This window comes from Ruegeria sp. BC7, from assembly GCF_056539165.1.
Window position 1 is genome coordinate 1 of the sequence record NZ_JBQFUL010000013.1, and the last position, 54,146, is coordinate 54,146.

Annotated in this window: 52 protein-coding genes; 19 read left to right on the forward strand and 33 right to left on the reverse strand. The window is 55.3% G+C overall.

The window, feature by feature from the left end:
- Nucleotides 1–361 precede the first annotated feature (361 nt).
- Nucleotides 362–1,396 (reverse strand): AraC family transcriptional regulator, encoded by a 1,035-nt coding sequence (locus tag ACR0KS_RS19510; protein ID WP_480693312.1) that lies wholly within the window; start codon nt 1,394–1,396, stop codon nt 362–364.
- 108 nt (nt 1,397–1,504) lie between these two features.
- On the opposite strand from ACR0KS_RS19510, the gene ACR0KS_RS19515 reads away from it, so the two are divergent.
- The 5 genes from ACR0KS_RS19515 to ACR0KS_RS19535 all read left to right on the forward strand — a co-directional run bounded on the left by ACR0KS_RS19515 (nt 1,505) and on the right by ACR0KS_RS19535 (nt 7,506).
- Nucleotides 1,505–2,878: a metal-dependent hydrolase family protein gene (locus tag ACR0KS_RS19515; RefSeq protein ID WP_170568146.1), complete on the forward strand. Its 1,374-nt coding sequence runs from the start codon at nt 1,505–1,507 to the stop codon at nt 2,876–2,878.
- A 66-nt stretch (nt 2,879–2,944) separates the two neighbouring features.
- The gene (locus ACR0KS_RS19520; RefSeq protein WP_170568147.1) at nt 2,945–4,456 is read left to right on the forward strand and encodes a metal-dependent hydrolase family protein; all 1,512 of its coding nucleotides are present in this window, start codon (nt 2,945–2,947) and stop codon (nt 4,454–4,456) included.
- Nucleotides 4,457–4,575: 119 nt separating this feature from the next.
- Nucleotides 4,576–4,977: a hypothetical protein gene (locus ACR0KS_RS19525; protein WP_170568148.1), complete on the forward strand. Its 402-nt coding sequence runs from the start codon at nt 4,576–4,578 to the stop codon at nt 4,975–4,977.
- Nucleotides 4,978–5,003: 26 nt separating this feature from the next.
- Nucleotides 5,004–6,176 carry a dipeptidase gene (locus ACR0KS_RS19530; protein WP_170568149.1) on the forward strand — a complete coding sequence of 391 codons (1,173 nt, stop codon included), beginning with the start codon at nt 5,004–5,006 and terminating at the stop codon, nt 6,174–6,176.
- Between the two features lie 76 nt (nt 6,177–6,252).
- Nucleotides 6,253–7,506 carry a carbohydrate porin gene (locus ACR0KS_RS19535; RefSeq protein WP_170568150.1) on the forward strand — a complete coding sequence of 418 codons (1,254 nt, stop codon included), beginning with the start codon at nt 6,253–6,255 and terminating at the stop codon, nt 7,504–7,506.
- A 458-nt stretch (nt 7,507–7,964) separates the two neighbouring features.
- Here the strand turns inward: ACR0KS_RS19535 and ACR0KS_RS19540 are convergent, their stop codons facing one another.
- The gene (locus ACR0KS_RS19540; RefSeq protein ID WP_480693319.1) at nt 7,965–9,035 is read right to left on the reverse strand and encodes a type IV secretory system conjugative DNA transfer family protein; all 1,071 of its coding nucleotides are present in this window, start codon (nt 9,033–9,035) and stop codon (nt 7,965–7,967) included.
- Nucleotides 9,036–9,044: 9 nt separating this feature from the next.
- Complete coding sequence (locus ACR0KS_RS19545; protein ID WP_170568152.1) at nt 9,045–9,293, reverse strand: type IV secretion system protein; 249 nt, start codon at nt 9,291–9,293, stop codon at nt 9,045–9,047.
- Here ACR0KS_RS19545 and ACR0KS_RS19550 point away from each other — a divergent pair.
- Entirely contained in the window at nt 9,292–9,510 is a 219-nt protein-coding gene (locus ACR0KS_RS19550) for a hypothetical protein (protein WP_170568153.1), read from the forward strand. The genes ACR0KS_RS19545 and ACR0KS_RS19550 overlap by 2 nt on opposite strands.
- A 17-nt stretch (nt 9,511–9,527) precedes the next feature.
- Here ACR0KS_RS19550 and ACR0KS_RS19555 read toward each other — a convergent pair whose 3' ends face one another.
- The 4 genes from ACR0KS_RS19555 to ACR0KS_RS19570 form a co-directional block, all read right to left on the reverse strand.
- A complete protein-coding gene (locus tag ACR0KS_RS19555; protein WP_170485289.1) occupies nt 9,528–10,631 on the reverse strand; it encodes a glycine cleavage T C-terminal barrel domain-containing protein in 1,104 nt (367 codons plus the stop codon).
- Between the two features lie 103 nt (nt 10,632–10,734).
- Nucleotides 10,735–12,312 carry an ABC transporter substrate-binding protein gene (locus tag ACR0KS_RS19560; protein WP_170568154.1) on the reverse strand — a complete coding sequence of 526 codons (1,578 nt, stop codon included), beginning with the start codon at nt 12,310–12,312 and terminating at the stop codon, nt 10,735–10,737.
- Nucleotides 12,313–12,432: 120 nt separating this feature from the next.
- The gene (locus ACR0KS_RS19565; protein WP_170568155.1) at nt 12,433–13,617 is read right to left on the reverse strand and encodes an acetyl-CoA C-acyltransferase; all 1,185 of its coding nucleotides are present in this window, start codon (nt 13,615–13,617) and stop codon (nt 12,433–12,435) included.
- Nucleotides 13,618–13,633: 16 nt separating this feature from the next.
- Nucleotides 13,634–15,232: a fatty acid--CoA ligase gene (locus ACR0KS_RS19570; RefSeq protein ID WP_480693313.1), complete on the reverse strand. Its 1,599-nt coding sequence runs from the start codon at nt 15,230–15,232 to the stop codon at nt 13,634–13,636.
- A 68-nt stretch (nt 15,233–15,300) separates the two neighbouring features.
- Here ACR0KS_RS19570 and ACR0KS_RS19575 point away from each other — a divergent pair, with 68 nt between their 5' ends.
- The 3 genes from ACR0KS_RS19575 to ACR0KS_RS19585 are packed head-to-tail and all read left to right on the forward strand — an operon-like array spanning nt 15,301 to nt 19,030.
- The gene (locus ACR0KS_RS19575; RefSeq protein ID WP_480693314.1) at nt 15,301–16,374 is read left to right on the forward strand and encodes an ABC transporter permease; all 1,074 of its coding nucleotides are present in this window, start codon (nt 15,301–15,303) and stop codon (nt 16,372–16,374) included.
- Nucleotides 16,371–17,246: an ABC transporter permease gene (locus tag ACR0KS_RS19580; RefSeq protein ID WP_142638852.1), complete on the forward strand. Its 876-nt coding sequence runs from the start codon at nt 16,371–16,373 to the stop codon at nt 17,244–17,246. The genes ACR0KS_RS19575 and ACR0KS_RS19580 overlap by 4 nt, the downstream gene beginning before the upstream one ends.
- The gene (locus ACR0KS_RS19585) at nt 17,243–19,030 is read left to right on the forward strand and encodes an ABC transporter ATP-binding protein (protein ID WP_170568157.1); all 1,788 of its coding nucleotides are present in this window, start codon (nt 17,243–17,245) and stop codon (nt 19,028–19,030) included. Before ACR0KS_RS19580 ends, ACR0KS_RS19585 begins: the two co-directional genes overlap by 4 nt.
- Nucleotides 19,031–19,037: 7 nt before the next feature.
- Here ACR0KS_RS19585 and ACR0KS_RS19590 read toward each other — a convergent pair whose 3' ends face one another.
- Nucleotides 19,038–20,237 carry a serine hydrolase domain-containing protein gene (locus ACR0KS_RS19590; RefSeq protein WP_480693315.1) on the reverse strand — a complete coding sequence of 400 codons (1,200 nt, stop codon included), beginning with the start codon at nt 20,235–20,237 and terminating at the stop codon, nt 19,038–19,040.
- A 93-nt stretch (nt 20,238–20,330) separates the two neighbouring features.
- Here ACR0KS_RS19590 and gcvA point away from each other — a divergent pair, with 93 nt between their 5' ends.
- Nucleotides 20,331–21,275, forward strand: a complete 945-nt coding sequence (gcvA, locus tag ACR0KS_RS19595; protein WP_480693316.1) for a transcriptional regulator GcvA — start codon at nt 20,331–20,333, stop codon at nt 21,273–21,275.
- On the opposite strand, the gene ACR0KS_RS19600 is transcribed toward gcvA, so the two are convergent.
- The 9 genes from ACR0KS_RS19600 to ACR0KS_RS19640 form a co-directional block, all read right to left on the reverse strand.
- Nucleotides 21,263–22,027, reverse strand: a complete 765-nt coding sequence (locus ACR0KS_RS19600; protein WP_170568159.1) for an SDR family NAD(P)-dependent oxidoreductase — start codon at nt 22,025–22,027, stop codon at nt 21,263–21,265. The genes gcvA and ACR0KS_RS19600 overlap by 13 nt on opposite strands.
- A 407-nt stretch (nt 22,028–22,434) precedes the next feature.
- Nucleotides 22,435–23,577 (reverse strand): serine hydrolase domain-containing protein, encoded by a 1,143-nt coding sequence (locus ACR0KS_RS19605; protein ID WP_170568160.1) that lies wholly within the window; start codon nt 23,575–23,577, stop codon nt 22,435–22,437.
- Entirely contained in the window at nt 23,574–25,664 is a 2,091-nt protein-coding gene (locus tag ACR0KS_RS19610) for an acetate--CoA ligase family protein (RefSeq protein ID WP_170568161.1), read from the reverse strand. Before ACR0KS_RS19610 ends, ACR0KS_RS19605 begins: the two co-directional genes overlap by 4 nt.
- A complete protein-coding gene (locus tag ACR0KS_RS19615) occupies nt 25,661–26,821 on the reverse strand; it encodes an acyl-CoA dehydrogenase family protein (protein WP_170568162.1) in 1,161 nt (386 codons plus the stop codon). Before ACR0KS_RS19615 ends, ACR0KS_RS19610 begins: the two co-directional genes overlap by 4 nt.
- Before the next feature lie 11 nt (nt 26,822–26,832).
- A complete protein-coding gene (locus ACR0KS_RS19620; RefSeq protein ID WP_170568163.1) occupies nt 26,833–27,630 on the reverse strand; it encodes an ABC transporter permease in 798 nt (265 codons plus the stop codon).
- Nucleotides 27,627–28,475: an ABC transporter permease gene (locus ACR0KS_RS19625; RefSeq protein WP_170568164.1), complete on the reverse strand. Its 849-nt coding sequence runs from the start codon at nt 28,473–28,475 to the stop codon at nt 27,627–27,629. Before ACR0KS_RS19625 ends, ACR0KS_RS19620 begins: the two co-directional genes overlap by 4 nt.
- A 65-nt stretch (nt 28,476–28,540) precedes the next feature.
- Nucleotides 28,541–29,647 (reverse strand): extracellular solute-binding protein, encoded by a 1,107-nt coding sequence (locus ACR0KS_RS19630; RefSeq protein ID WP_170568165.1) that lies wholly within the window; start codon nt 29,645–29,647, stop codon nt 28,541–28,543.
- 76 nt (nt 29,648–29,723) lie between these two features.
- Entirely contained in the window at nt 29,724–30,725 is a 1,002-nt protein-coding gene (locus ACR0KS_RS19635; protein WP_170568166.1) for an ABC transporter ATP-binding protein, read from the reverse strand.
- On the reverse strand, nt 30,718–31,608 hold the full coding sequence (locus tag ACR0KS_RS19640) for a beta-keto acid cleavage family enzyme (protein ID WP_120981302.1): 891 nt from the start codon (nt 31,606–31,608) through the stop codon (nt 30,718–30,720). Before ACR0KS_RS19640 ends, ACR0KS_RS19635 begins: the two co-directional genes overlap by 8 nt.
- Nucleotides 31,609–31,727: 119 nt before the next feature.
- Here ACR0KS_RS19640 and ACR0KS_RS19645 point away from each other — a divergent pair, with 119 nt between their 5' ends.
- Nucleotides 31,728–32,798: a GlxA family transcriptional regulator gene (locus ACR0KS_RS19645; RefSeq protein ID WP_170418318.1), complete on the forward strand. Its 1,071-nt coding sequence runs from the start codon at nt 31,728–31,730 to the stop codon at nt 32,796–32,798.
- Here ACR0KS_RS19645 and ACR0KS_RS19650 read toward each other — a convergent pair.
- Genes ACR0KS_RS19650 through ACR0KS_RS19665 form a run of 4 tightly spaced genes read right to left on the reverse strand, consistent with a single transcriptional unit; the run spans nt 32,780 to nt 37,068 of the window.
- Nucleotides 32,780–33,727 (reverse strand): 3-hydroxyacyl-CoA dehydrogenase NAD-binding domain-containing protein, encoded by a 948-nt coding sequence (locus ACR0KS_RS19650; RefSeq protein WP_170568167.1) that lies wholly within the window; start codon nt 33,725–33,727, stop codon nt 32,780–32,782. The two genes, ACR0KS_RS19645 and ACR0KS_RS19650, sit on opposite strands and share 19 nt — an antisense overlap.
- Nucleotides 33,727–34,530, reverse strand: coding sequence for a carnitinyl-CoA dehydratase (locus ACR0KS_RS19655; protein ID WP_170568168.1), 804 nt, complete (start codon nt 34,528–34,530; stop codon nt 33,727–33,729). The genes ACR0KS_RS19650 and ACR0KS_RS19655 overlap by 1 nt, the downstream gene beginning before the upstream one ends.
- A gap of 4 nt (nt 34,531–34,534) precedes the next feature.
- Nucleotides 34,535–35,575, reverse strand: coding sequence for an LLM class flavin-dependent oxidoreductase (locus ACR0KS_RS19660; RefSeq protein WP_170486588.1), 1,041 nt, complete (start codon nt 35,573–35,575; stop codon nt 34,535–34,537).
- An 11-nt stretch (nt 35,576–35,586) separates the two neighbouring features.
- Nucleotides 35,587–37,068 (reverse strand): aldehyde dehydrogenase, encoded by a 1,482-nt coding sequence (locus ACR0KS_RS19665; RefSeq protein WP_170568169.1) that lies wholly within the window; start codon nt 37,066–37,068, stop codon nt 35,587–35,589.
- Nucleotides 37,069–37,211: 143 nt separating this feature from the next.
- On the opposite strand from ACR0KS_RS19665, the gene ACR0KS_RS19670 reads away from it, so the two are divergent.
- The 6 genes from ACR0KS_RS19670 to ACR0KS_RS19695 all read left to right on the forward strand — a co-directional run bounded on the left by ACR0KS_RS19670 (nt 37,212) and on the right by ACR0KS_RS19695 (nt 43,286).
- Nucleotides 37,212–37,613: a RidA family protein gene (locus tag ACR0KS_RS19670; protein WP_170418304.1), complete on the forward strand. Its 402-nt coding sequence runs from the start codon at nt 37,212–37,214 to the stop codon at nt 37,611–37,613.
- A gap of 32 nt (nt 37,614–37,645) precedes the next feature.
- Nucleotides 37,646–38,413, forward strand: a complete 768-nt coding sequence (locus tag ACR0KS_RS19675; protein ID WP_254447392.1) for an alpha/beta fold hydrolase — start codon at nt 37,646–37,648, stop codon at nt 38,411–38,413.
- The gene (locus tag ACR0KS_RS19680; RefSeq protein ID WP_170486591.1) at nt 38,410–40,518 is read left to right on the forward strand and encodes a CoA transferase; all 2,109 of its coding nucleotides are present in this window, start codon (nt 38,410–38,412) and stop codon (nt 40,516–40,518) included. Before ACR0KS_RS19675 ends, ACR0KS_RS19680 begins: the two co-directional genes overlap by 4 nt.
- A gap of 13 nt (nt 40,519–40,531) precedes the next feature.
- A complete protein-coding gene (locus ACR0KS_RS19685; RefSeq protein ID WP_010443804.1) occupies nt 40,532–41,134 on the forward strand; it encodes an amino acid synthesis family protein in 603 nt (200 codons plus the stop codon).
- Nucleotides 41,135–41,631: 497 nt separating this feature from the next.
- Nucleotides 41,632–42,780, forward strand: a complete 1,149-nt coding sequence (locus tag ACR0KS_RS19690; protein WP_170568170.1) for an AAA family ATPase — start codon at nt 41,632–41,634, stop codon at nt 42,778–42,780.
- Nucleotides 42,781–42,872: 92 nt separating this feature from the next.
- Nucleotides 42,873–43,286, forward strand: coding sequence for a hypothetical protein (locus ACR0KS_RS19695; RefSeq protein ID WP_170568171.1), 414 nt, complete (start codon nt 42,873–42,875; stop codon nt 43,284–43,286).
- Between the two features lie 52 nt (nt 43,287–43,338).
- On the opposite strand, the gene ACR0KS_RS19700 is transcribed toward ACR0KS_RS19695, so the two are convergent.
- The 10 genes from ACR0KS_RS19700 to ACR0KS_RS19745 form a co-directional block, all read right to left on the reverse strand.
- Complete coding sequence (locus ACR0KS_RS19700) at nt 43,339–43,515, reverse strand: hypothetical protein (protein WP_157769979.1); 177 nt, start codon at nt 43,513–43,515, stop codon at nt 43,339–43,341.
- Between the two features lie 572 nt (nt 43,516–44,087).
- Nucleotides 44,088–44,534 carry a hypothetical protein gene (locus ACR0KS_RS19705; protein WP_010443799.1) on the reverse strand — a complete coding sequence of 149 codons (447 nt, stop codon included), beginning with the start codon at nt 44,532–44,534 and terminating at the stop codon, nt 44,088–44,090.
- The gene (locus ACR0KS_RS19710) at nt 44,534–44,761 is read right to left on the reverse strand and encodes a DUF3955 domain-containing protein (protein WP_170568172.1); all 228 of its coding nucleotides are present in this window, start codon (nt 44,759–44,761) and stop codon (nt 44,534–44,536) included. Before ACR0KS_RS19710 ends, ACR0KS_RS19705 begins: the two co-directional genes overlap by 1 nt.
- Nucleotides 44,745–45,518: a hypothetical protein gene (locus tag ACR0KS_RS19715; protein WP_170568173.1), complete on the reverse strand. Its 774-nt coding sequence runs from the start codon at nt 45,516–45,518 to the stop codon at nt 44,745–44,747. The genes ACR0KS_RS19710 and ACR0KS_RS19715 overlap by 17 nt, the downstream gene beginning before the upstream one ends.
- A gap of 159 nt (nt 45,519–45,677) precedes the next feature.
- Entirely contained in the window at nt 45,678–45,968 is a 291-nt protein-coding gene (locus ACR0KS_RS19720) for a hypothetical protein (protein ID WP_170418286.1), read from the reverse strand.
- Between the two features lie 145 nt (nt 45,969–46,113).
- Complete coding sequence (locus ACR0KS_RS19725) at nt 46,114–46,629, reverse strand: DUF805 domain-containing protein (protein ID WP_029622284.1); 516 nt, start codon at nt 46,627–46,629, stop codon at nt 46,114–46,116.
- Nucleotides 46,630–46,950: 321 nt separating this feature from the next.
- On the reverse strand, nt 46,951–47,685 hold the full coding sequence (locus ACR0KS_RS19730; RefSeq protein ID WP_010443788.1) for a hypothetical protein: 735 nt from the start codon (nt 47,683–47,685) through the stop codon (nt 46,951–46,953).
- A gap of 114 nt (nt 47,686–47,799) precedes the next feature.
- The gene (locus tag ACR0KS_RS19735) at nt 47,800–48,126 is read right to left on the reverse strand and encodes a hypothetical protein (RefSeq protein ID WP_170418283.1); all 327 of its coding nucleotides are present in this window, start codon (nt 48,124–48,126) and stop codon (nt 47,800–47,802) included.
- A 5-nt stretch (nt 48,127–48,131) separates the two neighbouring features.
- A complete protein-coding gene (locus ACR0KS_RS19740; protein WP_010443783.1) occupies nt 48,132–48,653 on the reverse strand; it encodes a hypothetical protein in 522 nt (173 codons plus the stop codon).
- A gap of 53 nt (nt 48,654–48,706) precedes the next feature.
- Entirely contained in the window at nt 48,707–49,264 is a 558-nt protein-coding gene (locus tag ACR0KS_RS19745) for a hypothetical protein (protein ID WP_010443781.1), read from the reverse strand.
- A 211-nt stretch (nt 49,265–49,475) separates the two neighbouring features.
- On the opposite strand from ACR0KS_RS19745, the gene ACR0KS_RS19750 reads away from it, so the two are divergent.
- Nucleotides 49,476–51,854: an autotransporter family protein gene (locus ACR0KS_RS19750; protein WP_480693317.1), complete on the forward strand. Its 2,379-nt coding sequence runs from the start codon at nt 49,476–49,478 to the stop codon at nt 51,852–51,854.
- Between the two features lie 88 nt (nt 51,855–51,942).
- Here the strand turns inward: ACR0KS_RS19750 and ACR0KS_RS19755 are convergent, their stop codons facing one another.
- A complete protein-coding gene (locus ACR0KS_RS19755; protein ID WP_170568218.1) occupies nt 51,943–52,734 on the reverse strand; it encodes an SdiA-regulated domain-containing protein in 792 nt (263 codons plus the stop codon).
- A 315-nt stretch (nt 52,735–53,049) separates the two neighbouring features.
- Here ACR0KS_RS19755 and ACR0KS_RS19760 point away from each other — a divergent pair, with 315 nt between their 5' ends.
- Nucleotides 53,050–53,808: a hypothetical protein gene (locus ACR0KS_RS19760; RefSeq protein WP_170389721.1), complete on the forward strand. Its 759-nt coding sequence runs from the start codon at nt 53,050–53,052 to the stop codon at nt 53,806–53,808.
- Here the strand turns inward: ACR0KS_RS19760 and ACR0KS_RS19765 are convergent.
- Nucleotides 53,809–54,146 (reverse strand): hypothetical protein (locus ACR0KS_RS19765; protein WP_480693318.1); only part of this gene is annotated, 338 nt, incomplete at its 5' end.

Sequence of the window (54,146 nt, forward strand, 5' to 3'; positions counted from 1 at the left end):
GATCATGAACAGACTTTCGACTTCAAAATTTCGATAGCCATTCACTCGAAGCACTTATCAGCGTCAACAGTCAAAAGTTTGCAACAGATCCTTTGATCAATGACCGCTTTCCAGAAGTGCGCTTCGTTCGCGGGCTTAGCGTATTTGTTGGATCGTTTGAAAGCTGCGGGGGCCGTATCAGCCCATATCCGAAACGCCCGTGAGAAGCCTGTTGAGTCGGTATGGCCGAGTCCTTACGCTTTTCGCGGCGTTGAAGTCCCACGGAAAAACGCCGGATATCCGAAGCGAGCCAACGCCTGCAGTAAGTTGGGACTTGCGTCGTCGCTTATGAATCTTGGAGCGGTAATCTTTAGCTTAACGATCAGTCAGAGTTGCATATCTGATTGCGTTTCTTGAATTCATTCGGAGTCATCCCGGTCCATCGCTTGAAACTCCTGTGAAAACTGGGTTGGTCCAGAAGCCCAACACTTTCACCAATTTCTTTTATCGAAAGTTGGCTGTTTACAAGCAATGTCTTCGCTCGCTTCGCCCGACATTTTTCCAGTTCTGCTTTGAAGCTTGTACCATTGGCTCTGAAGGTGCGTTTCAAACGGTCGGGGCTTTGCGAATACAACTCGGCAAACCAGTTTAGGGTGGCAGGTTGCTTGTCGAGATGCAGTTCAAGCAAATCGCGGGTTTGCTGAAGAAAGTCGTCGGCGCCTGTGACGTTCTCCGGGAGATTCTGGCTTTGCCCACCCCCGGACCGAAGCAGCAACCAGTTCGCTGGAAACTCGATGCGAGCGCCCAAGCGATTGGTCTGGCGTACCGAAATCTCCTTTTTCTGCCAATCAGGTATGCAATCAGGTTTGCAAACCCAGAAATGTAGCTTTTTGGAATCCCAGTCGGGACCGCAGACGGATCGAACTAGTCGAACCATAAATCCCAGATAATAGCCGTCGACTTGGCCAGGTGGAGAAGATGGCTTGAATGTGCGTTTTGCATCTAACCTGGCGACATGACCGTCGGTCTCGAGATTGTAGGTCGCCATGGACGAAATCCTGCCCACGTCCACAACTAGCGATATCAAAAGGTCACCGAGCGACGCGCTTTGAGTTTCAAGGATCGACAGGTTGGGCAATGTCTTGAGAGCCGCATTCGCACCGACGTCAAACCCCAAATGCGGGTTACTCAATGCCTTCGCGAAATTGTCGATCAGATCGTACCAATGCTGCCCTGCCATGAACGCTTCGCCGCGCTGCACGTCCTTCAGACTGAGGCCGGATGGCTCAAGAAATTTGTCAACTTCAAGGCCATGGCTGAGGGCAAGGGACACAAAAGGTTGCGCCATCGAGCATTCAACAGTTGGGAGTTTCATTTGTCGACCCGAACACTCAGAGTTTAATTTTTTCATTCGCATTTTCGAGCATTTTTTATGCATTTCAACCACAATGCTAATGACAGTCTGAGCGCCACACGCAAAGATACAATCGTGCAGAGCAGTGCATTGCCACGAAGGAACTCCAAAATGTTCAAAAGTTTAACGGTCGCCACTTTTCTTTCAGCGGTCGCAACATATTCATTTGCTCAAGAGGAAAGCTTTCCGATCCTCTTCACCAACGTGCATGTCTTTGACGGCGTGAACGAAGAGCGGATCGAAAATGCCAATGTTCTGGTGGTTGACAACCTGATTGCCGAAGTTTCGACCGAGCCTCTGGCTGTAGCGAATGTCCAGATCATCGACGGCGGTGGGCGCACGTTGATGCCGGGTATGCATGACCAGCACGTGCATCTTACAGTATTCAATCCGCTCAGCGACGGGTTACGCCAGAATATCACGCCCTTTCATCTTGGCGGCGTCGCCACGATCCGGTCCCAGCGCATTCTCATGAACGGGTTCACAACCGTGCGCGACCTTGGAGGACCGGCCAAATCCATCGCCCGCATAATTGACACCGGAATGTTTCCGGGCCCACGTATCTATTCCTCGGAAGCGTTTATCACCCAGACATCCGGCCATGCTGATTTCCGCAAACTAAACGACCGGCATCCCACATTGTCGGGTCAGGGGCCGTCGCATTGGGTCGAAACGGACATGAGCTTTATCGCCGACGGACCTGAGCAAATCCGAATGGCTGTGCGTGAAAACCTGCGTCGCGGGGCAACCCAGATCAAGATCATGGTCAGCGGCGGGGTTACGTCAGAGTTCGATCCGCTGCACTCACTTCAGTATCAGGCTGACGAGATTCAGATGGCGGTCAAAACGGCCGCGCAGTGGGGCACCTATGTCACCTGCCATGTGTTCACCGAACAGGCGATCCGCAACTGCATCGACAATGGTGCCAAGACGATTGAACACATCCCGTTCCTAACCAAGGAGGCTGCCGAGATCATGGTCGAAAAGCAGATCATGTTCGCGACGGCGGTGGCCCCGGTCTACTCGGTGACCACCGAACAAGCGGAAGCCTTTTACACGCCAGCGTCCTTCGTGAAATGGAAAAGTGTGCGGGATGCTGCGGCCAATATGATCGAAGTGATCCAGACGACGCCGGGCATGATTGATCTCTACACACTGGGCACAGACCTTGTGAACAACTGGGATCAGACGCTTGAGCAGGACAAGAAGATGAACGACGAAATCGGATATCTGCACGAAGCGGGTTTCAGCGCATATGACATTCTGCGCATCGCAACGTCGAACGGCGCCCGCATGAACCAACTGACCGGCTTGAACAACCCGTATCAAGACGGCCCCCTCGGCGTGGTCGAGGAAGGTGCCTATGCCGATCTTCTGCTGGTCGATGGCAACCCGCTGGAGGACATCCTGCTGCTGGCCGAGCCGGACGCCAATCTGAAAATCATCATGAAAAACGGCGTGATTTACAAGAATACACTCGATTGAGTGTCGCGCGGGGTGAATTAACCTCGGCACCCCGCGCACCCCGATAGCGGAAGGGAAAGGAAGCCTATGAAATACCTCGGCAAATCTACAATGATGGCGAGCGCACTGGCTCTCACAACAAGCGCGGCTTTTGCACAAGAGGCCACAGGTGACATCCCCCCTGTTACACTCTTCAAGAATGTGATGGTTTTTGATGGAGTGAATGACGGACTCAAGGACGTCGACGTGCTCGTGGTAGGCAACAAGATTCACAAGATTGACGCTGACATTCCTGAGGGCGGGAAGTGGGAAGTCGATGTGCGCACCGGGGGATCCAAGCGGTTGCCTGATCCAGTCGGCGGCATCGACGGCTACTCCTTCACCGTTCAAACGGAACGCGGCATCGAGACCAAAGAAGTGGATGTGACCGTCATTGACGGAGACGGTCGTACGCTCATGCCTGGACTTATCGACAGCCATGTGCATGTGAACATGTACAAGAACGGGACTATCCCGGGGCTTCAGGACACCACATGGGAAGAGATTGGCGCACGTGCTGCCGCATTCGCGCAGGAAATGTTGGCGATGGGCTTTACAACGGTTCGCGATATGTGCGGCGCTCATGGTGGGCTGAGAGCGGTTATTGATGAAGGATCACTTCCCGGCCCAAGAATTTATTCCTCCGGCGCATGCCTTAGCCAAACGGGCGGACACGGCGACTGGGGTATCGCTGGTCAGCGCAAGAACGAGAGCAATCTTGAGCGACTGGAGATCACCAGATTGGTGGACGGGCCCGCCGAGGTGCTTCAGGGTGCGAGGAGGAATTTTGCTTTAGGGGCAAACTATCTCAAGATCATGGTCAGCGGTGGCGTGACATCGATCAAGGACCCGATATATCAGTCTGCTTTCACAAACGAAGAGATTTCTGCTGCAGTAGAGGTTGCAGGCGATATGGACTCATACGTCGCTATGCACGTATTTATGGACAGCGACCTGTCCCGTGCGCTCGATCTTGGTGTCAAAGTGGTAGACCACGGCCTGACCATTACCGAACCGACGATGCAGAAGCTGGTCGAAAAAGAGGCGTTCTTTTCGCCCAACCTGACTGCGCTTGCGCCCGAAGCTCTGGAACACCCGATGCATCAGGACCCGACTTTCCCGCCGACGGCGAAGTTTCTGTGGTTGCGGGAAAACAGCAAGCAGCTGATGGATCTTGTAAAAAAATACAAGCCGAAGATGGTGTTCGATTCCGATTACGTGCTTCTCACGGGTGTCCCTTATCGCCAGTCAATGGATTTTACGAAGGCGTTTGTCGCGCGTGAGTTTGGCAACCTCTGGGCATTGCAGATGATGACCTCAAATGGTGGCGAACTGGCGGCGCTGACCGGGCGAGGAAACCCTTACCCTGAAGGCAAGCTTGGTGTGATCGAAGAAGGCGCCTACGCCGACATTCTGATCGTAGACGGGAACCCACTTGAAGACATCTCGGCCATCGGCGCGGTGGACACATGGTTTGATGCGCCGCCACGCGGGCAGGATGTCCCAAGCATTCGAATGATCATGAAAGACGGCGTGATCTACAAGAACACGCTGGAGTGATAAGCAGAGGTTTTTTGTACTCTGCCTATGCCTGCGCCGGATCGCGCCTTTTTTGGCGCGAGCATCCAAACAGTAGCCTGTTTCGTCTCGCCGCAGGCTCAGCATTGAAAGGACGCACAATGAAACATCTTATGCTGGGCGCTCTTCTGGCGGGATACGCCACATTGGTCAATGCAGAAGACAGCCAAAACATGCGCACATTTCTCTTCATCGGTACGTCCAACAGTGCCGCGTGGGAAATGCAGATCGCAAATCCAGGTGATCGCGCAGCTAGCGTCAAAGGTGGAATTGAGGCGCTTGGCGGGGAGCTTCTCAGTTACTACTGGGGCCTCGGAAACGGGAAAAACTACATCACCGTTTCGCTACCTGACGATCCCACGTTCATTCAGGCGTTTTACGTCAGCCGTCTTGGGGATGGGCTGCTCGATGACTACCAGATGATCGAACTGATGAGCAGCGCGGACATGGCCGAAGCGTTGTCCCGCGTACCTGAGATCAAAGCGCAGGATGATCTGAAGTAACGGGTCGTGAAAAAGGAGATGAAAGCATGAAAAAGGTTACCAAACTTGCTCTTGCAGCGGTGGTTTTGAGCGGTCCGGTTTTTGCACAAGCACCGCCAAGCGAAGAGGAAATCGCCGCGCGTATCGAGAAACTTGTGGAAATGGCTGATCCCCGCGGGGATGAGGCGAGGCAGGGCGATTTGGCATATCGGGAGCGGTATGTCGACGCCCTAATGATCGATGCGCTTGCGGTCGGCTCGCCCGGGTTCGAGAGTATCGACTTCCTGCTCAAGGATTGGGAGAGCCTTGCCAATCATTACGAGGAGTATGGATACGCTGCGTTCAGCACAACGATATCCAACGGCTCCGAAGGTGCTCTCGCCGTTCTCGAACGGATTGATGTCATGAAGGCGTGGATTGACGAAAACTCTGACCGTTTCACGCTGGCGACGACAGTTCAGGATTTGATTGATGCCAAGGAGGCAGGCGTTGTTGCTGTGATGCTGAACTCGCAAAGCATGGATATGCTCGACGAGGATATCGCGAACGTTCAGCGCTATTGGGATCTCGGAATCCGCCAGATGAATTTTTCGTACAATCAAACCGGCCCCTATTCTGCTGGTATGGTCGACAATGACCCCTTGGCGAGTGACATGGGCGTTACCGAGCTGGGCGCAGCTGTGGTCGCCGAGATGAACCGTGTTGGCATGATCGTCGATTGCTCACACTCTTCATGGGAAACTTGCATAGAAGCAGCAGAGCTTACCACCAAGCCGATGATGATTTCGCATAGCAACTCGTACGCGTTGTACGAGAACCTTCGAAATGTATCGGATGAAGCAATCCGAGCCGTCGCTGCTACTGGTGGCGTTGTATGCGTGAATTTCCTTGGTGGCTTTCTGAATGGGCAAGTTCAGGCTACGCCGGAGGCCATTGCCAAGCATATCAACTACATCGGTCAACTTGTCGGAAAACAGGCAACCTGCTTCGGCGTCGATTATGTCGAGAACTATGCAGTCGCACTTGGTCCAATTATTGGGAATCCCGAAAAGTACCCGCCGGAACAGGGATATGGTCTGCCAACTCAGATGGCCCCGCCCGCCGACGCATGGGCGGTTTCCCGAGTTCTGGAGGAACAGCACGGTTGGAGCGAGAGCGAAATCCGCGGATTGATGGGTGGCAATCTGATGCGCCTTTATGAAGCGAATTGGGGAGAGTAGGTCGCTTTGAAAATATGCCGCGCACGGGCCGGTTGATTCGTGAATGACCCGCTGCCGCCCTAAACGAAGGACGAGTATGACCAAGAAGCACATCAAAATAGTTGCTTTCTTATTTGCCGGTGCCATCGCTTCGGGCGCGTCAGCCCAAGAAAACAGCACGGTACGGCAGTTGGAGGCGGCTGCCACCGCATCGCTTGGGGGGCCAGCGTCGGCTCAGGCGCAATTAGAGCAGGACAGGCTCCGGCGTCTTGAGGATTCCAGATTGCCGGGGCTGGATCGGTTTTTCGATCCCCTCGAACAGTCGCGCGAGGCTTTTGCCAAACGCACTGGGTTGAATTTGTCCTTCGACTACCAAGCGCTCTACCAGAAGTCTTCAGACAGCCTGAGTGGCACCGACGAGGCCGCTTCGGGGCAGGCGCGGATCATTGGCAACTGGGAATTGCTGAATCGTGGGACCGACAATGCAGGCAGTTTCGTCTTTATCCTCGAAAACCGTCATCGTTTGGGCACGGATATCGCGCCGGGCAGTCTCGCGGGCGAAATTGGGTATCTCGGTGTCACGGCAACGACATTCAGCGACACGGACTCTACACTGTCGGTCGCGTATTGGTCGCAGGCCCTGTCCGGGATCAACGGAGGCTTCGTGGCCGGTCGCATTGACCCCGGCGACTATTCCGATATCCTTGGCTACGTGAACCCGCGCACGACTTTTTCGAATTTTTCAATTCTGTTCAGTCCAGTCCTTCCCATTCCCGATCCTGGCTTTGGCGTTGCTGGCGGAGGTTACTTTACAGATCAGATCTATGCGCTTGGCTTGGTCAGCGATGCCAATGGATCATTGACGGATGTAGACTGGTTTCCCGGCGGTTCGGAGTTTTTCACCTACGGTGAGATCGGCTGGACGCCTGCCAGAGACCAGCGATACCTCACCAATGTTCATCTCGGTGTATTCCATGTGGATGACAGAGATGACGCTGGTGTGCCCAGCAGTCACGGAGCGATGCTGTCAGGCAATGTGACCCTTGACGAAAGCATTATGCTGTTCGGTCGCCTTGGCTGGTCCGACGGCGATGCCCCGATTGCCAGACGTGCGGTCAACGCCGGGGTCATGTGGCGCCCCGGGTTTTATGACGACTTGATCGGGTTTGGCGTGACGGTCGCCGACCCATCCGATCAAAACCTTGACACGCAAACCACCGTCGAAGCGTTTTATCGCTTAGATATTTCCGACAACCTCGCGCTTACGGCAGATGTCCAGTATCTGAACAATCCCGGCTTCACCGATGATGACCCTCTGGTGTTCGGGCTGAGGTTGAGATTCAACTTATAAGACAGAAAAAACACGAAACCTCATCCTCATACTTGGTATTCTGTAGGCCAGCTTCCGCTGATTAACCCGCCCGTCAAGTCAATGCAGAGTTGCAGGCTAATTATGATTGGAAGGCTTCTCTGACAAAGTTGAAAACTCCGTTTTCGAGAAGCTTGTCACAGTTTTAGCAACACAGGTTCGCGTTGAAAGCCGAATGTAGCGTAACTCCCTTTCGAAACCCGGTGCTCAAAACCACAACCGTAGCCCGAGTTCAGTGAGAGAGAGGGCAAAGCAGACGTTCGCAACCTATCCTCCAGCGGCAAGTTTGGGCTCATCGGTTTGCTTCGCCGCGCGCGACACGAACGACCGCTTGTTCAAACAGCTTGGGCGTTGCGCGCGCATTCGCAATAAGATTGTATGCTCGATTGTTCGAGATTCCGGTGCTCGAACCTCTGGGATTTTGCAATACAGCACCCACGTCAAGCGGAGGCACTGCTTTCTGGCCGTTTGGCTCTCATTTTCTCCATCGCCATGTCTTTTGCGGACCGGCTTTTTCGTTTTGCAACGGCGCGCTGCGCATCAAAAGCTGCCCGAAGTTCCTGATCTTTTTCCGAAACCTCTTTCACCGGGGCAGGGGCCGGTTTCGCATCAGCCAGTGCCTTCGCCGTGTCCCTCGCTTGCTCTGCAGCAAGATCTAGGTGTGTGCCTTTGATCTTTGGCGTATCGCCACCAAGGAACTGCACAAAATACGGATCTTCGAAGTATCGGATCTTGTTTGCAATCACCGGCATCTTGCCTTCGCGGATCAGCACAACCTCATTTTCCGGCAATCGGCCAACGTGTTCCGGCCGGAGCAGGCGAATGCCTTCCTCGCGTTCCGATATGCTGCCCATTTCCATTTTGCCGAGCGCCCGAGACTTCGATTTGCTCATTACTGTTTTGTCACCGATAGACCTGGACACGTGTTCGCGGACCTCTGAATCCTCAGAGGCCGCGAACATCTGCGTCCCGGCGTTTGCCAGCATCGCCCGCACACCTTCATGCCCATAGATGTCCTGCAGGCGCGACAGCGTTTGCGAAATCACGATGATCCGTCCACCGAACGATCGCATGGTGTCATACGCTTCAACGACACGCTCAAGATGGCCGAGGCGCTGAAACTCATCGAGCAGCATCAAAACCTTGAACGGCTCATCCTCGCCCGGTTCGTGGGTTTCGATGGTGTTCACCAGATCGAGGAAGAACAGGCGAATGAGCGTCCGGAACTCTTTGACCTTCTTCCCTGGCACAGAAAAGTAGATCGAGGTGGGGCGCCAACGCAGATCTTCGAAGTTGATGTCATTGCCCTGCGTGGCTCTTGCCACAGAGGGGTTGCGCCAGAGCTGCAGGCCGGAGTTGTTCATAACCGAAATCGTTGATCGCAAGATTTTGGATTCTTCGGCTGCAAGATTCAGGAACTCATCTGCAGCTCGCGCATATCCAACTTCTTCAGCCATTTTCTCATAGTCCTTTTGCTTGGTCGTTTTGACCAGGCGCAGGACTTCGGAAATGTATGGCCGCTAGCCGAGCGTGTCAGCAGCAGTCGCCAGTTTCAAAAAGCTGCGGCTGTTGAACTCATCCAGATCCGTCAAACCGCTGATGGTTTTGAAGGAGTTTTCGAGCAATGCCCGCTGTTGTTCCAGTTTCTCGTACTGTTCCAGCAATTGCTCGTACTGGCGGACCATTTCAGCGATTTCTTTGGCCGAATTGGCGGCGTCCTGCGTAATGGATGCAGAGTCCACCACCGGAACACCCTGGGCCGATGCCATGACGGGCAGCGACCCGTCGGCTTCTCGCTCCGCGCCATTGAACTTGCTAGTGGTCGAAAAATTCTACCTAGACGTGGTGATCTGCACCACTGGCGATGGAGCAGATCTGGATGAGTTCTTCGGCCACATGAGTGTGTGGGACAACAAGGGTTGGGCGACCCGACGAAAAGCACATCGGTTCATTGAACAATCGGAATTTGCCCTTTCGTTTTGGTGACCAGGTCCGTCGTGCTCTCAGAGAAAAGGCAACTCGCAAAGCGTTCCGCCAACCGGTCCAGCGCCACGTTTTACCGTGACCCTGTCGCCGGGTTCGGCATCGACCGAGACCAAAGCAAAGCCGATATTCTTTTTCATCCGGAAAGACCAGGCGCACGTCGTCAAATCACCAATTTTTACCCCCCCTTTCTCTATGTCGTTCCAAGTGAATTCTGGATTTGCAGGACTGCCAGCGTCCAGCACAACCCCCAACTGATGCCGTTTCGGCCCCTCATCCGCAATACGGCGCAACGCATCGATCCCAATCGTGTCGTCAGGCACATGCAAGTCCACATATTTGCCCATGCGGACTTCGTAGGGATTGGTCTGTCCATCGGTGTCGCCTCCATAGGAAACGAGACCGCTCTCGACTCGCTCACTCCAGTTGGGGTTCCCTGGACCAATACCGTGTGGCTGGCCGGCCTCTTTGACGATGTTCCAGAGTGTAGTGCCTTTGGCACTATCCATCAGGTAAATCTCGAACCCACCTTGTTTGGACCAGCCCGACCGGGCGACGGCGACCGGAATACCGTCAATTTCGGTTTCCCGGAACCAGAAGTATTTCAGGTCTCGCACCCAATCACCAAAGATCGAGGCAACCACAGTTTCCGCCTTGGGACCCTGCACGGCCAGAGGTGAGACATCAGGCTCACTGACTTCCACATCCAATCCGCGCTCTCGTGCGACGGCTTCGGCCCAGAACCAGATATTGCTGTCCGCGATAGACAGCCAGTAGCGGTCTTGGTCCAGCTTCAGTAGGATTGGATCGTTGATAAGCACGCCATGGTGGTTGCAAAGTGGAACATACTTGCCTTGGCCCATCTTGCATTTTGAAAGGTCTCGCGGCGCAAGGATTTGCGCCAGACGCCCGGCATCTGGGCCCTTTAGCTGCACTTGCCGCTCTACCGCAACATCCCACATCGAGACATCGTTGATGATGCGCCAGTACTCCTCCTCTGGGCTGCCATAGGAGGTCGGCATCAACATGTGATTGTAAGTTGTCATGGCACACACACCATCGGCCAAGGTGGCCTCATAGAAGGGTGATGTGCGCAGACGCGTGGACGGAGAAATAGAGAACATGGCTTGATCGCGATTTAAGGGAGACAAGAGAAGGCCGCCGGTCCGGGTGGAACCGGCGACCAAAGGTCAGTTGACTGGTGCCACTGACGGGGAGAAAGCAGCCTTAGGTAAGCCAGATATTGCGTAGAGTCTGACCAAACCCACCAAGAGTTCCAACCGGATGGGGTGTGTACCCCATGACGTTTTGTGCTGTTGCCTCAAGTTGGTTCTGGAACACGGCGTTCACAAAGCCGCCATCGTCGTTCATCATATGCAACATGTCGCAATACATCTGCGCGCGTTTTGCCTCATCCAATTCGGCGCGGGCCGCCAGGATCATGGAATCGAATTCGTCAGAACCCCACATGGTTTCGTTCCAACTGCCACCTTTCATGTGAGCGATGGTCAGGAAGGCATCGACAGTAGGTCGAGCGTTCCAACCCGACATGGTCATTGGTTTCTGCATCCAGGTGTGGGTCCAGTACCCGTCCGATGGGGTTTTTATCACATTTACATCTACCGCTCCCTTTGCAGATTGCTGGAAAGTCAAAGCAATGTCGTTTGCCGAATTCCCAGCAGTCTCGGACGTATGGAGGTCGAAGCCCGAAACCCCTGCCTTGTCGAAGTAGAACTTTGCCTTGTCGGGATCGTATTCGGCAGGCTTTACGTCCGGGCACCAGTACTTGTAGGTCGGGCCAATCGGTGTGTCTGCTGAAATAGTACCTATTCCCTTGAACACCTGGTTCAAAACAAGTTCACGGTTCAACGCGTGTTTGACACCTTTACGGAAATTCGCGTCATTTGTCGGAGCGCGGTCCACCATCATCACCATGTTGGTAAACGAACCAGTCGGTGTATTGTGAAGCGTCACAGCGTCGTTGGAGTTGAGCTGATCAACAGCGAAGGCCGGAACGTCGTATACGGAGTCTACATCCCCCGCTAACAACGCGCTCAACATTGCGTTTGCGTCCGGAACAGGGATGAAATCCAAGCCATCTAGGTAAGGCTTACCGTCCTCATAGTAGTTTTCGAAACGTTCGAAAACCACTCGCTCGCCGGGAATGAATTCCATCACCTTGAACGGGCCGGAGCCAATTGCATTCGTGAAATCGCTGTGCCCGGCTGGATGGATGGACAGATGGTAGTCTGACATGATCACCGGCAGGTCTGCATTGCCGGAGGACAAGGTGATCTTTACGGTCATAGCATCGGGTGCATCGATTGCAGTGACGGTCGAAAGCAGAGCCTTGGCAGGCGATTCCGAACCCTCGGCAATGTGGCGCGACAGGCTTTCGACTACATCGGCTGAGGTGACGTTCTGACCGTTGTGGAAAACTAGGCCATCGCGCAACTTGAATGTCCATTCGGTCGCTGCATCGTTGACACTCCATTCCTCTGCAGCGTCGCCTTCGACCTCAAGCGAGGGTAGCAAACGAGTCAATCGCTGGTAGACGCAATTGCCGTAGACTGCATCCGAAGTATCCGTCATCCTGACGGGCTCTAGGGTATCATCGGTGTTGCCCTGCGCGATCCGCAGCCAGCCACCGCGTGTTGGCGACTGAGCGTATGCGGGACCAGCCTGGGCAAGAATGCTGCTGGCTGTGGGCACCAATAAACCAAAAGCGCCTGCGCGTTTGAAAAAACCGCGACGACTGAGCGATCCCGCCTTATATTGGCGTACCAAGCTATCGATGTCGGACATTTTTTCCTCCCAGATGACCGATGCGGGTTGCACCCGCTGTTCATCGAAGTTTGAGCGGACGGCACCCTGTACACAAACAACCGATTCCATGACATTGCCATAACTGAGGTTATGGAAATGTCAGCAGACTTCGAAAAGCCCAGCCGCACCCATACCACCGCCTACGCACATGGTGACGACCACATATCGAACCCCGCGCCGCTTCGCCTCAATCAACGCGTGGCCAACCAACCGGGAGCCAGTCATTCCATAGGGGTGACCGACGGAAATCGCGCCGCCATTCACGTTTAGCCTTTCGGGGTCAATACCCAGCTGATCCCGGCAGGGAATGGCCTGGGCTGCGAAAGCCTCGTTCAATTCCCAAAGACCAACGTCATCCACTTTCAATCCGGCACGCTCCAGTAGCTTCGGAACAGCACAAACTGGTCCCATGCCCATCTCCTCCGGAGCGCAACCTGCCACAGCAAGGCCCCGGTATACGCCTAGTGGAGCGAAGCCGCGCCGTTCGGCCATACGGGCCGACATCAGCACACAGGCCGATGCCCCGTCGGACAATTGGCTCGCGTTTCCTGCGGTCACGACACCGGCTTCAACAACCGGCTTCAGCCCCGCAAGCGTTTCGATTGTCGTTCCCGGCCGGTTGCCTTCGTCCTGCCTAACCGTAACGGTCTGTTCGGTAATTTCGCCAGATTCACGGTTTTTGACCAGCTTGGTCGCTGTTACAGGTACGATTTCATCGTCGAATGCTCCTGCAGCCTGGGCGGCGGCCGTGCGCGTTTGCGACAGTGCCGCGAATTCATCCTGTGCCTCACGAGTTACCCCGTGCAGACGCGCTACATTTTCGGCGGTTACAAGCATCGGAATATACGCGTGCTCTGAGGCTTGGACTACGGCTGGGTCTTTTTCGTCCATGACCCAGTCGAAATACCTGGCCTGCACCGCGGAAATGTTCTCTTGTCCTCCCGCCACGACAATGCCCATTCCGTCGACCGAAATCTGTTTTGCCGCTGTGGCAATGGCCATCAGGCCCGAGGCACATTGACGATCGAGAGTCTGGGCTGCCGCCGTTGGCGGGAGACCACCTGCAAGCGCTGCCAGGCGGGCGATGTTCAGGCCGGCAGTCCCAGCGGTCAGGACCGATCCCAGCACCACATCTTCTACCTCTGCTGGATCGATACCGGCCCGACTGACGGCGGCTCGTATGGCGTGTCCAGCGAGTGTCGGCGACTTCGAGTTATTGAAGGCACCCTTGAAAGCCGACCCTATGGGTGTTCGAGCGGTTGAAACGACAACGACATCTTTCATATCACGAACCTTCCTATTAGATGAACCGGGCCCTAAGGGCCTTCTTGTCCAGTTTGCCAACCGACGTTCTTGGCAAGCTGTCGGTAAACTCAATCCGGTCTGGGATCGCCCATTTTGAAATCGCCCCTTGGTCTACCGCCACATCGAACGCCATACGAAGACGGTCGTAGGTTTTTTCGGTTTCATCACAGCAGGTAACAATCAGCATAGGGCGTTCCCCCCATTTCGTGTCTGGAACGCCAATGGCGGCCGCTTCACTCACACCTTCAACGGTGCTCGCGAGGTTTTCCAATTCAAGCGAAGACACCCATTCGCCTCCGGTCTTGATCACATCTTTAACCCGGTCGGTGATCCGCAACGTGCCCGTTTCGTCGATGAACCCGACATCTCCAGTATGCAGCCAGCCGCCTTGCCAAAGTGCCCCCGTCCCGGCCTCGTTTTTCAGATAACCTTGAGTTAGCCAGGGCGCGCGCGCCACAATTTCTCCCGTCGTCCTTCCATCGCGAGGGGCATCGTTCATATCCCCATCAACCACACGGATTTGCACAAATGGCGCGGGTTTTCCTGTTGCAATCCGAGCACTCAGTGGTGTTTGCGGGTCCCGCGTGGCCATCATGTCCGCCACTGTCAGGAACGGACAGGTCTCTGACATGCCATAGGCAGCGTGCACGTCAACTCCGTGCTCTAATGCCTGCCTTGCCAGACCTTCGGACAGAGCAGAACCGCCTATGATGACCTTCCAGTTGCTGAGATCTGTTTGCGCGACTTCAGGTGCATTCAGAAGCATCGCAAGTATCGTCGGTACACAATGCGAGAACGTAACACCGTGCTTTTCGATTAGCCCCAACAGGCGGGCGGGATCGTAACGACCAGGATAGACTTGTTTAAGGCCCATCAATGTGGCGACATAGGGTATGCCCCAACCATGCACATGAAACAGCGGGGTTATCGGCATGTAGACATCGCTCCGGTTCAGCCCGCCGCCTGGTACCGGGCCTAACCCGGCCGCGACCGCCATTGTGTGCAAAACCAGTTGGCGCTGGGAGTAGCTGACCCCCTTGGGATCACCTGTGGTACCGGTCGTGTAGAAAAGCGTCGCTCGGATATTCTCGTCAAAATCCGGGAATTCTTGCTCCGGTTCGCACTGCTGCAGCAGGGCCTCGTACTCGCCTTCCGAGGACTCCACCTCGGGGAACACCCCATCGTCGCTGAGGATTACCAACCGCCAAGGCCGCTCGATCCGCTCAGAGATCTCGATTAGAAGTGGCAAAAAGTCGACGTGGCACAGGATTACGTCGTCCTCTGCATGGTTGATCGTGTAGAGGATCTGATCCGGCGACAATCGGATGTTCACGGTATGCAGCGTGGCCCCGATCATCGGAATAGCAAAGAAACACTCGAGATACCGATGGCTGTCCCAATCCAGAACGGCCACAACGCTACCCTCACCCAAGCCAAGTGAGCGCAACGCCCCTGCAGCCTGGCCGACGCGCCTGGCAAAAGTGCGGTAGTCATACCGCTTCGTATCGGCGTGTACGATCTCCTGATCTGGCGTGTTTGCCAGCGGCGTGGCGAGGATTTGCTTGATCAACAATGGGTAGGAATAGGCAGTCATGGGCATCTCCGATCGCCCCAGTCTTTGCGTTCTCCAGCCCTGCGGAACAAACAACAAAATCTCGGTCTTTGCCCAAACAAAAGAATACACATGCCTTTGCCATAACCAAAACGACCCCAATCTGGTCGCTATGGTTGTTTGTCTCGCTTCAAGCTTGCGCCGAATATGCCGGAAGCCTTGAAGGGAGGACCAAGGTGTACCGAATTATTCTGACCCGCCTGGCTCAGGGTTTACTAACCTTGCTCCTTGCTTCCATCATTATCTTCGGCGCGACGGAAATCCTTCCGGGCGACGTTGCTGAAGCCATTCTAGGACAAAGCCGCACCGAAGAATCGCTTGCCGCGCTTCGCGAAGAGATGGGACTCAACCGCCCTGCAGTAGTGCGTTATCTCGATTGGCTGGGCGGTATGATTCAAGGGGATCTGGGGACATCATTGGCCACCAAGCGACCTGTGGCTGACATGATAGAAAGCCGTATGTGGAACACTCTGCGGCTTGCGCTTTTGGCAGCGGCAATCTCGGTTCCGATGTCTTTGGCTCTTGGCCTTTGGTCCGCGATGCGCGCCGGTGGCCGGATCGACAAAACTCTTGCCATGACCACACTTGCGTTGATTGCAGTGCCTGAATTCTTCATTGGCCTCATTCTGATGAAAGTTTTTGCAGTCGAACTAAAGTGGCTCTCCGCGTCGGCCAACACGCGGCCCTACTTTGATTTCTGGCAGAATTTCCGGGCCTTGGCTCTCCCCGTAGCCACCCTCAGTTTTGCCGTTCTGGCGCACATGATGCGGATGACACGTTCGTCCGTCATCAACATCTTCACCTCCCCATACTTGGAGATGGCAGCACTCAAGGGCTTGCCCAAGCGAAGGCTGGTTTTGCGCCACGCGCTGCCTAACGCGCTGTCGCCGATCTTCACGGTTATTGCACTTAATCTGAGTTACATGGTGTCCGGTGTCATTATCGTTGAAACCGTGTTTGGCGTACCCGGCTTAACGCGGCTTCTGGTCGACGGTGTCACTCTGAGGGACATTCCACTCATCCAGGCCTGTGCAATGATTTTTGGCACTGTCTATATCCTTCTGAATCTACTGGCCGACGTCCTGTCCATCATGGCAAACCCGCGCTTAAGGTACCCAAAATGAGCGAAGCAACCGATATCCCCACTCCCCGGGCCTCTGTCTTTGCGGGCCTGCGCCTGACCTGGACTGCAGGTATTGCCGGCGCGGTGCTGCTGTTCTGGCTCATCCTTGCGTTTTTTGGGCCATGGATCGCACCCCATGGTGAAGCCGAAATCATCTCAGGCCAGACCTTTGCACCGATAGGCGAAGGCGGTTTGCTGGGTACTGACAAGCTGGGACGAGATGTATTGTCCCGCCTGATCTATGGAGTACGTACAACGCTGTTGCTGGCGCTTGTCACCACCATGATCTCTTTTTTATTCGGCGTCGCACTCGGTTTTGCCGCCGCGATTCTGAGAGGCTGGTTCGATATCGTAGTAAGCCGCGTTGTCGAGGCATTCATGGCTTTCCCCTCCACCCTATTGGCTTTGGTTGTCATAGGCGCCTTCGGTACTTCTATCACAGTGCTTGTTCTGACTGTTGGGTTGGTCCTCTCGACCAGCGTATTCCGTGTCTCTCGAGCACTTGGTTATGACATCGGCGTTATGGATTTTGTCGAGGCTGCCCGTGCGCGGGGCGAAGGCACCTGGTGGATTCTGACACGTGAGATCTTACCCAATTCCATGGCCCCCTTGATTGCCGAGTTTGGCCTTCGATTCACCTTTTCGATCCTGTTCCTTTCGGGCCTGTCGTTTCTTGGCCTAGGAGTGCAAGAACCTGCGGCCGACTGGGGGCTCATGGTGCAGGAAAACGTGGGTGGGCTGTTCCTCGGTTCGTCCGCAGCGCTTATACCAGCTGCATGCATTGCCTCCTTGACCGTTTCCATGAACCTGCTTGTTGACTGGTTCCAACAGCGCCAGCAAGGCGAAACTGTTCTGGAGAAGATCGACCAATGACCGACATTCTGACCATTAAGGACCTGCGCGTCGAGGGACGCCCCCCAGGCGGTAACTATGTGCCAATTGTCAAGGGCGTGTCCATGAGCGTCGCCAAGGGCGAGGTGTTGGCACTCATTGGCGAAAGCGGCTCGGGCAAATCTACGATCTCTCTGGCATCAATGGGCTTTGCCCGCCCCGGCTGTCGCATCTCAGGGGGTGAAGTCTGGCTGAACGGACGGGACATTATGAAATTACCCCCACGCGACCGCCACAGCTTGCGCGGGGACGAAGTGTCTTACGTGGCACAATCGGCGGCAGCCAGCTTCAATCCTGCGCTTAGGATCGGCAAGCAAGTTGTCGAGGCACCTCTTTGGCATGGCACCGGAGATGCCGAGACTCTGACCGCGAATGCAATAGAGCTTTACCGCAAACTTGACTTGCCCGCCGCGGAAACCGTCGGCGACAAGTTTCCACATCAGGTTTCGGGCGGTCAGTTGCAGCGCTTGATGGCTGCAATGGCCATGTCCTGTGGACCCGACCTTCTGATACTCGACGAACCCACCACTGCGCTTGACGTAACGACCCAGATCGAGGTGCTGAAAGCCTTTAAGGACATTATCCGCGATCAGGGTACCGCCGCGATTTATGTCACACATGATCTCGCCGTAGTCTCGCAGGTGGCTGACCGAATTCTAGTGCTAAAAAACGGCGAGATGGTCGAGGAAGGCACAACGGATCAGATCTTGCATCACCCACAGCACGAGTACACTCGCACACTGATGGAGGCTGTCCGTCCTGCTCCACACTTGGTGGATCACGTGGAGACAGATCTGGCTCAGAGGCCGGTGATTTCGGCACGGAACGTGACTGCGGGTTATGGAGCTCTGACCATTCTCTCTGATGTATCCGTCGATGTACCTGCCGCTTCGGTCGTGGGCGTAATTGGCGAAAGTGGTTGTGGAAAAAGCACACTTGCCCGAGTTGTTGCGGGCCTCACACCGTTAAAGGGCGGAGAAGTCCAACTCGATGGCAATACCGCCGCTCCAGCAGTGAAGGATCGGTCGATCGAAACGCTCAAGGATTGCCAGATCGTCTTTCAAATGGCTGACACGGCGCTAAATCCTCGGCAACGGATCAGCGATATCCTGGGCCGTCCTCTGGAATTCTATCTGAACCTCAAGGGGCGCGCACGCGCGCAGAAGGTCGGCGACCTCTTGGAACTGGTCGATCTTCCTCGCGATTTCGCCTCCCGCTATCCCGGAGAGCTGTCTGGTGGGCAAAAGCAACGCATTAATCTCGCTCGCGCGCTTGCCGCCGAGCCCAAGGTGATCCTTTGTGACGAGGTGACTTCGGCGCTGGACACCGTGGTGGCCGCAGGTGTGATCGAACTCCTGAAATCGCTGAAGGACAAACTGGGCGTCGCCTACATGTTTATCAGTCACGATCTTTCCACCGTAGCTTCTTTCGCCGATGAGGTGGTTGTACTGTATGCCGGACGTGTCGTCGAAAAGGGACCATCAAAAGCGGTTTTTCGCCCGCCTTTTCACCCCTACACAAAGCTGTTGCTATCTTCGGTGCCCGAGATGCGCCAAGGCTGGCTGGAAGGCGTGGCAGATACAAGCGAGGCAAAGGCGGCTAGCGCTGGCAGCGTCGAAATCGGTGCGCGGGGCTGCCCCTTCGCCAACCGCTGCACCCATATCATTGCGGGAACATGTGATACTCGGACTCCACCTTTGCATGACCTACCCGGTGGATTGAGCATCGCTTGCCATTTGACCCAGACGAACCTGCCCCTGGACTGACGTCGCCTCAGTCCACCAGCGCCTGGTAACTCAGAACTCTCAGCTCACGGCGCAGGGTATAGGCGCTCGAAGGAATTAGCTGCGTCATAAGTATCACAGTCATCTCCTCGATCGGGTCCACCCAAAAGGCGGTCGAGGCCATACCGCCCCAGGCAAATTCACCGGGTGAGCCGATGATCTTGGCCCGCGCCGGGTCTAACATCACCGACACACCGAGTCCGAAGCCAACCCCCTCAAAGGTAGTTTCGCTGAAATGAGCCTGTCCCCGGCTCGCCAAATCGCCGCCCATGTGATTGCATACCATTAGATCAAAAGCCTTGCGCCCCAGTAACCTGCCTCCGTCACATCTGCCGCGCCGAAGAAGCATCGTTGCAAAACGCTGGTAGTCGTCCATTGTGGAGAGCAACCCACCGCCCCCGCTTTCCAAGGTAACCGGCGCAATGAAACCTTTTTGATCATCAGAAGCAACAAAGCCGCCTGGCGCGCGGTCATAGAGCGTGGCCAAGCGGCCAGACTTATCGGCCGATACGGCGAAGCCTGTGTCCACCATTCCGAGCGGATCAAAGATCCGTGTCTTAAGAAATTCGCTGAGAGGCTGACCACTGATAACCTCGATCAAATGGCCGAGAACATCCGTCGAAAGGCCATAAAACCAACGGTCACCCGGCTGAAAGGCCAAGGGAAAACTCGCTAGCACTTCAACAGCTTCCGCCATCGTCGTAAGACCTCTGTCAAAGTCGAGACCGCTATCCGAAAGGGCACGCTCCAGCTCGTTTCCCTGCGGATCACCATAGACGATCCCCGCCTGGTGTGTGAGAAGATCATGGATTGTAATACCCCGGTCAGCTGGCTCGGTCTCGTTCAGAGCGTGACCAGGACCCTTCCAGACCTGCGGGTTTGCGAAATCTGGGAGAAAGTCGCAAACAGGCTGATCCAGTTGAAACGCCCCTTCTTCATAGAGCATAAGCAGGGCGAGCGAGGTCACAGGTTTGGTCATCGAATAGATGCGCCAAATAGTATCAGGTAATACAGGCCGCTTCGACTTTGCATCGGCAAATCCCGCACACTCCGAAAAACATATCTTTCCCCGGCGAGTTATTTGCACAGCCAGACCAGAAAGGCGTCCCTCATGCACATGGGCGTTCATCCAATTGGTGATGCGCGACAGCTTAATCGGGTCTAATCCCAAGGTATCTTCTGGTTGCAAGTCGTCAGCTCCATATTGTCTCAACGTCAATCTGCTCCGAGATTCTCTTGGCGTTCAAGCGATAGATAATCTATCTATAACCTAACTGAAATTATGCTTGAGTTGGCCATGAGTACACGGCGACTTCCCCACCTGACCTGGCTGCGCGCATTCGAAGCGTCGGCCAGGCATCTGAGCTTTACCCATGCGGCGCAGGAACTGAACCTGACACAAGCAGCGATCAGCAAACAAGTGAAATTGCTAGAGCATTACTTGCGCGAGCCGCTCTTTGAGCGCAAACCCAGAAGTCTGGTCCTGACCAAAGTGGGCGCCGCCTATCTACCGAAGGTCAGAGACGGCTTTGAACGCCTGGCCGCGGGAACCGAGGAAGTGTTTGGCCTGCGGCGCTCCGAAGTCCTGACCGTGCGGGCGCCGGTCGGGTATTCAGTTAACTGGATCGCGCCGCGACTTCAGGGATTCTTTGACCGCCACCCGGACACAGAAGTGCGTCTGGTCTCAAGTGTATGGGGAGATCAGTTCGACAATGAGCGGTTTGATCTCGATATCCAATACGGCACAGGGAAGTGGCCAGGATACAAAGCCGACCGGTTAACTTGGGAGGTGATCAAACCGGTTTGCTCTCCAATTTTGCTTGAAGGTTCCAAAGCGATCCGCAAACCAGATGATCTTGCCCACCATCGCCTGCTACACGTGCTCGGTTATGAGGAGGGTTGGGCTGACTGGTTGCGTTATGCAAAGGCAAGCGGTGTCAACTCGGGCCAGGGGTTACAGTTCGACACCTCGCTGCTTGCTTTCGAGTTTGCCTCTCGTGGTGGCGGTGTAGCTTTAGCACGGTCCTCAATGTGCGGCGTCGAGATCGAGCGTGGACGACTTGTTGAACCCTTCGAGCTCGAAGCGCCCCTGCAGGAGGCTTTCTACTTGATCGCACCGGAAGCGGATCGCGACCATCCTGATGCCCAAAATTTTCGCGAGTGGCTGATCGAGACGTCAGAAAACGACCTCGAAAACAAGCGCATTCGAGAGACCTATCTGGCTTGAAGCCGCACGCCTGCGTCAAGACGAATGGTCTCGCCGTTCAGCATAGGGTTTTGGATGATGTTAACGGCAAGGCGCCCAAATTCCGCGGGCTCGCCAAACCTGTTTGGAAACATCCGGCCATCTAGCATCCCGTCGATTACCTCCTGCGGAATATGATCAGCGATCGGAGTGCGAAACAATCCGGGCGCAATTGTCATGACCCGCACTCCGCGGGGCATGAATTCACGGGCGGCCTGCAATGTCAGACTGGCAATCGCGCCCTTTGAAGCCACATAAGCCCCCTGCCCAATTTGACCCTCGATTGAAGTAATCGAGCCTGTGTTGATGATAATCCCGCGCTCGCCATCTTGATTGAGCGGCTCCTGCTGCATCATCCGGGCTGCGCATTTCGTCATGACGCTGACGGTTCCCATTAGGTTGACGTTGATCACCCTCGCGAATGCTTCCATATCAACTGGACCGTCCCGTCCGACAAGTCGCATACCGCCGGGGATGCCCGCACAGTTGACAACTATGCGAATTGGTCCGCTCCGGTCTTCGGCCAGATCCAAAGCGGCCTCGACCGCAGAACTGTTGATAACATCACAACCTATGCCAAGCGCGCCGATTTCCGCTGCCGCGTTTTTTGCCCGAACTTCATCGAGGTCCAGCAAGGTAACTCGTGCTCCGGCTTTGCTGAGCGCCTGTGCAGTAGCAAGCCCCAGTCCTGATCCTGCCCCGGTCACGATCGCAGATAGTCCTTCAATATCCATGCGTGATAATCTCCGTTTGTTCAGAACTTCTTAACCCAGAACCAGAAGGTAAACATCGAAGTTCTATTTACCCTTTGGCCAACCAAAAATCATTTTGCCTCCGCGTGCAGTGCAATATGTCGGGACGGTCGGGTCACAAACCTGCGCTGTTGTTTCGAACAATTGCTCCGCGATAAGCGACTTCGGGCGGGTTGAGTTACACCCGCGACATGCCTTGTTGACAACTTCGGCAGGATATCCCGACAGACGTAAATGCCGCGCTGAGAAGAAGTTCAGTTTAGGTGATCGAAACTGGATGATCGAAGAGTGGGTCGGATCACTCTAAAAGATTCAGCCTAGGTCAAGGACTGCAAAGCGGCCAATCCGTGCCTTCCCCGCTGGCACTTAGCTCGGCAACTGCAAACCCGTCAAATGACAGAAAGGCAGACGTCTCGAAGCGTTGTGGCCAGCTCTCCCATATAGGTGTCATCGTAACCCGAGTCATTCTCCAGCACACTTAAGAATGCACAGCTGGTGCCGGTGACCATATCCACCATGAGGAACTGCCCTCCATAGCCAGCATGACCGATTAATCGACCGTCGGTCATGGTCTGGTTTGAGTACTTGAGCCAATTCTTGGGTGGTGTCATCGCTGGCGCGCGGCGGATCAGAGTTTCTTGCAGGAAACCGATGTTGGCCATAGGTCGACCGTGCAGGTCGCGGCCTTCCCGAGCCAGTAGCAACCCGAACCGCGCGAGGTCGCGCACGCTTAGGCAACCGCCACCGGAAAACGCTGGGTGCCCGTCCTTGCTGAGGCTGATGTGAAACGCGCCCTCGTATCCTGCGGCATCAGCAATCTCTTCGATTTGTTCAGCTAGTGGAATGGGTGAAACCTCGGCCGCTATCAGGGTCAGGACATCCGTGTTCGCGGATTTATAGTCGGCTTGTCGCACCCCCGAGTTTGCCCTGAAACCAGTGATCGAGGCCGCAAATTCCGCAAGCGTGATTTCCTTTTCACCCACGCGGGGCAAGCGCCAACCCAGGGCGACCTCTTCAGTATAGCAGTCGGCATCGGGGTCAGCATAATCCTCGGTGAAGTCGTTATCGACACTCATGTCGAGCAGAGATTGAATGCTGGCCTCGGCATACCCGCTGCCCATATCCGGCAAATAATCCCGGACCTGCGCGTTCAATGACAACAGCCCCTTCGCAAGCAGCCGACCTATGATCAAGTGGATGTGCAGCTTTGTCACCGACTGGATGGAGTGCGGCGCTGAAGTCGAAAAATCATCTGCGGCTTTTTCCAGAATGATCTTGTCGTTCTTTAAACAGCAGAACGCAGAGAACGCCGGATGGGCAAGCATTTGTTCCAGTTCAGGCACACGGGCGCACAGATTCTGCTCGGCGGTTTCCAACTGCAAAACCTCTCTGGAACGCACCATGAGACATCGGCGAAACAGCCGATATGCGTTGTGGAACCCATGCCGGCGAAATTCCGGCTGGTTCCACCGTTGCTTGTTGTCGTCTCCAATAGCCAGATCGGGATTGGGTATGATCCTATTCCTGCTCATGACCGGGGCACCTGGATCAAGGCATCAACGGCGACGATGTGATCTAGGTAGACAAACACCGGGTTGATCTCGACCTCTGCGACCTGGCTGCGCGCCTCTAGGAACGCCGCACAAAACCGGTGCAGCGCATCCGAAATTCGCGGAATGTCCGCCTTTTGACTGCCCCGGTACCCTTCCAACAATCGAGCTACACGGAGCGAACACAATGCGCGCTCGATTTCGTCTTTTGAGGCAGGCAACAACACAGTGCGCGCATCTCGGATCAATTCGGTCAATACACCGCCGCTACCGATCACCAAGCTGGGACCAAATTGCGGATCAGCACGCAGCGTGACGATCAGCTCTGCAAGCGGCTTGGGCGACATGGCTTCGATCAGGAAGCGATCCGTCACCGCCGCGCGGTCATAAGCCGCAACCGTTGCCGTCATTACCTGGATCGCCGAGGACAGCCCCTCCGCATCCTTGATCCCCAAAGCGACCGCGCCCGCTTCGGTCTTGTGAGGTAAGCTTGGTGACATCATTTTCAGCGCGACCGGATAGCCGATATCCTGCGCAACGCCAGCTGCCTCGGCCGCGTTGCAGACATGTCCGTTTGGCACAGCAACAGCCCTTTGCCTGAGCCAGGATTTACCTTTGTCTTCGGTCAATACCACTGGGTTCGGGATAGTTGCACCGGGTCGCAAGGCAGCAGGCCGGTCAATCCTTGTCCGCGCCCTTACTTCGGACCACCAAATTGCGTCGCGCATGGCATTCAACGTCTCATGAATACCCTGCATAGGCGCAACCCCCAGTTCTATGAGATGCCTGCGGGTCCCACGATCAAGATTTTCAGGTAAGGTCGCGCAGATCGCTGCCGGGACGGAGTGTTCCTGAGCGGCCTGCGCAAAAGCTGCAGCATCGTTCTGGTAGTAGATCTTGGACGCGTCCAACCCTTCTGCCGGGTAGTCCTGTACCAGAACAGCCAGATCCGCGTTAAGGGCAGATAGCGCCGTGGCAAAAACCGGGTAAGTCTTATCGCCCTGTCCCCAGATCGGGGTCGTATAATCCAGCGGGTTGGAAACCGTCGCAATCTCAGGCAGCAAACTGGTCAGGCTTTCCTGCCCTGCAGAGCCCACTTTGGGAAAGCACACACCAATCCTTTCCGAGTGGTCTGCGAGCATCGTCGCCCCGCCCCCAGAACAGGTAAAGCCAGCGACACGCCTGCCTTGCGGCGCGCCTGCTACGCAGAGGTACTTCAGCGTTTCCAGAAACTGCGACGGGCTGGTGACGTCGATCACCCCGGTGCGATCAAACAGTGCCTGATAAAGCTCGCTCGAACCAGACAGAGAGCCGGTGTGACTGACCGTCAGAGTCGCCCCAATGGCGGAATTGCCGGTCTTCAGTGCGACAACCGGAACCCCCCGATCCAGTGCTTTCAGCGCGGCGCGTTCAAAAGCAGCAATGTCACGCAACCCTTCGATGTGCAATCCAATGGCGCGCACAGCCGGGTCTTCAGCAAAGGCATCCAGGAATTCCTCAATCCCCAAGACCGCCTGATTGCCTGCAGAAACCATGTAGGCCATTGGCAATGAACGCGCGCTCATGGTGATGTCGGATGAGAACATACCAGACTGGGTAACGATCGCTGCACCGTATCCCGGCGACCAGCCGCCATGTTCAAATGACCAAAGAGCGGCATTGTCGACATAGTTGATCATGCCATAACAGTTTGGGCCGATCAGAGCCATATCTCCGGCGGCTTCGATCAGATCTCGTTCCGATTGTATGTCGCCAGTTTCCTTGAAGCCCGCGGAAAAACAAACGACACCACCTGCACCCATCTGTTCCAATTCTCTCAGGGCATCCGTCACCCCGGCCGCAGGGATAGCGAGATAGACGGCATCAGGTGGCTCCGGCAGGTCCGAGATGCTGGGAACACAGCCCACGCCATCCAGATCGGCGCGTTTGGGATTAACGGCCCACATTTTCCCTTGAAATCCACGCCGACGGGCTTCGCGCACGGCAATGGTCGCATCACGTCCACCAATAAACGCGATGTGGCGCGGCTTTAAAAGACGCTCAAGATTTTCGCGCCGCGCCGGCGTCATGCGCCAAGTGGCCTCAGGATGGACCTGGTGATGATGTGGCGTTGGATTTCGCTGGTGCCGTCCCAAATCCGCTCCAATCGGCTATCGCGCCAGAACCGTTGGATCGGCATTTCCTCCATCAATCCCATGCCACCAAAAATCTGAACGGCATCATCGGCGATCTTGTTGAGCATCTCTGAGCAGTAAACCTTGACCATTGCCGCATCTGCATCACCCATGACACCCGTTTCGGCACGTGCAACGGCGTCTTGCACCATCAGATCGGCCGCGCGCAACGTCATCGCACCGTCCGCCAAACGGAAGCCGGTGGCCTGAAACGTACCGATCGGTTTACCGAATTGCTTGCGCGTTGCGGCCCACTCGGTCGCCAGATCAAGGATGCGTTCGGCCTTACCGCAGCAGGTCGCGCCGACCCAGATACGCCCCATGCCGAGCCACTTTCCCGACAGCTCAAGCCCGCGACCCTCTTCGCCCAGGATCTGGTCCGGACCAAGACGCACATTGTCGAAACTCAACTCAAAAGTCTTGTAACCGCGATAGCTGACGCAATGCGTCCCTTCGCGGCAGTCGAACCCCGGAAGGCCCACATCGACCAGAAAAGCCGTCACCCGTTTGCGTGGGCCGCGTGGTGTTTCATCTGTACCAGTTGCAGCAAAGACAATCGCGAAATCCGGCATGCAGGGACCGGAGATAAAGTGCTTGGATCCATTCAGGATCCAGTCATCCCCGTCGCGTATCGCATTGGTCTTCATCCCCATTACATCCGAACCTGCGTCAGGCTCTGTCAAGGCAAAGAGCTCACGCTTTTCACCGCGCACGGCAGGAAGCAAATATCGCTCACGCTGGTCTCCTTCGCAGGCCATCAGCAATTCGGTCGGGCGCGCCGCCCAGCTTTGCAGCGCATGGCTTGTACGGCCGTATTCCCGCTCGATCAGGGACATGGGCCCATATCCCAGCCCTCCGCCACCGACCTCTTCGGGCAGGTTGCAGGCGAAGAGGCCCAATTCATGCGACCTCGCCTCAATCTGGCGGCCGATCTCCTCGGGCACATAGCCTAGGCGATCCACCTCTTCTTCATGCGGATACATCTCTGTTTCGACAAATCGGCGAACAGTGCTAACCAGAAGCTCTGTTTCGTGACTGGTTTCCAGATTCATGGCAACCTCATTCATTCTGCCTGAGCCCGTGCGTTTCGCCGCGACAGTACCGCAGAGACGGCAAAGGCAATCAGGGTGATGGCAATCAGGATCACGGCAGCGGCAGCCACTGTCGGATCGGTGTTTTCACGGATGCCGTTCCACATGCGGCGCGGCAGCGTGTAGACGCTGTATTTCGAGATGAACAAGGTCACCACGATTTCATCCCAGCTGAGGATAAAGGCAAAAAGCGCCCCGGCAAAAACCCCCGGCCTGATCGAAGGCAGGATCACCCGGCGCATGGTGGTCCAGTTAGAGGCCCCGAGGTTCTTGGAGGCTTGTTCAAGCTTAGGATCAAACGTTGCCAAGGACGCGCTGACCGTGATCAGCACCATGGGGGCCGCCAGTATTGTATGCGCAAGGATCAAACCGGCGTAGCTGTCCAGGAGACCCAGAGGTATCCACAACCGATAAAACGCCATGGCGGAAATAATCTGCGGTATGATCAATGGCAGCAGCAGAAAGGCGCGCACCAGTTCGCTGAAACGCGACGAAACCCGCCACAGCCCGATCGCGCAAAGCGTGCCCAATAGCGTCGCAAGCGCAGAACAGGACACGGCAATAACACCACTTTGGAAAAAGCTCGAAAGCCATTCTTCGCTGGTGAACAGCTTTTGGAAATGGCGCAGCGAATACTCACCCTGCGGCATGGACAAAAAGCGTTTTGGCGTCAGTGAAACAGGGATGGCGATCAAGGCCGGTGTGACCAGAAACAACAGCAGCACCCAGGCCCCCACGCGGTTGAAAAATGAGAACAGGCCCGGCTTCATCGCGTTGCCCCCCCGAACACCGTGCTCAGCTTCATGAACCGCGACATGATCCAAAGCATCGCCAGAACGCCGAACAACATGATGGCCGCCAGCATCGCCGCTGTGCCCCACTTCAAGGTCACCAGTAGCTGAACCGAGATGTATTCCGCCACCATCAGCACCTTGCCGCCGCCCAATACGGCCGGTGTGACATAAAACCCGAGGCTGAGGATGAAAACCAACAGGGTCGAAGCCACAAGCCCCGGCATGGTCATCGGCAGGTAGACCCGCCAGAAGGTCTGGCTTCCGCTGGCCCCCAGGTTGCGCGAGGCGTCCATCACCCTCTGATCAATGGATTGCATCGAGACCAGCAATGGCAACACCGCATAGGGGATCATGTAATGCACCATTCCAATCAGAACGCCCAACTCATTGCGCATGAAGGCGATGGGTTCAGCAACCAGGCCGATGTCTTCCAATGTGACATTGACCAGCCCCTTGCGTCCCAGCAACATGAGCCAGGCGAAGGTGCGTACGAGGATGGAGATCCAGAACGACACCAATAGCAGGGTCAGCATGTAAGTCTTCTGGCGTTGATGGCAGTGCACCATCGCGTAGGCGATGGAATAGCCGAAAATGACGCTGAAGACCGTCGTGATGATGCAGATGCGTACCGTGGTCCAGACAATGCGGATCAGGGCGTCACCTTCCGTAAGCTTGGCATAGTTGCCGAACCCGGGCTCGGGGTCTGTCACGCTTAGCCAAAGGATATTCAGGATCGGCCCCAGATAGAGCGCGACCACCATCAGCAGCAAAGGCGCGATAATCAGCCATCCTGGGTGGATATGACGGTTTAAGGCTTGCATCCAGAGCTTTCGGAAAGGGTTTGGCAACCCGACCCTTAGGATCGGGTGACCATAAGCTAAAGCGATCAGCTGATCGCTTCGAGGAAGGCATTCACCGCGTCGCCACCGTTGTTGCCCCACCATTCCGGATCGTTGTAGACGATCTTGTCGATGTTCATGGCCGAGGTGATCGCATAAGGCTGTTGGTCCTCGGGGATCTGGCCAAAGGCCTCGGGATTTGACGGGGTCATGCCAAGGCAATCCAACAGCGCCAACTGCGCTGGTATGTCCTGCGCCGTGGCGATGAAATCCATGACTGCGGCACCAGCGGGGTTGCCCTTAGGCACGATATACGCCCCCGGCATCGCCATCGCCTGATTGTTCACCAACTTGTACTGGCCATCAGTGTCGTTTTCGATGTTGCGACCCCGGTTCTGCCAGATGATCGCCATCGAGACCTCGTTGTTGACCACCATCGAGTGAACTTCCGATCCCGAGCCCCAGTAAAGGCTGTCATCTTTGATCGACTGGATTTTGTTCAGAGCGCGTTCCATATCAAGCGGGTAGAGATCGCTGCCAGCGACGCCATCGGCCATCAATGCGGCCTCGAGCGACCCATTTGCCCATTTGTAAAGCGCACGGGTCCCGGGGAACTTCTCGGTATCAAAGAAATCGGCCCAGTTTTGCGGTGGATTATCGCCATAGGCTTCAGTGTCATACACAAAGGCATACCCGTAGAGGATGATCGACACCCCATATTCCAGCGCATAGCCGGGCAGCGTTTTCTCCTTGGACACCACGGAATAGTCAATCGGCTCCAGATGCCCGGTTGGTCCAAGTGACACGGCGTTGAACAAATCCGCATCAGCCACATCGGCAGTCACATTGCCACTGTCGACCATTTCCTTGATCTTGCCTTCCAACGGACCAGAGGTATCAAACTTCAAACCTTTGCCGGTTTTGGCGGTAAAGGCCTCACCGATGGCCGAGCCATGGCATTCTTCGGATTGGCCGCCCCAGTTCCACATCACGACATGGTCCGCCGCCGCTTCGGCGTCGCCCGCCAGTACCGCATTCATTGCGACACCCGAGGCACCGCAAAGCGCCAGAAACGTGCGTCGATCCATACGGCCAGCCCTAAACGCCTGGGCGCTTTCGGCAAGTATTTCCTTTTTGAATTGTTTATCGTGCATTTTCTTCCTCCCATTTGATCCGAGATTTGACTCGGCTTTCGGTCATGACGCCTCTGGGCGTTCTGTGTTGGGGTGCCTAGCCCGCTTGTAGCTCCACTGCTGCTGAGTCTTTCCAAAGCAAATCCACCCGCACCCCCTCCGCCAGATCAGAGGCGTTGCGCCAGACGTCGATATCAACCTCAATCTCGGCCCCTTCGTCGGTGTCCACGATGATCCTCTGCATCGAGCCGAAATAGGTGATGCTGCGAATGGCGCCCCTCATCCGGGCCTCGGTGTTTTCGTTGCCGGGCATCAGATCAATTTTTTCCGGGCGCAGCGCAAAGACCTTTCCGTTTTGATGAATAAAGTTCGATTTCCCCAGAAAGCTGGCGGTGAACTGATTGATCGGGCGCTCGTACAGCTCTTTTGGCGTTCCGACCTGCTCGATCGCGCCGTCGCGCATGATCACGATGCGGTCAGACATCGACAGTGCCTCTTCCTGATCATGCGTGACATAGATGAAGGTAGTGCCAACGCGGCGATGAATGTCCTTGAGCTGCTCCTGCACTTCGACACGCAGCTTTTTGTCCAGCGCTCCCAGCGGTTCGTCCAGCAACAGCACAGGCGGCGCAAAACACAAGGCACGTGCAAGGGCCACACGTTGTTGCTGACCACCAGACAATTGCCCCGGTTTGCGATCTGCAAACTCCTGAAGCTGAACCAGCTCCAGCATCTCGTCGACACGGTTCCGAATTTCGTCGGCGGGGCGTTTACGTACGCTTAGCGCATAACCTACGTTGTCGCGAACAGTCATATGGGGGAACAGAGCATATCCTTGAAACACCATGCCGAAATTGCGCTTTTCGGCGGGCACATCCGAGATGGACGCACCGTCCAGCGCAATCTCTCCTTTCGATATGTCGAGAAACCCGGCGATCATCATCAACAAGGTGGTTTTGCCCGATCCCGACGGGCCCAACAGCGTCAGGAACTCTCCATTTCGGATATCCAGGCAGATGTCGTTGACAGCACGGAACTGACCAAAAAACTTGGAGACATCGCGAATTTGCAAGCTACCGGTTTGGGTTGGATCAGCCATCCGCCCCCCTCAGGTTCAGCTTGTTGCGCGACTCTTGCGGTGTCAGGATCCGCCCACCCATCCGTTCGATAATCTCTCGGGCGCGGGTGACAAGCTGGCCGTTTGTCGCCAGAACCCCGCGATCAAGGTAGATGTTGTCCTCAAGACCGACACGCACATTCCCGCCAAGCGCGACAGCTGCGGCTGCCATCGGCATCTGCCCCCGCCCAATCCCAAAACTGGCCCAGCTGGCGCCTACGGGCAGTTGCGCCTTCATAGCCGCCATGGTTTCCACCGTTTGATCGGCCCCCCATGGAATTCCAAGGCACAACTGGAACATCGGCGGAGCATCAATCAGCCCCTCCTCCACCATCGCCTTGGCAAATCGGATATGGCCGAGATCAAAGACCTCAAGCTCGGGCTTCACACCCCATTCCTGAACCAGTGCCGCCATCCGACGCAGTGTCGGTGGCGTGGAAATATAGATCATGTCCGTGTCGGAAAAATTCAGCGTGCCACAATCGAGAGAGCAGATTTCAGGCAGGCATTCCTTGATATGGGCCAGCCGTTCTTCCGGGCCGATCATGTCGGTGCCCGGACCGGGCATGGCGGGATTGGACGGGTCTGAAATCCAATCGCCCCCCATACCTGCCGTGACATTGATGACCACATCGGTATCGCTTTCGCGTATTCGGTCCACGATTTCCTTGAAGAGCGCCGGATCGCGTGAGCCCTGCCCTGTTTCAGGATCACGCGCATGCACATGCGCGGCAGAGGCCCCTGCCCTGGCGGCTTCGATTGCCGCATCAGCAATTTCTTTCGGGGTCACCGGCACGTGAGAGCTCTTGCCGGTCGTATCTCCCGCACCGGTAACTGCGCAGGTCAGCACAACTTCGTAGGTCATATCCGAGCCCCCCTTTTTACCTAGATTGCCGCGCGATTGACGGATAAAGATGTCGATTATCCGCCACAGATTAGGTTAGAATGGCGAAAAATCTGACCTAAAGCTTCTTGGTAAAACCAATGCATGTCGACATCACAACGCATATGGCTCGGGCTAAACGGCATGCCGTATTTGTCGTTGTCCCGCGTTTCAACCTGACCACGCTGATCACCATGATCGAAACCATGCGGATCGCAAATTACCTGGCGCCAGAACCGATGTTTTCCTGGGACATCGTCTCGTTCGACGGTCCTGAGATTGTTGCCAGCAATGGCATGACGACCGCAGTTGACACCGACTACGGGAGCCTCACTCCGGCAGGTTTTGTGTTTGTGTTGGGCAGTTGGGGTACTGAACACTACGAAAACACCGCTTTACTCACCTGGTTGCGAAAACGCGCACGCGCAGGCGAAACTGTTTGCGGCGTTGAATTGGGCAGCTACATCGTCGCACGTGCAGGCCTGTTGGACGGCAAACCTGCGACTATTCACTGGTCGTGGTTGAGCGGGTTCCGGGAATCCTTTGATCGGGTCGATGTCCATGAGTGTCTGTTCACTATTGACGGCAAGGTAATGACGTGCGCGGGCGGGTTGGCTGGGGTCGATCTGATGCTAAGGCTGATTGAATCCATCAGCGACAGCGGCTTTTCGGGGGAGATTGCCGACCAGATGCTGCATCACCCCATTCGCGACGCCGCCTCACCCCAGCGCAGCACCATGGGCCGGAGCACGGAAACCATGCTTCCGTTGATCCGAGAAGCGATGACCCTGATCGAAGAAAACATAGAAGAGCCGCTCAAAGTGCCCCAAATCGCTGATGTTCTGGGTGTTTCTCAGCGTCAACTGGAACGCCAATTCAAGAAACACGTGGGCTGTACCGTGGTGCAATTCGGCTTATTGCGCCGATTGCAGAATGCTCGCCTACTGTTGATTTCGACCGACCTCAGTGTACGCGAGATTGCCACCGCATCAGGATTCAATACACTGTCACATTTTGCCTATTCATTCGGTAAATTCTTCGGCCGGCGCCCATCCGAATACCGTGAGGCATGGCCGAAAAGCGAGCCGGCACCCAGCTGGCCCGGCTCTCTCTCGGATTTCTTGTCCATTCTGAACAACGTGCCCGCTCAAGGTTATCCCCCGCGGGACTGACGCAGAGCATTCAGCACTGCAACTATTTCGCGATCCCGTTGGGCTGCCATGTCCTCGAAATCTCGGTCGCCGGCGACAGCGTTGCAGCCATCGACCATGCGATCGCGCAATTCCTTCGTCAGCTCAGGTGCCTCCAACCGGGTCCAGGGCAGTTTAAGCGCCGGGCCGAACTGATCCAGGTTGGTGGCCATGCCTCCGGCACCACAGGCCACGTGAAAAGCCATACACTGACCCTGCGAGACCATACGAGGCGCCGGGCCGTTCATGAGTGCGATGTCGATGTCTTCCGGCGTTGCCTCTCCATTGGCGACCATATGCAGGGCCTCTCGCCAAAGCGCCTCTTGCAGTCGGGTCGCGACAAAGCCGGGGATCTCTTTTTTCATCATCAACGGGGCCTTGCCCGCTATTTCGTAGAATTCCCCGGCCCAAGCCACCGCCTCTGGTGATGTCTGTTCGCCGCCCACGATTTCGACCAGTGGTAGCAAATATGGTGGATTGAAGGGATGGCCGATCACACAGCGTTCCGGTGTCGCGCAAGTCGCTTGGATGTCGGTCATCATCAAGCCGGACGTGGAAGAGCCAATCACGACGTCTGTTGGCAAAATGAGCCCGAGTCGTTGATAAAGTGCCTGCTTGATCTCAAGACGCTCGGGCGCGCTTTCCTGCACAAATTCGGCGCCGTCCAGCGCAGCCTCCAGATCAGTGACAATACGCAAACGGTCAAGCGACGCGCCAGCAGCAAGGCCCAAATCCGTCAAGCTTTTCCAGGCAGTATGCAGGATCTCGTAGAAAGCATCAGTTTCGCTCGCGTCATGCAAATAGGCGGTCACATCATAACCACGCGCAAGAAAATGCGCTGCCCAGCCGCCGCCGATGGGGCCGGCTCCAATGCTGGTGATGCGGGTGATCGATGAGGGGTCAGGATACATCACTCACCCTTGAATTTGGGTTCACGCTTTTCGACAAAAGCCGCGACACCTTCGGCCGCGTCATCAGATTTCAGCATCTTGCGGTAGATCGGCATCGGATCGGTGCGCATCTTGTGAAAGGCCTGTTCCAGCGGCACGCACTCGATCTCGCGCTGCACTTCCTTGACGGATTGCATTGCAAGAGGCGCTGACCAGGCAATCGAGGCCGCCCATTCCCGGGCCGCTGTCATCAATTGATCCTTTGGAACCACCTTGTTGACCAACCCGTAATGCGCTGCCTCGGTGGCGGTCATGCGACGGCCCAATAGAAACATCTCCATCGCGATATTGTGCGGTATTCTCCGAGGCAGGCGTTGTAGTGCCCCCGCATCTGGAACGATGCCCAAAGGCATTTCAGGCAGGCCAAACTCCACATGATCCGCCGCAATCAGCAGATCACAGGCCATGGCCATCTCGAATCCACCGCCGATTGCAAGACCGTTGATGGCCGCGATAACCGGCTTGTTGAGCGCCCAATTCTCGGTCAGACCCGTGAACCCGCCAAACCCGTAGTCATCACTCTCCCACCAGTTGTCGAGTTGCATTTCGCCCTCGTTCAGGGCCTTCAAATCCCACCCGGCCGAGAAAATCCGATCTCCGCCCCCGGTCAGAATCGCGCAACGCAAGTCCTTGTCCTCGTGCAGCTCCTTAAACGCCGCGGCCAAGGCCTGACTGGTGGGAACGTCGATGGCGTTTACTTTGCCCCGCTCTAGTGTGATTTCCAGAACGTGGCCGTCGCGGTGTGTTTTGACCCCTTCTGCCATTGCTTCAGTCCTCCTTGAATTCCGGCATGACCTCGTCGCAGAACATGCGCAAGGATCGCTGCTGCGCCGCGTGATCAAGCCCCATCGAGGCATAGTAGATGAACTCGTTCACACCGAGCCCCTGATATTTCTTGAGCTTTCCAATCACACGCTCAGGTGAACCGAACATTAGGTTTTCTTCCAGCATCAAGGGATCATACTGTTCCCGGCCCTCCAACTGATCCAGCGGAATGGAAGCAGGAAAACCATCTTTGACATCGCCCAAATTGCGATAGAGGTTTTCGAACTGGCTCAGCAATCGTCGCACCGCCTTCATCGCGTTTTCGCCATCGGCCGCATTGTCGTAAACGCAGGAATGGCGCATCAGCGCAAAACGTGGAACCCAGCCATTATCCGCTTTTTCAATCGCCTCATCGAGTTGCTTTTTGTACAGCTCGGCCTCAGCGAACGGGCGGGTGAAAGGCCAGCAATTCACGTGGCAGCGTTCACGCATGGCGTAGTCATAGGTGATCGGCGAGCGCGCCGCGACCCAAACCGGAACCTCGGCTTGCAATGGTTTGGGCACCGAGGTTGATGTCGGGAATTGCCAATATTCGCCTTCATGCGCATAATCGCCCTTCCACAACTCGCGCACCGTGGGCAGCATCTCTTGCATATAGCGCCACGCATCAGATTGCTTGAGGCCCGGCTTCATGCGATCGAACTCGCGCTGATAGGCACCTGACCCGATACCAAACTCCAACCGACCGCCGCTTAAAAGATCCAGCATCGCGGCTTCACCGGCCAGGTTAATCGGGTGCCAGTACGCAGCGGTCGCCACCGCCGTACCAAGCCGGATCCGGCTGGTCTCGGATGACCACCAAGTCAGCAGTTGGAACGGGTTGGGCGCAATCGTCATTTCCAGCGCGTGATGCTCAGCAGCCCAAACGATATCGAAACCGCCATCCTCGGCGATTTGCACCATCTCCAATGTGTGGCGCGCGACGTCTTTCATATCAAGACTGTTGTCGATCCGCTCCATGTTTACGGCAAGTTGGAATTTCATGCTCACCTCCCTCAGCGCATTACAAACGGGTTCGCCATCGGCTCATCCGATGTGTTCATCCAGACCGTCTTGGGCCGGGTGTAATCGTAGATCGCCTGGAACCCGCTTTCGCGGCCATAGCCTGATCCTTTAACGCCACCAAACTCCGCTATCGGCGACACAACACGGTAGGTGTTCACCCAGACGATGCCGGCACGCACCGCATTTGCCATGCGCAAGGATCGCGCGCCGTCGGTGGTAAAGATGCCCGCCGCCAGCCCATGTTCGGTATCGTTGGCCAGTTCCAGCACCTCAGATTCGGTCTTAAAACGCTGGACGCAAAGTACAGGGCCGAAAAGCTCTGTATCGACGATACGCAGATCCTGCCGTGGGCAGTCGATGATGGTTGGCTCGAAATATAGCCCTGCTTTGCCTTCCGGCTGCTTGCCCCCCACCAGAACTGTGCCGCCCTCTTCCTGAGCGAAGGCAACCTCGCGTTGGATGTGGTCCAACTGTCCAGGGGTGCAAAGCGGCCCCATCTGAGTTTCCTCGGCCAGTGGATCGCCAATGAGGATCTGCTGCGCCTGCGCCACCATCCTGTCGAGAAACTCATCCGCGATGTCCTCGTGCAAGTAGAGCCGCGATCCGGCGACGCAGCTTTGCCCTGTCGCGCCAAAGATACCGGCAATCGAGGCATTGACTGCACTTTCGATATTGGCGTCATCAAAAACAATGAAGGGCGACTTGCCGCCCAGTTCCAATGAGACCTCGGCAAAGTTGCGTTTTGCGTTCTCCAGCACATGGCGCGCGGCATTTGGGCCACCGGTAAAAGAGACGCGCGCCACCAGTGGATGCCCGGTCAAAGCCCGTCCACAGGGCTCACCATGACCCGTTACGATGTTGACCACACCAGGCGGGATACCGGCCATTTCGACAAGTCGCCCAAACTCCAGCATGGCCGCGCTGGCATGTTCGGATGCTTTTAGAACAACCGTATTCCCGGCAGCCAATGCCGGGCCGATCTTGACCGCTACAAGGAACAATTGCGAATTCCAGGGCACCACGGCAGCAACCACGCCCAGAGGTTCGCGCTTGGTAAAGACAAACATGTCAGGTTTGTCGATGGGCAGTGTCTCGCCGCTTACCTTATCCGCACACCCAGCAAAAAAGTGGAAAAACTCGGCAATGTACTTGGCTTGCCAACGCGTTTCCTTGAGCATCTTGCCGGTGTCGATGGATTCAGTTCGTCCCAGCTCTTCGGAATGATCCGCCAGAAGATCGCCCAGCTTGCGCAGGCATTTGCCGCGCTCGGTCGGTGTCATCCGCGCCCAGGGGCCGCTGCTAAAAGCAGTGTGCGCCGCGGTGACTGCGCGGTTGATATCATCCTCAGTTGCCTCTGGAACACGGCTCCAGACCTCACCATTGGCTGGGTTGACGCTGTCAAAAGTACCGCCATCCGCAGCGTCGACCCAGTCGCCATCAATCAGCATCTGATAGTTTTTGACATCAGCCATGGCGTGCCTCCCCCCTGATTGTTGCCTCCCTATTCATGTCTGCTTTCGCGCCTCAGGGTTATGAAAATACGACGCAGTCTGTCGAAAAATCCGGGTCTCGCATCCGATCATGGGTGCAGGCTGTTCCAAGGGGAGGCTTGGAAATGGGTAGCAAAAAGCAGGTTATCGGAGGTCCACTGGAAATTGGCGGACGGGTTCTGTCGCTGTCCCGCGCCATTCGGGCAGGTGATTTCGTTTTTCTGACAGGGCAAATTCCTATGCGAGACGGCGTGCCTATGACCGATGGCACCGTCGAAGAGCAGACCCGCGCAGTTTTGGACGACATCACCAAGACACTAGCCAAGGCAGGCTGCACCCGCGACGATGTCATCAAGGCCATGGTCTGGCTGCGGGAGCGCGACGATTTCCCTGGATTTAACGCCGTCTACGCCGACTATTTTCCAGTCGAGCCTCCAACCCGGTCGGCTGTGGTCAGCGATCTTCTGGTGGATGCCCGCGTTGAGGTCGAAGTCGTAGCCTATCGCCCCCTCAAGGACCAATCCTGATGGGCATAGCACCAGACGGAACCCATTTAAAAATGACAGGACCAGAAGGTGCGCCTGTTGTGGTAATGATCCATGGGCTGGGCCTGAACCAGGATTGCTGGCAATGGACGATCCCTGCACTGTCTGATCGCTTTCGCGTTCTCACCTATGATCTATATGGTCATGGGCAAAGTGCCCCGCCACCCGAACGCCCCAGCCTTTCAATGTTTTCACGCCAGCTAGAGAGCTTGCTGGACCACTGCGCCATCCAAAGCGCGGTTATCGCAGGGTTCTCGTTGGGTGGCATGATCGCGCGTCGGTTTGCCCAGGATGTGCCACAACGGGTTTCAGCTCTGGTGATCCTTCATTCCCCTCACAAACGGACCGACGCCGCACAAGAGGCAATCTTGAAACGGGTGGAACAGGCACGGTGGGACGGACCAAAGGCAACGGTCGAAGCTGCGCTGGACCGGTGGTTCACCGATGCGTTCCGCCAGTCCAACCCTCGTATGATGGAGACGGTACGCGACTGGGTCATGGCCAATGACAAAGCAATTTACCACACTATCTATCGCGTGCTGGCCGATGGTATCGACGAAATTGTTGCGCCAAGCCCGCCGATTTCTTGCCCGGCGCTGGTGATTACCGGTGATGAGGATTTCGGCAACGGGCCTGACATGGCCTATGCCATCGCAAGCGAGATTGCGGGGGGCAGTGCACTTATCCTCCCGGGACTGCGGCATATGGCACTTGCCGAAGACCCGGACGCAGTGAACAAGCCACTCCGCAGCTTTCTCAACAATCTGGATCTGAAGCCATGAGCACCAAAATCCTCAAAGGCCTGCGTGTGTTGGATTTGAGCCGGATGCTTTCAGGTCCCTATTGTACAATGCATCTGGCGGATCACGGGGCCGAGGTGATCAAGATCGAAGGCAAACATGGCGACACCAGCCGCGGCAACGGACCGTTCCGTCAAGACGATCCGGATCATGCCTGGGCCGGCTACTTTGTAAGCCTGAACCGCGGCAAGAAAAGCGTGCAGCTTGATCTGAAATCGTCCGAGGGCTGCGCGACTTTTCGAGAACTTGCGGCAACGGCGGATGTCATCGTCGAGAATTTCCGCCCGGGCGTAATGGATCGCCTTGGCCTGTCTTATGAAAGCCTTGCTGCCGACAACCCCCGGCTCGTCTATGCCGCGATCCGTGGCTTTGGCGACCCGCGCACAGGCCAAAGCCCCTATGCCAACTGGCCTTCGTACGATGTGGTTGCGCAGGCCATGGGCGGTCTGATGTCCGTCACCGGACCGAATGCTGACACACCCACCAAGACCGGACCTGGGGTGGGTGACATATTCACCGGCATGATGATGGCTTTCGGTATCATGACCGCCCTGCGCGAGGCCGAAGCGACGGGCAAAGGGCAGTTTGTGGATGTGGCCATGTATGATGCCATGATCTCGCTCTGCGAAAGAATGGTTTACTTGCATAACGTGACAGGAGAGGTGCCCGGACCGGAAGGCAACGGGCATCCATTCCTTTCCCCGTTTGGCCTTTACCCTGCAGCCGATGGCCACATCGCGCTTGGTATTGTCGATGACGCGTTTTGGCAGCTTTTGACACGGCTGATGGGGCAACCGTCACTTGGACAAGATGACCGCTTCTCCACAAGGGCGGCCCGGGCCAACCATGCTTCCGAAGTCAACAAAATCGTACGCGATTGGACCCGACAACGGACTAAGGAGCAATTGACGGCAACACTGGGTGGCCAGGTCCCGTTCGGCCCGATGAACAATATCTCGGACATCGCGGCCGACCCTCATGTAGCCAGTCGCGGCATGCTGGCGAAGGTCCCGCATCCGGATGCGGGGCATGAACCTTGGATCGTGGCAGCAAACCCGTTGCGGTTCGGTCGACACCGCCAAGGTGCACTGACGACCCCTCCTGCGCTAGGTGAGCACAATAGCATTCTGGAAGGATTGACCCCACCGGAGTCGACGGAACCCTTAGCCGGGAAGGCGCTGCGCGACGCCTTCGGGCGCTTTGCCACCGGTGTGACAGTGGTAACTACCCGGCAGCCGGACGGGACCCCGCGCGGGTTCACGGCGAACTCATTTACCTCCGTTTCTCTCGACCCACCTCTACTCCTGGTTTGTGTCGGTAAGCAGGCCTTGTCCTTTGAAACCTTCCTGCAGGCGGATCATTTCACGGTCAACGTCCTGTCGGACGACCAAAAAGAAATCTCGGGCCTTTTCGCGTCTCAATCAGCCAAAAAATTCGACATTGCAGCCTGGCAACCTGACGCGCGGAACATGCCCACGATAGACGGTGCGCTCGCCCGGTTCAGCTGTGCCCGACACCGTTTGGTCGATGCTGGTGACCATCTGATCCTGATCGGCCGCGTGGAGGATTTCGAAACGCGCGAGGGACATCCGCTGGGCTACTTTCGCGGTGCCTATTTCGATTTGGGGCTCAACAGTGCCCTGACAGAGGCCGCCACTGCAGGTGGTGTGACCGTCGGAGCGGTACTGGCCAACGAAGATCGGGTCCTACTCTCCGTTGACAAAAGCGGGCACATTTCAGTGCCGGTTGCTCCTGCAAATAACAATTCTGCAGATGGGCTGATCACTGATCTGTCAAACCGAGATTTGATTGTAGAGCTGGCGCATCCTTATGCGGTTTATCGAATATCCAAAAGTGGGACGCAGCGGATCATCTACCACGGAAGCGTTCATGGGCAGCCCCCTGACGGCATGCAATACTTTGGTCTCGGCGACTTGCCGCTGGAACGCGTACGCGACGGGGCTGAAAATTCGATGTTGCGCCGTTACGCAAAGGAAAACAGCCACGGTACATTTGGTTTCTACCACGGAACTGAAGTCGAAGGCGTCGTACACACACCGACCGGGCACCACAGCTATCACGTTTGACAGGAGAAGCAATATGATCCCCGAATTGCGCAAGGTAGTCACCTTTGATGAGGATATTCACACAGAAGGAGGCCGACCTTCGGAACCCGTGTTGCGCATGATCGGCGTGGCAGCGGTGGTCAGAAACCCTTGGGCAGGACGTGGCTTTGTCGATGATCTTTCACCAGAGATTCAGCGCATGGCGCCAGTTCTGGGAGAGATGCTCACCAACAGACTGATCGCTCTGGCGGGGTCAGGCGATGCGATAGAAGCCTACGGAAAAGCCTGTATCGCCGGGACAAGTTGTGAGATTGAACATGCCTCCGCGCTTATTCACACCCTGCAGTACGGAAATTATTATCGTGAGGCAGTGGGTGCAAAAAGCTATCTCGGTTTCACAAACACGCGAGGGCCCGCGAACACCCAAATTCAGATCCCGCTGATGGACAAACATGATACCGGGCGGCGGTCGCACTACCTGACCGTCCAGTTTTCAATCTACGACGCGCCGGATGTGGATGAACTTGTTGTGGCTCTGGGGGCATCAACCCGTGGTCGCCCGCACCACCGGATCGGCGACCGATACTCAGACCTCGCTGCCTTGGGAAGGGATGTGGAGAACCCGGCTGGGGTCTAGTTTGTTACGATGATGATGCGTATCAGGTAATTGGCTTGAGGCAAGTTGTTGTCTTCGATGCAGACCAACTCAGCACGAGAGCTGACAATCAACAAATAAGGATTGGGCGCAAAATCGCCAACGACCGCCGCCTCCTTGATGGGGTATTCTGGGTCGGCTAAACCGGAGTCACTTCGCGTTCAGCCGGAAGCGTTTAGAAATGCTCAGACACTCATCATCAGGCAGCGAGCGCCAAACATGGAGTTCGCTCAGGGACACCAACCTCATAAAAAGCGGCTTTACAACTACTACCCACCTCCCTTTTTCTAGTGCGTCTAGCTCATTTGGACAGAAATAACAGCAAGGAAGTTTGTTCCATGCAACTGTGTCAGCCACAGACAAAGCTCTCATTCGCAGCGGCTACATGAAAGCCTTAATCAAAACCTGTTGCGGACATCCTGTGTTTAGTCTGATAGGTCGTCTGTTGATGTGTGATCGCCGGAGCCGGAAAGACTGAAATGCTTGTTACAGTTGCTGTCGCCGGTTATCGATCTCTCCGAAATCTGGTTCTGCCACTTGCTCCCCTGACGGTAATTACCGGTGGCAATGGGGTCGGAAAGTCGTCGCTGTATTGCGCGCTTCGAATGTTGAGCGAGGTGTCACAAGGTAGTGTCATCTCTACACTCGCGTCTGAAGGAGGGTTGGGCTCCACAATGTGGGCGGGGCCTGAAGTGCTGTCTCGAGGGATGAAAACGGGTGAAGTACCCATCACCGGAACGACTCGGAGCAAACCAGTCGGCCTAAAGCTTGGCTTTGCGTCCGAAGACTACGGGTACGCAGTCGAGCTTGGATTGCCAGCAGAAACCTCAGCCTTTTCTAATGATCCTGAGATCAAGTCCGAAGCATTGTGGATCGGCGAGACATTGAGCCGACACAACGCGCTTGCAGAGCGCCGTGGCCCGTGTGTACGGGTACGGTCGGAGTACGGTTCTTGGAACCAGGCGGCCACTACCCTTCCACCGTTTGACAGTATGATGACCCACGCAGCCGATCCGAATAACGCATTAGAGCTGCTGCATTTACGAGACCGTATGCGGAATTGGCGGTTCTATGATCAACTTCGGACTGATCGTGAGGCCCCGGCCAGAAGGCAACAGGTCGGCACCCGAACTCCAATTCTTGCAAGTGACGGCTCGGACCTGGCGGCAGCTATTGAGACAATTCGGGAAATCGGCGATGTGGCAACACTTGAAAAGACCGTCATGGACGCATTTCCGGGAAGTTCAATTGAGGTTCATGCGAAAGATGGGTTATTCAGCCTCACAATGAAACAGCACGGGTTGCTGCGCCCGCTCAGCACTGCGGAATTGTCGGATGGGACCCTGCGATACCTGCTCCTCGTGGCGGCCTTACTGACGCCACGACCTCCTAGCCTGATGGTCCTAAATGAGCCCGAAACAAGCCTGCATCCTGACTTAATCCCACCTCTAGCTCGGTTGATCAAAGAAGCCTCCGCGCGAAGTCAGATCATCGTCGTTTCTCACAACCGAGCGTTAGCCAAAGCTTTGAGCAAGGGTAATGCGCTCACGCATCACCTCGGCAAAGCCACTGGGGAAACCTTTGTCGAAGCGGCGGAACCCATACCTTGGTCGTGGCCCAAACGATAGCCTTTAGGGAAGTGCTAACAACGCGCGCGATTGAGTTGTGCGTTACACGGAATCGCCTTGACCCACACTGACCTCGCGCGCGATATAACCGCATGGTTTCCAAATCTACGGTACAACTTGCCACTATCTTGTATGGCTTGAGTTCATCGATTGTAGTGGCCGAAAAGGTTCATTTTTCTGGACTCTATGTCCCGGAAGGTCTTTCGTGCGCGGAAGGCGCGCGGATTTCGGAGGAATATGGGGACCTTCGTGCCGGATACGTCATCTATGACGACGAGGGGCGCAAATCGGACGACGGGTCTTGTGCTTACGCTCAAGTTCAGGCTCTTCGCGGAACCGCGGTGCAAATCGTTGATCTGGCCTGCTCATTTGACGGTGCAACCTATTCTTACCGCCAGCTCTTAACCCCGCTTGAGAAAAATAGGCTGCTGGTTGTAAACTCACCAGACGAAGAAACCTCCACTTACCAGATCTACACTTTATGCGGATGGGTTCCTGAGAGCTGAATGCGGTAGCGCTCTCCCGGCGACTTCGTGAACTAGTCTTAAAGGAAACTCATCAGGCGGTTGGCCACACTAGATTTAGCAAAAGAATAACGACTGCAAAGGCGACCGCAAGTGTCAGCCGCTGTCTTCCCTTGCTCTTTCCGTCAAGGACACCGGTAAGCTGCATTAACCAATAGGTGGCGTAAAGTAAGGCACCAGAAGCAAGCGCGTGCGCGACATCATAGTTCATAGGTTTTCCGTCATTTGATGATTCCATAAATCTCAATGATGAGTGCAGATTCCCGTTATTTCCATGGCTAAGATGATCTCCGGGCCGTATTCTGCATAACCTAAATCGGTGCAAGGTTAGTTACATCTGGGTCGCCCGTTGAAAAGCCCCTCTATGGCCCACTTATATCCCTGCGGCGTCGCAATCAAAGAATAAGGGCAACGATACTAATAGGGCTCGAACGTAGTAGATGACGTATTCGCTAGGGTAGAACATAAAATGTCGTTTTCTACATTCGTCGTTGCGTTGGTTACAATCGGTTGCGTGCCTGTGAATTCGACAATCCACTAGTATGCTCGCCGACCATCGTTGAGCCGCTCGATATTGCTGGGCGGACCCTGATCCAAAACCACCGACAGGGTGTCCTGTCACGCGCCGCCTTGCCGGACGGAATCTGCACATCCCGCCAGAAGCAGAAAGCTGAAGATCAAGGCTGCGGCAGAGAGTGCTATCTAAGTTTTTCGATAATAGATTTTCCTCTAGCAGACCCGTACAATTGTTCTATTTCGATGCAGGAAGCTGCGCTAGCTGAGTCATTGGTATTCACGCACCGCGAGATCGGCGGCCTCCTTGGGAAGGATGAGGTTCCATCGCCTGTTCGCGATCTCCTCTCTGACCGTCACGGCGCTAACCATCCTGTTCCCAACTCGCAGCTCAAGGTCCTTTCCGATCTTCGCTCTTGTCAGGCCCGCCACGGCGAAAGCAGCGTCTTTGTTTAGCTCGAGCCGAAGGATCACTTGCTCATTGCCGGTCTCTTCGGTGCTCATTTCGCGGACAGCAGCAGGCATTAGAGCAATCGGGCCGATGGAAATCCAGTCAGGAAATCGCTCTACCACGCATACCGGGTAGTCCCCTGGATGTCTTCCACCGCCGAGGTCCAGGCAGTTGTCCTCCTGTACGGCCAGCTGTACACGCGCGCCCGCCCAGAACGCGGCAGTCACCAGCACTACCATCGCCGCGACTAAGGCGAAGAGCCGCATTAACGGTTCCAAAAATAGAGAAACAGCGACGTCAGAAGCATCGCCACTGCACCTAAGGTGAATATCCATCCAAGGCCGAGAAGGAAAAACGCTTCGCGCAGCACTCCGTCCTCGTCAATCTGCACACCTTGCACCCAATAGAGGACCCATAAAACCGCACCAATGGTCAAAGAGAACAGCGCCGAGATCAGGGTCACTTTCGCGGCGCGCCTAGTTGCACTGATCATATCGATAGTCTCCGTATTCGATCCAACGCTCTGAACCATCTTCAAAAACGAGAAACTCGGAACGGTCCTGGCCCAAGAGAGCGACGATAAAGCCACGCGGCGGCTCTGCATTGCCGAAGTAGCTGTAGGACGTCATTGCGACCATCGTTTCACCGTTGACCGTAACACGCGCGTCCCAGTCGCTGCCGGTGTCGACAATGGCATATTCGATCTGTCGCTGAGTGCCGCCCCCGCCGCAGTAGACTACGCCTTCAGGTGCTTCCGGAAGGGAACCTGAACCCGACGAGGCGAGGTTACTACAACTGCGTTTCAACGAACGGATGGCCGCCGAAGACCCCTTCAATTCGAGGATCGCATACGAAATGTCCTGATCGGTCATAGAGAGATTGAGCGTCGCGTTAGCGGCAATCTGATCCAGAACAAACACGTAGTCATTGGCGTCATTGAACTCAATTTCGACGGGGTAATTGTCCACAACCCGGAAGGAACTGTTGGCCCGCCCGGCCTGAAACGCACCGACTTCAGCTGTGCCGTTGCTCATGAATCGAAACGAAAGCCCCTGCTTGTTCACGATGTCTTGGCTGTCTTCATAGCCTGCTGGAGCAAACCGTATGCGGTCGCATTGCAGTTCTAAAGTGATATTGTTCGCCTGAATGAATGCATTAGGGCTTGGGCCTGAACTAAACTGCCAATCTGCCATTGCCGACAATGGAGCAGCGAGCAAAAAGGACGTAAATAATGTGGAAAGCCAGTTCATTTATGACCTCATTATTGTAGAGAGCGAAACCGGCGGCTGCCGGTGTTCAAATTCGTGAGAGCCGGTTGACTCATCAACCTAGTGCCCAAAGCCACACCCGCTTCACATCTTTTTTCCTCTTGGAATAGGCGGCTCTTTAGACCGCCCGCTTCAAAGAGCTTATCCCTCACCCATGAAGAACACGGACGTGACAGCGCCGGACGGAGTCGTCTCGCAGACCCAGAAATTTTGCGCGCCGGGTACGTTCATGAGCAGGCTAAAGCCATCGTCAAGGCGAGTAACGTCGTTCACTGACGAACCGGTGACACCGACGGTAGAGTTGACATCTGCGACGCAATTGGCGCGCGCGACGGCCTCACCGTCACCAGAGCCGGGTTGCGTCGTCTCGACACAGCCTGCGACAGCCGTTGCAACGAAGACTGCAAGGCCAATTTTTGAATAGTTAGACACTTATTCCCCCCAATTTGATTCTGTTGGTTGTTGACAGTCGGAATAGCGAGACCCGTGCAGGCAAACCGTAGATTCTTCCTTAGTATTCTCCCAAACAACTTTACTACGTCCCCGCAAAACCTCTGACCAAGTCTGCGTCATAGCGTCAAACTGGAGCGGGACCGTATGCATTATCGCCTTCTTGTGACGGTCGACTCAGCCACCAGATCATGAGCACTGAGAGTATGAGTTGCAGAATACCGACAACCATCAACCCGGTGACACCGAGGAAAGCCGCTGGGCCCCTCAGAGTTTCAGGATCATTCGCGCCTTGCTCGAGCGCAGAGAACACTGCGATGCCACTGAACAGCATGAGCACAGTCGCGATGCTTAGTGCTGCAGGCAAAAGCAAATACCAGCCCGGTCGTCCTGTGTCGTGCAGTCGACGCCATCCAGCAGCCAGCATGGGTATTAGAACGGCAAGCTGAAAAATTGGGGTCAGGACTTGGATGCCTTGTCCGGTTTCGGGATCCGTCCCAAAGATTGATGCGTCGACGATTGCAAAGACGAGGCTTACGAGAACAACAAACAGCACAAACCACCAGTACTCAGACCTCACTGCACGCCCGGAAAAAACAAAGTACTTTCCAAAGCACGTTTTGGTTGCTTGAACAAATCCCATATTTCCGAACTCCTTAGAGCGGCGGCCCGATCTCTCTGAAATCATGGACCCTACTCCACGGCTTAGTCAATCGCCTTGGCACTGCTCCCTCAAAACCGGTGAGTGTCCAAATTCGCCACCTTAGAATCTTCTCTGAAGCAGCGCTCGGTTTCCCTGCTGCGGTAGTACAAAATGCACCTAGTAATCCCGACCCATACCGTGGCCTCCGTGTCACCTCATCATGCTTTTTGAGTGAAGCACGCTTCTGGGGTAAACCAGACGCGAAGACGCACGCACTCTTTCTCGGGCGTCGATACTAAACTGTCAGGTGGGGTCGGCCGGTCAAAATGTGGGCGCGCGCCGCCATTCGGGATCGAGAGCCCGCAACTCTTGCAGGGTCCCCGCGCCATGCGCTGCGCCATAGAGGACAACGACGTTACCCGGAGCGGCATCGATCACGGCTGCCAAGTGCCTGTTACGTGCGTCAATTGTGATCTGCGTGACCCGCGCGGGGTCCGCAGTCGGCAGAACGAAGTCTCTCATGGGCGTCGACAGGTTCTCTTCGCTGATTTCGAGTGGTCCAATCAGCATTTCGTAGGCGTCTGCGATTTGTGCTGGTGTCAGATCCACGTTCACATCCTGACCACCGGGGAAGCCAAGGAAAGCCTCGTTGTCCTGTGCAACAAGACCGTCCGACACGTTCTCGGCATAGAAGGCCGGCGAGGGAAGCATGCCCAGCATTGCGCGTATCCTTAGTTTGTCGGCGACGCTGGCCGTGTCGAAGTCGATAAACTCGTAATAGAGGTCCGCTCCATTTAGCTTGAGGCGTTCGACCTCAGCGGCAATACGATCATAGAAAGGCTGCTCGGCGATATGGATCATGGGGATGAAATACAGGCTTCGCTCGCCATTGGTGAAGGTAAAGCGTTTTGCGCCACCTGCAGATCCATCGACAATGAAGTCTTCCTCGGTCAAGGTGCCAATGTCGCCAGGTGGACCCTCGGGTATAGGATCCCCCGCAGCGTTGTTCCCGATCACAGCTGCAGCCAATAGTGAGATGGCAAACGATGTTGACAACTTTTCTCTGAAAGATTTCGTTGCACTCCTCGCAGTGGCCGTGATTCTTGTAATGGTTGCCATTGTTGTGGGGACGCAAGAAAAAATGAATTGGGACGCGGACATGGATGTTTCTTACCTTCGCGGTACGCTGAAAAATGTGTAGCTGTTCGTCTGGGTCAGGATTGGCACACCAGTCTGTGCCATGAGTTCATCCATATCCGTCGAACCGGTTGAACACGCTACAAGATCGGCAGCGTCGTCTAGGAAATCGAGGGTAAAAGCGCTTTCGCCAACGAGGCGGCAATCATCAGCAGCGCTTCTGTAGCCGCGGACGAAGATCAATTCCGGATCAGGTTCGCTTATGGCAACCTCAGGAGTAGTTTCAATGCACCCCGAAACAGCCAGCACCGATGCGATAGTGCCGATATTGAGCATAATCATTTCGAGGTGTCGTTTCAAATACGCTACTCCCACTCTGCGCGCGTGCTGCGCCACACCTTTTCTTCTGCATCCCATACGCTGGCTACGATGCAGGGCGTTGGGTTGATACCTTCACACTGCGAGCCATGCACATCCGCCAGAAGCACCCGGAACGGGCCGATGTTCGCCATCTCCCAACCCTGATTGAGAAGCGAAAACGCACGATCCTCGATCAGGAAATGGGACATGCAACCGCCTGTACCACAATAGAGTGATGCAGCGGTCGAACACGAGAATCCACTTTCGTCCAGCCCCCAGTCCCGCTGGAGGTCTCCGTCCAGATCCACGCGGCGAACCGCACCGAACTCCAGGGCGAACTGTCCGTTCTCGAATTCAGAACAAGCCCTTTGGGCGGCTTCGACCTTTTCGGCCAACCGCGCCGGCAGCGCAGACCAATCTTGTGCAATTGCTGGACCAGTGTTGAATGCCGTCAAGATTGCACAGAGAAAGAACGCCCATTTCCGGGCATCGTCGCGGTTGCTCTTTCTGGCTATCTTAGTCTCCATTTTCGATTCTCCATCATGTACCTAAGGTTCCGCTGCATGGTTCGCCGGTGTTGTCACCGAATTCGATTTAGTTTCGTCACCATCACTGAAGACAAGGAATTTCGACCGTTCTTCGCCAAACAGCCCGAACTGGAACCCTGTCGGCGGCTGTGATCGAAAAAGCTGTGCGACGTCATCGCGCGAATGGTATCGCCATCAAAAGCAACGCTTACACTCCAAGGGTCGTCTGGCTCTCTCACGAAAGCGTTGTCGATGACCTTCTCTGCGGCACCATTTCCGCAGCAGACTATGCCTTCAGACGCTTCCATGATCCGAGATTTCGACACGCCGGAGTTGCAGGCTAAGCGCTGGGAATTGACCGCCGTGGACGAGCCTTTGAGCGTGGCGAAACCGATATCCAGTCCAACTTTCCGCACTTCCACCTTGGGGCTCCTTTCCCTGCAGAAGAGTACATCTGCAGTTCGCCGCGACGCGTGACAGTTGGGAGCAAACATCATCCGCGCAATCCATAATTCGAACACTGGCATTCGACAACTCGCTGCACTTTGCTTGAACGGCCGCTTTAAGCGCTTCGTCGCAGCAGACGGACGTAACTGGTGTGCTTTCTGCATGCGCGAATACTCCGGGCAGAGTTCTTGCAGTTTCGTGAGTAAATTCTATCGCGAGGCGAATAATCTTCAAGCGGCACTGTTGCACCGCGGCCCCCCATCAAAAACCATTTGCCATAGCGGTCTTTCATTCGAATATTTTTTTGTGCTCAAATATTCTCCGGATGATCGCAAAAGGTTGTGGCCGCGTTTGTGAAGTTAGTGGGGAGAGCTTATGGAAACAAAGGATCGAGTTCAGGCAAGCGTAGCGCCGTACGTTGATCGCGCACCTTTCACTAAGCTCACACTCGGAGCCTTGGCGTACTTCTTACTGCCCGGCATTGCCCAGGCCCAAAGTTCGCAATCTTGCGCTGAAGTTGGTGCTCCGCGTCAAGAATACACTGCTGGAACAGAGACCATTCTTAGCGGGCAGACGATATCTTCTACTGTTAAAACCTGCCTGCCAATTCCAAACGGGCCCATCACGGCGCTTCTGATTGGTAATTCCACCATAACGCCTTCTGGGGAAATTGAGCTGTATGTCCCGGGGCAGAGTCAAAATCCAGACAGAGCATCGGTACTGACTTTGTTGAACGTCGATGTCGCGGCAGGGAGCGGCGACTTTGTTTCACGGGAGGCCCTGACGACGCAAATCAACGGCAGACTACGAGTCAATATTGTAGGGACTTCGATAGGATCAGGACGGTCCATGACATTTGCGCCCGCAAATGGGAGTGATGTTGACCCAACCGAGGTATTTTTCCAATCAGACACGCCGTTAACTTACGATAATTTGACAGTAACAAACGCGACGGAAATCGCGTTTGGTGTGATCAACATTCAGACAAGAAGCGCTCAAGCGTCTGATTTTACACTGACCAACAGTTCAATGTCGGCCACCAGCAATATGGTGATCGGTGCTGGTTCAACACTTCGGCTTGACGCGTCCAGCAGCTTAACCACGGTCGATTTTGATAACTTTGGTACTCTGGCCGGCAACGGCACCGTGAACGCATTCAATTTCAACGTGAGAAATGGCGCTGTTCTTTCACCGGGCTCCTCGATTGGGACGTTGAATATTAATAGTGCAATTTCCTTCGCTGCGGGGTCGACGATTTTGTCGGAAGTCGACCCCGCAGCGGCACAAAAAGCGGATCTGGTTTCGTCAACAGACGCAGTCACTGGTATCAACAACGCCACCATACAAGTCGAAGCCGCTCGTCCAGGCTTGACTGCGCAGGACTATGCTGCTGGCAACGACTACACGGTTTTTCAAGCCTCGCGTTTCGATGGAAACTCCCCAACTCTTGTTGCCGGAGGATCTCTGCCCGCCCTATCCAGTCTGAGTATCTCAAACACGCCAACCGCAGACGGTAGAATTGATATTGCGTTTTCGACCCTCCCCGTTTCGAGTTTACCGCAACATCCATCAGTTGTTGGATCTCCCAATGCAAGCAACCTTGCTGGTGCGGTGGCCAACACCACAAACACGTCTCCAGGAACCAACCTGACCAACGGCACAACCTTGGGCAACACCGTTAACACGCTTACCAATTCAGGCCTGGCTGGGTTTAACCGTGTGCACGCAGAACCCTATTCCTCCAATTTGACCGTTGGGCTTGAGCAACTTGACCTGATAACCAACACTGTGCTGAGCCACGCTGACTGCCGCAAGTATCAAGCGGTTGGCTTCAGCAATGCGGATCAACCCGTTGCAGCAGGCGAAATCGACACGGCCCTGAGCCCGAGTGGCGCAATTGACTGCTCTGATCGGCGCTGGTGGATCGACACGGCCTATGTGAGCGGGGACGTTGATGGAAGTAACGGCCTTGGGACATTCGACTATTCGCTGGGCACCATTTTGGTTGGAGCGGACGTCGCAAGTACGGATCGAGGTGTGGTCGGCGTTTACGCAGGCTTCGGGACATCCTCCATGGATGAGCACGATCAAGTCGATCAGGACTTTTCGACCGACAGCTATCACGTGGGCGTCTATGGGCGTACGACAACCGGAACATGGGAGTTCTCTGGGCTGATCGGTTACATGTTCGGTGAAACCGACGCCAAGCGGCGAAACCCTTCTGTTGATGGCTTTACGGGCGGCGAAGCAAAGTCAGATTTGGACCAAGAGGGAATCCACGCCGGTATCCAGGCACGGAAGCTGTTTAGCCTGGACAACGGTGCTAGGGTTTCTACGGTTTTTGGATTGAACTACGGACGCATCAGACAAGGCTCAGGCACAGAAACCGGCGGTGGCGATTTCAACTATTCCATTGAAAAAGCGAACGCAGAGTCTCTGGTCGCTTCCATTGGAGTTGACTATCAACAGGACTTCTTGACAGCGAATGGCTTGCTAACCCCAATCGCCTTTGCCCGGTATGAATATGACTTCTTTGCCAACAAGGACAATGAGCACGAAATCACTGTAACAAGCCCGATATTTGGGACATTCACGCAAGTCGGACAAAACCGAGGGGCAAACGGCTTCGTTCTTGGTCTGGGGCTAGGGTATCAGATCTCTGATCTGGCCAGACTAACGGCAGGATATGGCTATTCAGTTCGCTCCAACGGCCAAGAACATGGCCTCGGTGCAAACTTAAGCGTTCGGTTCTGATTAGGGCGGACCGACGAAGAGGAGTGGTAAGCTAGCTGCAACAACTTGCGGAAGCTATCGTGGCGGTGTGAACTTCATTCTCTAGCGATCAAAATTTGGGGATATTAAAAACATAAAGCCGCGATTTCTTGGCATCGTCTGTCAGGATATAGAGAAGCCCTTTGGTCTCATCGAGAGCGATTCCTTCGGGATGTTTAACTTCCTTTTGTTTGCCATCTTCTGTGAACGTCAAACTGATAGACTTTACGGACTTGAACTCTGGATTGTAGATGAAGATTTGACGTCCTTTGTCGCTCAAAATCCAAAGAGAACGTGAGGACGGGGACCAGGCTAAGCCGCTCAAATCCAGTTCATCGTCATTCACGCGATCAGACACAAAACCAGATTCGCGATACAAAGGGATGATTTCATCAATCTCAGTTAGCTCTGGTGACAATACTAACAACAGCCGCGGCTGCCCTTCGATAACCACGAATACTCGCCCGGTGTCCGGATCGACGGTGATGCCCTCAGGTCCCTTGTTCAAAGGATTGCCGAGGAGCATTTCAGCAGCGGCCGAGTAGCCCTTGAGGGCGGCAAGTCGAACTGTTGTTATTTGAATGGGGTCGGACGGGTGAAGGACTAGAATTGATCGATCAGTTTCCTGAAGCACCAAAACAGAACCATCTTTTCGTGATGTGACGCCCTCCAGATCTGACCCCGCCAACGAAGGCAGCTTGAAAGAGTTTCCTAATGCCCCGTCGACTCCAAGTAGGTGCAGTTTAGGTTCAGCGTCGCTTACTGACCACAAGAAGCCTTCAGCGTTGGACAGAGACAATCCGGAAGGCTCCGAGAAGCCCTCCGATTTATCCGCCACCTTGAATGAGTCGATGAGTGTCAAGCCGGGACTCTCGGCATGGGCGAGCTCGATCCAAGCCAGAAATGCAAAAGTAGTGCTTGTATAAGAAGCAAATGTCCCAAGCTTGGGGAAGCACCGTGAGAATCCAAGTTTCGACCGAAGTAGCTTGTGTTCTGACATTGGATTTTCTCGCGCTTGGAACACATCCCTGTATCAGCGTTCGTATCACAGTCCGGATGCGATGTCCGAAGAATGCAAGGTAATCTCTTTACCTGATCCCGCCTGTTGCGATTGAATTGGACAAGATTTGCCTTTGGCGGAACGCAATCTGCTAGCGTAAGCAGGAAGGAAGTTAAGTTGAACAAGGCTTTCCCACTAATGGCAGGGTTATTGATGGCGTTGTTGCCAAGCGCTGCGTTGTCACAAATCGACCCCGCGACCATGTTGGCCGGTACTTCGGAGTCGGAGATACTTATCGAACGGCGTTGGACGCAGTTTCGTGGTAAACAGGAACTGTATTTTTTTACTCTCGACGTCATCGTAACTGTCATATTGACTGGACTGATCGTTTATCACCCTGTGAGGCGGAGAGCCCGCAGAAGTGTCAGCGATATCGTCATGCCGCGACTGTTCTTCCTATACGCGCTTGTCGGCATGGCGGTTGGGTTTCTGGTCGTACAGCACGGATCAATGATCGGGTTCGTGATTTTTGGAATAGGAGCTCTGTTAAGGTTCCGATCAAATATGGATGACCCGGTCGACACGGTGGAAATGATCATAGTCACCGTGCTTGGGCTCGCGGTAGGGCTGGGCTTGCCCTTAATGGCCACACTGGTGGCGGTTGTATGTTGGTGTTTCATTTGGCTCGGTGGACGAAACAAGGGCGTGGAAATTTCGCTCAAAGCTTCAGACGAAGAACACTCATTGAACGTCAGCGGGGCCATTGAAGCCATGGCGGCAGACGCTGGTTGGAAGCTGATCAGAAAACACCACGTCCCCGGAAAATCTCGGGTTTCATTGCTTTTCATCACCTCGGGTGGACTTTCAGAAGCCCGGATAGAAGAGATGATAAACGATCTGGTCCCTGATAAAGTTGAGCTGAAACTCAACCTCTAATCATTTCACAAGGTCTAAGCGTTTCAACACCGCATTCGGGGATCTGATCTCTTTCGGGAGCGACTTGAAGTTTGCTGACCTTTCGAAATCAGGCCCTCGATATACTGCTATCCCAAACTCTCCGTTTGGTTGGAACGTAACATGAGTGAAGCTGTGAGGTGATTTGGCATTGTCACCAATAAGCCGTCGCGGGCCACCTCCCAAACAAGCTTGGGAAACATAAGCCACACCGTCTTTCCAGCCTGGGTAGAAGGCATGATGGTGCCCTGACAAATGCAGTACGACACCGCTTTCCAGGTGGATTTTTTCAAGTGTCGGATCACCGATGATTTCGCGTT

Coding starts and splice junctions, on each gene's coding strand:
- ACR0KS_RS19550 (WP_170568153.1), top strand. CDS start 9,292: ATGACGGGCAGCGACCCGTCGGCTTCTCGCTCCGCGCCATTGAACTTG.
- ACR0KS_RS19675 (WP_254447392.1), top strand. CDS start 37,646: ATGACAGGACCAGAAGGTGCGCCTGTTGTGGTAATGATCCATGGGCTG.
- ACR0KS_RS19655 (WP_170568168.1), bottom strand. CDS start 34,530: ATGGCAGAAGGGGTCAAAACACACCGCGACGGCCACGTTCTGGAAATC.
- ACR0KS_RS19650 (WP_170568167.1), bottom strand. CDS start 33,727: ATGTATCCTGACCCCTCATCGATCACCCGCATCACCAGCATTGGAGCC.
- ACR0KS_RS19725 (WP_029622284.1), bottom strand. CDS start 46,629: ATGGGATTTGTTCAAGCAACCAAAACGTGCTTTGGAAAGTACTTTGTT.
- ACR0KS_RS19705 (WP_010443799.1), bottom strand. CDS start 44,534: ATGCGGCTCTTCGCCTTAGTCGCGGCGATGGTAGTGCTGGTGACTGCC.
- ACR0KS_RS19660 (WP_170486588.1), bottom strand. CDS start 35,575: ATGAAATTCCAACTTGCCGTAAACATGGAGCGGATCGACAACAGTCTT.
- ACR0KS_RS19525 (WP_170568148.1), top strand. CDS start 4,576: ATGAAACATCTTATGCTGGGCGCTCTTCTGGCGGGATACGCCACATTG.
- ACR0KS_RS19560 (WP_170568154.1), bottom strand. CDS start 12,312: ATGTCCGACATCGATAGCTTGGTACGCCAATATAAGGCGGGATCGCTC.
- ACR0KS_RS19700 (WP_157769979.1), bottom strand. CDS start 43,515: ATGAACTATGATGTCGCGCACGCGCTTGCTTCTGGTGCCTTACTTTAC.
- ACR0KS_RS19545 (WP_170568152.1), bottom strand. CDS start 9,293: ATGGCATCGGCCCAGGGTGTTCCGGTGGTGGACTCTGCATCCATTACG.
- ACR0KS_RS19695 (WP_170568171.1), top strand. CDS start 42,873: ATGGTTTCCAAATCTACGGTACAACTTGCCACTATCTTGTATGGCTTG.
- ACR0KS_RS19680 (WP_170486591.1), top strand. CDS start 38,410: ATGAGCACCAAAATCCTCAAAGGCCTGCGTGTGTTGGATTTGAGCCGG.
- ACR0KS_RS19530 (WP_170568149.1), top strand. CDS start 5,004: ATGAAAAAGGTTACCAAACTTGCTCTTGCAGCGGTGGTTTTGAGCGGT.
- ACR0KS_RS19510 (WP_480693312.1), bottom strand. CDS start 1,396: ATGCGAATGAAAAAATTAAACTCTGAGTGTTCGGGTCGACAAATGAAA.
- ACR0KS_RS19645 (WP_170418318.1), top strand. CDS start 31,728: ATGCATGTCGACATCACAACGCATATGGCTCGGGCTAAACGGCATGCC.
- ACR0KS_RS19635 (WP_170568166.1), bottom strand. CDS start 30,725: ATGGCTGATCCAACCCAAACCGGTAGCTTGCAAATTCGCGATGTCTCC.
- ACR0KS_RS19640 (WP_120981302.1), bottom strand. CDS start 31,608: ATGACCTACGAAGTTGTGCTGACCTGCGCAGTTACCGGTGCGGGAGAT.
- ACR0KS_RS19610 (WP_170568161.1), bottom strand. CDS start 25,664: ATGACGCCGGCGCGGCGCGAAAATCTTGAGCGTCTTTTAAAGCCGCGC.
- ACR0KS_RS19715 (WP_170568173.1), bottom strand. CDS start 45,518: ATGAACTGGCTTTCCACATTATTTACGTCCTTTTTGCTCGCTGCTCCA.
- ACR0KS_RS19665 (WP_170568169.1), bottom strand. CDS start 37,068: ATGGCTGATGTCAAAAACTATCAGATGCTGATTGATGGCGACTGGGTC.
- ACR0KS_RS19745 (WP_010443781.1), bottom strand. CDS start 49,264: ATGCAGAAAGCACACCAGTTACGTCCGTCTGCTGCGACGAAGCGCTTA.
- ACR0KS_RS19670 (WP_170418304.1), top strand. CDS start 37,212: ATGGGTAGCAAAAAGCAGGTTATCGGAGGTCCACTGGAAATTGGCGGA.
- ACR0KS_RS19520 (WP_170568147.1), top strand. CDS start 2,945: ATGAAATACCTCGGCAAATCTACAATGATGGCGAGCGCACTGGCTCTC.
- ACR0KS_RS19615 (WP_170568162.1), bottom strand. CDS start 26,821: ATGAATCTGGAAACCAGTCACGAAACAGAGCTTCTGGTTAGCACTGTT.
- ACR0KS_RS19515 (WP_170568146.1), top strand. CDS start 1,505: ATGTTCAAAAGTTTAACGGTCGCCACTTTTCTTTCAGCGGTCGCAACA.
- ACR0KS_RS19740 (WP_010443783.1), bottom strand. CDS start 48,653: ATGGAGACTAAGATAGCCAGAAAGAGCAACCGCGACGATGCCCGGAAA.
- ACR0KS_RS19605 (WP_170568160.1), bottom strand. CDS start 23,577: ATGAGCAGGAATAGGATCATACCCAATCCCGATCTGGCTATTGGAGAC.
- ACR0KS_RS19630 (WP_170568165.1), bottom strand. CDS start 29,647: ATGCACGATAAACAATTCAAAAAGGAAATACTTGCCGAAAGCGCCCAG.
- ACR0KS_RS19580 (WP_142638852.1), top strand. CDS start 16,371: ATGAGCGAAGCAACCGATATCCCCACTCCCCGGGCCTCTGTCTTTGCG.
- ACR0KS_RS19585 (WP_170568157.1), top strand. CDS start 17,243: ATGACCGACATTCTGACCATTAAGGACCTGCGCGTCGAGGGACGCCCC.
- ACR0KS_RS19620 (WP_170568163.1), bottom strand. CDS start 27,630: ATGAAGCCGGGCCTGTTCTCATTTTTCAACCGCGTGGGGGCCTGGGTG.
- ACR0KS_RS19750 (WP_480693317.1), top strand. CDS start 49,476: ATGGAAACAAAGGATCGAGTTCAGGCAAGCGTAGCGCCGTACGTTGAT.
- ACR0KS_RS19685 (WP_010443804.1), top strand. CDS start 40,532: ATGATCCCCGAATTGCGCAAGGTAGTCACCTTTGATGAGGATATTCAC.
- ACR0KS_RS19600 (WP_170568159.1), bottom strand. CDS start 22,027: ATGGATATTGAAGGACTATCTGCGATCGTGACCGGGGCAGGATCAGGA.
- ACR0KS_RS19625 (WP_170568164.1), bottom strand. CDS start 28,475: ATGCAAGCCTTAAACCGTCATATCCACCCAGGATGGCTGATTATCGCG.
- ACR0KS_RS19555 (WP_170485289.1), bottom strand. CDS start 10,631: ATGTTCTCTATTTCTCCGTCCACGCGTCTGCGCACATCACCCTTCTAT.
- ACR0KS_RS19710 (WP_170568172.1), bottom strand. CDS start 44,761: ATGATCAGTGCAACTAGGCGCGCCGCGAAAGTGACCCTGATCTCGGCG.
- gcvA (WP_480693316.1), top strand. CDS start 20,331: ATGCTTGAGTTGGCCATGAGTACACGGCGACTTCCCCACCTGACCTGG.
- ACR0KS_RS19565 (WP_170568155.1), bottom strand. CDS start 13,617: ATGAAAGATGTCGTTGTCGTTTCAACCGCTCGAACACCCATAGGGTCG.
- ACR0KS_RS19570 (WP_480693313.1), bottom strand. CDS start 15,232: ATGACTGCCTATTCCTACCCATTGTTGATCAAGCAAATCCTCGCCACG.
- ACR0KS_RS19690 (WP_170568170.1), top strand. CDS start 41,632: ATGCTTGTTACAGTTGCTGTCGCCGGTTATCGATCTCTCCGAAATCTG.
- ACR0KS_RS19535 (WP_170568150.1), top strand. CDS start 6,253: ATGACCAAGAAGCACATCAAAATAGTTGCTTTCTTATTTGCCGGTGCC.